This window comes from Nocardioides sp. T5, assembly GCF_048161455.1.
In the GTDB taxonomy this organism is placed as follows: Bacteria; Actinomycetota; Actinomycetes; order Propionibacteriales; family Nocardioidaceae; genus Nocardioides.
This window is the reverse complement of record NZ_CP182415.1, coordinates 1-57671: the sequence shown is the minus strand read 5'-3', so window position 1 is coordinate 57671 and position 57671 is coordinate 1. Positions and strand designations below refer to the sequence as shown.

Annotated in this window: 47 protein-coding genes, 2 tRNA genes and 1 pseudogene (1 of these 50 running past the window's edge); 15 read left to right on the top strand and 35 right to left on the bottom strand. The window is 68.0% G+C overall.

Features of this window, described 5'->3' with window-relative positions; genetic code table 11:
- The 5 genes in view from ACNKF0_RS00250 to pknB are tightly spaced (at most 19 nt apart) and all read left to right on the top strand, a layout consistent with a single transcriptional unit that may run on beyond the window.
- On the top strand, positions 1-532 hold the 3' portion of the coding sequence (locus ACNKF0_RS00250; protein WP_416958624.1) for a PP2C family protein-serine/threonine phosphatase. It extends 710 nt beyond the left edge of the window; 532 of the gene's 1242 nt are visible here — the last part of the coding sequence; its start codon lies beyond the left edge, outside the window; the stop codon is at positions 530-532.
- A gap of 19 nt (positions 533-551) precedes the next feature.
- Positions 552-1955 carry an FtsW/RodA/SpoVE family cell cycle protein gene (locus tag ACNKF0_RS00245; RefSeq protein ID WP_416954990.1) on the top strand — a complete coding sequence of 468 codons (1404 nt, stop codon included), beginning with the start codon at positions 552-554 and terminating at the stop codon, positions 1953-1955.
- Positions 1952-3412 carry a peptidoglycan D,D-transpeptidase FtsI family protein gene (locus tag ACNKF0_RS00240; RefSeq protein WP_416954989.1) on the top strand — a complete coding sequence of 487 codons (1461 nt, stop codon included), beginning with the start codon at positions 1952-1954 and terminating at the stop codon, positions 3410-3412. The genes ACNKF0_RS00245 and ACNKF0_RS00240 overlap by 4 nt, the downstream gene beginning before the upstream one ends.
- Positions 3409-4899 (top strand): serine/threonine protein kinase, encoded by a 1491-nt coding sequence (locus tag ACNKF0_RS00235; RefSeq protein WP_416954988.1) that lies wholly within the window; start codon positions 3409-3411, stop codon positions 4897-4899. The genes ACNKF0_RS00240 and ACNKF0_RS00235 overlap by 4 nt, the downstream gene beginning before the upstream one ends.
- Positions 4896-6686: a Stk1 family PASTA domain-containing Ser/Thr kinase gene (pknB, locus tag ACNKF0_RS00230; protein WP_416954987.1), complete on the top strand. Its 1791-nt coding sequence runs from the start codon at positions 4896-4898 to the stop codon at positions 6684-6686. Before ACNKF0_RS00235 ends, pknB begins: the two co-directional genes overlap by 4 nt.
- Before the next feature lie 15 nt (positions 6687-6701).
- Here the strand turns inward: pknB and ACNKF0_RS00225 are convergent, their stop codons facing one another.
- Entirely contained in the window at positions 6702-7454 is a 753-nt protein-coding gene (locus ACNKF0_RS00225) for a DUF881 domain-containing protein (protein WP_416954986.1), read from the bottom strand.
- Between the two features lie 95 nt (positions 7455-7549).
- Between ACNKF0_RS00225 and ACNKF0_RS00220 the strand changes: the two genes are divergently transcribed.
- Positions 7550-8002 carry a cell division protein CrgA gene (locus ACNKF0_RS00220; protein ID WP_299930346.1) on the top strand — a complete coding sequence of 151 codons (453 nt, stop codon included), beginning with the start codon at positions 7550-7552 and terminating at the stop codon, positions 8000-8002.
- Between the two features lie 463 nt (positions 8003-8465).
- On the opposite strand, the gene ACNKF0_RS00215 is transcribed toward ACNKF0_RS00220, so the two are convergent.
- Both ACNKF0_RS00215 and ACNKF0_RS00210 read right to left on the bottom strand, forming a co-directional pair.
- Complete coding sequence (locus ACNKF0_RS00215; protein ID WP_416954985.1) at positions 8466-9410, bottom strand: rhomboid family intramembrane serine protease; 945 nt, start codon at positions 9408-9410, stop codon at positions 8466-8468.
- A 48-nt stretch (positions 9411-9458) separates the two neighbouring features.
- On the bottom strand, positions 9459-9971 hold the full coding sequence (locus tag ACNKF0_RS00210; protein ID WP_299930340.1) for a peptidylprolyl isomerase: 513 nt from the start codon (positions 9969-9971) through the stop codon (positions 9459-9461).
- Positions 9972-10176: 205 nt separating this feature from the next.
- Between ACNKF0_RS00210 and ACNKF0_RS00205 the strand changes: the two genes are divergently transcribed.
- The gene (locus tag ACNKF0_RS00205; protein ID WP_416954984.1) at positions 10177-10989 is read left to right on the top strand and encodes a hypothetical protein; all 813 of its coding nucleotides are present in this window, start codon (positions 10177-10179) and stop codon (positions 10987-10989) included.
- A 191-nt stretch (positions 10990-11180) separates the two neighbouring features.
- Here the strand turns inward: ACNKF0_RS00205 and ACNKF0_RS00200 are convergent, their stop codons facing one another.
- The 7 genes and pseudogenes from ACNKF0_RS00200 to leuE all read right to left on the bottom strand — a co-directional run bounded on the left by ACNKF0_RS00200 (position 11181) and on the right by leuE (position 16588).
- A complete protein-coding gene (locus ACNKF0_RS00200; RefSeq protein ID WP_416954983.1) occupies positions 11181-12197 on the bottom strand; it encodes a 1-acyl-sn-glycerol-3-phosphate acyltransferase in 1017 nt (338 codons plus the stop codon).
- On the bottom strand, positions 12194-13024 hold the full coding sequence (locus ACNKF0_RS00195; RefSeq protein ID WP_416954982.1) for a patatin-like phospholipase family protein: 831 nt from the start codon (positions 13022-13024) through the stop codon (positions 12194-12196). The genes ACNKF0_RS00200 and ACNKF0_RS00195 overlap by 4 nt, the downstream gene beginning before the upstream one ends.
- Positions 13025-13043: 19 nt before the next feature.
- Positions 13044-13424, bottom strand: coding sequence for a DUF3817 domain-containing protein (locus tag ACNKF0_RS00190; RefSeq protein ID WP_416954981.1), 381 nt, complete (start codon positions 13422-13424; stop codon positions 13044-13046).
- A gap of 10 nt (positions 13425-13434) precedes the next feature.
- Positions 13435-14175, bottom strand: coding sequence for an SURF1 family protein (locus tag ACNKF0_RS00185; RefSeq protein ID WP_416954980.1), 741 nt, complete (start codon positions 14173-14175; stop codon positions 13435-13437).
- Between the two features lie 25 nt (positions 14176-14200).
- Positions 14201-15467 (bottom strand): annotated as a pseudogene (locus ACNKF0_RS00180) (RNA polymerase sigma factor).
- 4 nt (positions 15468-15471) lie between these two features.
- Complete coding sequence (locus ACNKF0_RS00175; RefSeq protein ID WP_416958622.1) at positions 15472-15804, bottom strand: YciI family protein; 333 nt, start codon at positions 15802-15804, stop codon at positions 15472-15474.
- A gap of 112 nt (positions 15805-15916) precedes the next feature.
- Complete coding sequence (gene leuE / locus ACNKF0_RS00170; protein WP_416954979.1) at positions 15917-16588, bottom strand: leucine efflux protein LeuE; 672 nt, start codon at positions 16586-16588, stop codon at positions 15917-15919.
- Positions 16589-16967: 379 nt separating this feature from the next.
- Here leuE and ACNKF0_RS00165 point away from each other — a divergent pair, with 379 nt between their 5' ends.
- The 4 genes from ACNKF0_RS00165 (at position 16968) to ACNKF0_RS00150 (ending at position 23255) form a co-directional block, all read left to right on the top strand.
- Positions 16968-18149, top strand: coding sequence for a tyrosine-type recombinase/integrase (locus ACNKF0_RS00165; RefSeq protein ID WP_416954978.1), 1182 nt, complete (start codon positions 16968-16970; stop codon positions 18147-18149).
- Between the two features lie 1894 nt (positions 18150-20043).
- Positions 20044-20925: a hypothetical protein gene (locus ACNKF0_RS00160; protein ID WP_416954977.1), complete on the top strand. Its 882-nt coding sequence runs from the start codon at positions 20044-20046 to the stop codon at positions 20923-20925.
- Positions 20926-20970: 45 nt separating this feature from the next.
- A complete protein-coding gene (locus ACNKF0_RS00155; RefSeq protein ID WP_416954976.1) occupies positions 20971-22860 on the top strand; it encodes a hypothetical protein in 1890 nt (629 codons plus the stop codon).
- Positions 22812-23255 (top strand): cytidine deaminase family protein, encoded by a 444-nt coding sequence (locus tag ACNKF0_RS00150; protein WP_416954975.1) that lies wholly within the window; start codon positions 22812-22814, stop codon positions 23253-23255. Before ACNKF0_RS00155 ends, ACNKF0_RS00150 begins: the two co-directional genes overlap by 49 nt.
- A gap of 230 nt (positions 23256-23485) precedes the next feature.
- Here the strand turns inward: ACNKF0_RS00150 and ACNKF0_RS00145 are convergent, their stop codons facing one another.
- From ACNKF0_RS00145 to ACNKF0_RS00120, 6 genes are all read right to left on the bottom strand, one after another.
- Positions 23486-23683 (bottom strand): helix-turn-helix domain-containing protein, encoded by a 198-nt coding sequence (locus tag ACNKF0_RS00145; protein WP_416954974.1) that lies wholly within the window; start codon positions 23681-23683, stop codon positions 23486-23488.
- Positions 23676-23915 carry a hypothetical protein gene (locus tag ACNKF0_RS00140; RefSeq protein WP_416954973.1) on the bottom strand — a complete coding sequence of 80 codons (240 nt, stop codon included), beginning with the start codon at positions 23913-23915 and terminating at the stop codon, positions 23676-23678. Before ACNKF0_RS00140 ends, ACNKF0_RS00145 begins: the two co-directional genes overlap by 8 nt.
- Positions 23916-24086: 171 nt before the next feature.
- Positions 24087-26837: a MobF family relaxase gene (mobF, locus tag ACNKF0_RS00135; RefSeq protein ID WP_416954972.1), complete on the bottom strand. Its 2751-nt coding sequence runs from the start codon at positions 26835-26837 to the stop codon at positions 24087-24089.
- Between the two features lie 252 nt (positions 26838-27089).
- Positions 27090-28094 (bottom strand): McrC family protein, encoded by a 1005-nt coding sequence (locus tag ACNKF0_RS00130; RefSeq protein ID WP_416954971.1) that lies wholly within the window; start codon positions 28092-28094, stop codon positions 27090-27092.
- 139 nt (positions 28095-28233) lie between these two features.
- Positions 28234-30813, bottom strand: coding sequence for an AAA family ATPase (locus ACNKF0_RS00125; protein ID WP_416954970.1), 2580 nt, complete (start codon positions 30811-30813; stop codon positions 28234-28236).
- The gene (locus ACNKF0_RS00120) at positions 30813-31340 is read right to left on the bottom strand and encodes a hypothetical protein (RefSeq protein ID WP_416954969.1); all 528 of its coding nucleotides are present in this window, start codon (positions 31338-31340) and stop codon (positions 30813-30815) included. The genes ACNKF0_RS00125 and ACNKF0_RS00120 overlap by 1 nt, the downstream gene beginning before the upstream one ends.
- 628 nt (positions 31341-31968) lie before the next feature.
- On the opposite strand from ACNKF0_RS00120, the gene ACNKF0_RS00115 reads away from it, so the two are divergent.
- Positions 31969-33357 (top strand): tyrosine-type recombinase/integrase, encoded by a 1389-nt coding sequence (locus ACNKF0_RS00115; protein ID WP_416954968.1) that lies wholly within the window; start codon positions 31969-31971, stop codon positions 33355-33357.
- Positions 33357-34508, top strand: coding sequence for a hypothetical protein (locus ACNKF0_RS00110; protein WP_416954967.1), 1152 nt, complete (start codon positions 33357-33359; stop codon positions 34506-34508). Before ACNKF0_RS00115 ends, ACNKF0_RS00110 begins: the two co-directional genes overlap by 1 nt.
- A gap of 37 nt (positions 34509-34545) precedes the next feature.
- Here ACNKF0_RS00110 and istB read toward each other — a convergent pair whose 3' ends face one another.
- Positions 34546-35352, bottom strand: a complete 807-nt coding sequence (gene istB / locus ACNKF0_RS00105) for an IS21-like element helper ATPase IstB (RefSeq protein ID WP_416954367.1) — start codon at positions 35350-35352, stop codon at positions 34546-34548.
- Positions 35352-36617, bottom strand: coding sequence for an IS21 family transposase (gene istA, locus ACNKF0_RS00100; RefSeq protein ID WP_416954368.1), 1266 nt, complete (start codon positions 36615-36617; stop codon positions 35352-35354). The genes istB and istA overlap by 1 nt, the downstream gene beginning before the upstream one ends.
- 371 nt (positions 36618-36988) lie before the next feature.
- Here istA and ACNKF0_RS00095 point away from each other — a divergent pair, with 371 nt between their 5' ends.
- Positions 36989-37414, top strand: a complete 426-nt coding sequence (locus tag ACNKF0_RS00095; protein ID WP_416954966.1) for a very short patch repair endonuclease — start codon at positions 36989-36991, stop codon at positions 37412-37414.
- Here the strand turns inward: ACNKF0_RS00095 and ACNKF0_RS00090 are convergent.
- Entirely contained in the window at positions 37403-38245 is an 843-nt protein-coding gene (locus ACNKF0_RS00090; RefSeq protein WP_416954965.1) for a DUF3883 domain-containing protein, read from the bottom strand. The genes ACNKF0_RS00095 and ACNKF0_RS00090 overlap by 12 nt on opposite strands.
- Before the next feature lie 122 nt (positions 38246-38367).
- Here ACNKF0_RS00090 and ACNKF0_RS00085 point away from each other — a divergent pair, with 122 nt between their 5' ends.
- The gene (locus ACNKF0_RS00085) at positions 38368-39795 is read left to right on the top strand and encodes a DNA cytosine methyltransferase (protein ID WP_416954964.1); all 1428 of its coding nucleotides are present in this window, start codon (positions 38368-38370) and stop codon (positions 39793-39795) included.
- A gap of 22 nt (positions 39796-39817) precedes the next feature.
- Here ACNKF0_RS00085 and ACNKF0_RS00080 read toward each other — a convergent pair whose 3' ends face one another.
- From ACNKF0_RS00080 to dnaA, 16 genes are all read right to left on the bottom strand, one after another.
- Positions 39818-40102 carry a hypothetical protein gene (locus ACNKF0_RS00080; protein ID WP_416954963.1) on the bottom strand — a complete coding sequence of 95 codons (285 nt, stop codon included), beginning with the start codon at positions 40100-40102 and terminating at the stop codon, positions 39818-39820.
- Positions 40099-40977, bottom strand: a complete 879-nt coding sequence (locus ACNKF0_RS00075; RefSeq protein ID WP_416954962.1) for a hypothetical protein — start codon at positions 40975-40977, stop codon at positions 40099-40101. Before ACNKF0_RS00075 ends, ACNKF0_RS00080 begins: the two co-directional genes overlap by 4 nt.
- Before the next feature lie 3 nt (positions 40978-40980).
- A complete protein-coding gene (locus ACNKF0_RS00070; RefSeq protein WP_416954961.1) occupies positions 40981-41949 on the bottom strand; it encodes a hypothetical protein in 969 nt (322 codons plus the stop codon).
- A 130-nt stretch (positions 41950-42079) separates the two neighbouring features.
- Positions 42080-44110, bottom strand: coding sequence for a Z1 domain-containing protein (locus ACNKF0_RS00065; protein ID WP_416954960.1), 2031 nt, complete (start codon positions 44108-44110; stop codon positions 42080-42082).
- A 13-nt stretch (positions 44111-44123) separates the two neighbouring features.
- Positions 44124-45035 (bottom strand): sigma factor-like helix-turn-helix DNA-binding protein, encoded by a 912-nt coding sequence (locus ACNKF0_RS00060; protein WP_416954959.1) that lies wholly within the window; start codon positions 45033-45035, stop codon positions 44124-44126.
- Positions 45036-45498: 463 nt separating this feature from the next.
- Positions 45499-45571, bottom strand: a tRNA-Ala gene (locus ACNKF0_RS00055).
- 51 nt (positions 45572-45622) lie between these two features.
- Complete coding sequence (locus ACNKF0_RS00050; protein ID WP_299930317.1) at positions 45623-45748, bottom strand: DLW-39 family protein; 126 nt, start codon at positions 45746-45748, stop codon at positions 45623-45625.
- Positions 45749-45783: 35 nt separating this feature from the next.
- A tRNA-Ile gene (locus ACNKF0_RS00045) sits at positions 45784-45857 on the bottom strand.
- A gap of 72 nt (positions 45858-45929) precedes the next feature.
- Entirely contained in the window at positions 45930-46475 is a 546-nt protein-coding gene (locus tag ACNKF0_RS00040) for a DUF3566 domain-containing protein (protein ID WP_416954958.1), read from the bottom strand.
- Positions 46476-46482: 7 nt separating this feature from the next.
- Positions 46483-49242, bottom strand: a complete 2760-nt coding sequence (gene gyrA / locus ACNKF0_RS00035) for a DNA gyrase subunit A (RefSeq protein ID WP_416954957.1) — start codon at positions 49240-49242, stop codon at positions 46483-46485.
- Positions 49243-49300: 58 nt separating this feature from the next.
- Complete coding sequence (gene gyrB, locus ACNKF0_RS00030; RefSeq protein ID WP_416958620.1) at positions 49301-51403, bottom strand: DNA topoisomerase (ATP-hydrolyzing) subunit B; 2103 nt, start codon at positions 51401-51403, stop codon at positions 49301-49303.
- Between the two features lie 399 nt (positions 51404-51802).
- Complete coding sequence (locus tag ACNKF0_RS00025) at positions 51803-52378, bottom strand: DUF721 domain-containing protein (protein ID WP_416954956.1); 576 nt, start codon at positions 52376-52378, stop codon at positions 51803-51805.
- Positions 52368-53501 (bottom strand): DNA replication/repair protein RecF, encoded by a 1134-nt coding sequence (gene recF, locus ACNKF0_RS00020; protein WP_416954955.1) that lies wholly within the window; start codon positions 53499-53501, stop codon positions 52368-52370. Before recF ends, ACNKF0_RS00025 begins: the two co-directional genes overlap by 11 nt.
- Before the next feature lie 7 nt (positions 53502-53508).
- On the bottom strand, positions 53509-54483 hold the full coding sequence (gene gnd, locus ACNKF0_RS00015) for a phosphogluconate dehydrogenase (NAD(+)-dependent, decarboxylating) (protein ID WP_416954954.1): 975 nt from the start codon (positions 54481-54483) through the stop codon (positions 53509-53511).
- 125 nt (positions 54484-54608) lie between these two features.
- The gene (gene dnaN, locus ACNKF0_RS00010) at positions 54609-55745 is read right to left on the bottom strand and encodes a DNA polymerase III subunit beta (RefSeq protein ID WP_299930300.1); all 1137 of its coding nucleotides are present in this window, start codon (positions 55743-55745) and stop codon (positions 54609-54611) included.
- 453 nt (positions 55746-56198) lie between these two features.
- Positions 56199-57650: a chromosomal replication initiator protein DnaA gene (gene dnaA / locus ACNKF0_RS00005; protein WP_416954953.1), complete on the bottom strand. Its 1452-nt coding sequence runs from the start codon at positions 57648-57650 to the stop codon at positions 56199-56201.
- Positions 57651-57671: the final 21 nt, after the last annotated feature.

Sequence of the window (57671 nt, the reverse complement as noted above, 5' to 3'; positions counted from 1 at the left end):
GCCGCCCGAAGACCTCGCCCCGCTCCTCGTCGGCGCCGCCGCCGACCTGCCGCGACGGATGCCGCTCGGCGGCGCGGTCGGCGGACTGTTCCGCGGCCACCGCTCCGGCGACACCGGCGAGATCCCGCCCGTGCCCGACGACGTGCCCGAGGGCGCCTACGTCGCCGACCCGATCGACCCGGAGGCCGCGCGCTACGCGCCCCGCGACCCGGGCCGCTACTCGTGGCTGCGCCGCCTGCTGGTCGCCGCCGTGCTCCTCGGCCTGGCCTGGGTCGTGCTGGCCGCCGGGTGGTCGTGGAGCCAGCAGCAGTTCTACGTCGCCGAGGAGGACGGCAACGTCGCGATCTTCCGCGGCATCGACGCCAGCCTGCCCGGCATCTCGCTCTCCCACGCCTACGAGGTCACCGACGTCGAGCTGACCCGGCTCAGCGACATCGACGCCGAGCAGGTCCGCGAGGGCATCGAGGCCGACGACCTGGAGGACGCGCGGTTGACCGTCGACAACTATGCCGCGCGCCAGGACGTCAGCTGAGGGTGACGGACGGACGACGATGAGTCAGACCGGGACCCTGATGGGCTTCGTGCACCGGCGTCGCCGGGGTGCGGAGCTGTTCCTGCTCGTGCTCGCGCTCGCGGTCGGCATCGGCGCCTACGCCGCCGTCGGCCTCGGCGTGGAGGGCGTCGTGCCCGCCGACCTCGTCGGCTACGGCAGCTGGCTGACCGCGCTGATCGTCGCCGCCCACATCACCGTGCGCATCGTGGCGCCGTACGCCGACCCGGTCCTGCTGCCCCTCGTCGCCGCGCTCAACGGGCTGGGGCTCGCCGTGATCCGCCGCCTCGACCTCACCTACGAGGCACTCGGACAGTCGGACACCTTCGCCCGCCAGCAGCTCACCTGGATGACGCTCGGCGTGATCCTCTTCATCGTCACGCTGGTCCTGCTGCGCGACCACCGGGTGCTCCAGCGGTTCACCTACACCGCTGGCCTGCTCGGCATCCTGCTGCTGATCCTGCCCTTCCTCCCCGTCGTGGGCCGCGAGATCAACGGCGCCCGCATCTGGATCAACGTCGCCGGCTTCAGCTTCCAGCCCGGCGAGGTCGCCAAGGTGCTGCTGGTGATCGCGTTCGCCGGCTACCTCGTCCTCCACCGCGACGCCCTCGCACTGGCCGGGCGCCGGGTGCTGTTCATCGACCTGCCGCGTGGTCGTGACCTCGGCCCGATCCTGGCGATGTTCGGCGTCTCGATGATGATCCTGGTCCTCCAGAACGACCTCGGCTCCTCGCTGCTGTTCTTCGGCCTGTTCCTCACGATGCTCTACGTCGCCACCGAGCGCCCCGGCTGGCTCGTCGTCGGCGGCCTGCTGTTCGGCGCCGGCGCGCTGGCGGCGTACACCTTCGTCGGCAACGTGCAGAACCGCTTCAACTTCTGGCTGCGCCCGATGGACTACTACGACGCCTCCCCCGGCAGCTACCAGCTCGTCGAGGCGCTGTTCGGCCAGGGCTGGGGCGGGTTGATCGGCCGCGGCTTCGGCAACGGCTTCCCCGAGCGGGTGCCGTTCGCCTACTCCGACTTCATCGTCTCCACGATCGGCGAGGAGCTCGGCCTGACCGCGATCATGGCGATCATCCTCTGCTACGGCCTGATCGTGGAGCGGGCGCTGCGCATCGCGCTGATCTCGCGCGACGGCTTCGGCAAGCTGCTGGCGGTGGGCCTCGGTGCGATCGTCGCCCTCCAGGTCTTCGTCGTCATCGGTGGCGTCACCGGCCTCATCCCGCTGACCGGCCTGACGACGCCGTTCCTCTCCTACGGCGGCTCCTCACTGGTGGCCAACTGGGTGATCGTGGCGCTGCTGCTGCGGGTGTCCGACCAGGCCCGCCGGCCCGCGCCGCGCCTCGACCCCGTCGACGAGGCCGGCTCCGACAGCGAGAGCACGCAGGTGGTGAAGCTGCGATGAACAAGCCCATCCGTGTCGTCTCGGTCTTCTGCCTCGTCCTCTTCCTGGCGCTGCTCGTCAACGCGACCTACCTGATGTACGTCCGCGCGGACTCCCTGTCCGACGACCCGCGCAACCGACGGATCATCACCGCGACGTTCTCCCGCGAGCGCGGTGCGATCCTCGTCGGCAAGGAGGCGATCGCCCGCAGCGTGCCCTCCGACGACAAGTACAAGTTCCAGCGCACCTACTCCCAGCCCTTCAAGTACGCCCCGATCACCGGCTACTTCTCCTGGTACGGCCAGACCGGCGTCGAGAGCTCGCAGAACGCCGTGCTCGCCGGGGACGACTCGCGGCTGTTCGTCACCCGCCTCGTCGACATGCTCAGCAACAGCGACCCCAAGGGCGGCAACGTCCAGCTGACGGCGGACGCCGCCGCGCAGGACGCCGCCTGGGCGGGCCTCGAATCCCTCCCGGGCGACGCGCAGGGCGCCGTCGTGGCGCTCGAGCCGACGACCGGCCGGGTGCTGGCGATGGCCTCCACCCCGACCTTCGACCCCAACAAGCTCGCCTCGCACGACTTCGGCGCGGTCGCCGAGCTCAGCAAGGAGCTCAACACCGACCCCCGCGAGCCCCTGATCAACCGTGCGATCAGCACCACGCTCCCCCCGGGGTCGACGTTCAAGCTCGTCACCGCCGCGGCCGCCATCGAGTCGGGCAACTACGACGCCGACTCCCAGGTCCCCGGCGGCTTCCGCTTCAAGCTTCCGCAGTCCACGACGACGGTCGGAAACTACGACGGCGGCAACTGCGGCGGTCGTCGGATCACCCTGACCCAGGCGCTGCAGGTCTCGTGCAACGTCACGTTCATGAGCCTGGCCAACGAGCTCGGCGTCGAGGCCATGACCGAGCAGGCCGAGGCCTTCGGCTTCAACGACACCTCGCTGGAGGACCTCGGCGGGCAGGCGGAGTCGCTCTACCCGCCCGACCTCGACCCGCCGCAGACCGCGCTCTCGGGCATCGGCCAGTCCAGCGTGACCGCCACCCCGCTGCAGATGGCGATGGTCGCCGCCGCGATCGCCAACGACGGCGACGTGATGCGCCCCTACGTCGTCGACGAGGTGCGTGCCGCCAACCTGTCGGTCCTCGACCGCACCGACCCGCAGAGCATCAGCAAGGCGATCTCGAGCACCACCGCCGAGGAGCTGACCACGATGATGGTCGCGACCGTCGACTCCGGCACCGCGACCCCGGCGCAGATCCCGGGCGTGCAGGTCGCCGGCAAGACCGGCACCGCACAGTCCACCGCGGACCGGCCCCCCTACGCCTGGTTCGTCTCGTTCGCCCCGGCCGACGACCCCCAGGTCGCCGTCGCCGTCCTGGTGCAGTCGAGCGACACCTCCCGCGACGAGATCGGCGGCGGTCGCCTCGGCGGCCCGATCGCCAAGTCGGTGATGGAGGCGGTGATCAACCAGTGACCGCGCTCGCGCCCGGTGGCCACGTCGACGACGCCCGCCGCTACGTCCTCGAGTCCCGCATCGCCACCGGCGGGATGGGTGAGGTCTGGTCGGCGCGCGACACCGTCCTGGACCGTCCCGTGGCGGTGAAGGTGCTCAAGCCCGAGTACGCCGACGACACGCTCTTCCGCACCCGCTTCGAGACCGAGGCCCGTCACGCCGCCGCGCTGCACCACCCCGGCATCGCCGCCGTCTTCGACTACGGCCAGGGCTCGCCCACCGACGGCTCCGCGACCCACCGGCCCTACCTGGTCATGGAGCTCGTCGAGGGCCAGCCGCTGTCCGCGCTCCTGCGCCCGGGCGCGCCGCTCGACCCGGCCGCCACCCAGGATCTCCTCGCCCAGGCGGCCGACGCCCTCGGCGTCGCCCACGCCGCCGGCATCGTGCACCGCGACGTCAAGCCCGCCAACCTCCTCGTCACCCCCGACCGCCGGATCAAGGTGACCGACTTCGGCATCGCCCGCGCGGCCGAGGGGATGGCGCTCACGCAGACGGGCGAGGTGATGGGCACGCCCCCCTACATCTCGCCCGAGCAGGCCGAGGGCACCACCGCCACCGCCGCGTCCGACGTCTACTCCCTCGGCGTGGTCGCCTTCGAGTGCCTCGTCGGCCGCAAGCCGTTCGTCGCCGACACCCCGGTCGCCACCGCGATCGCCCACCTGCGCAACCCCGTCCCCGAGCTGCCCGACACGGTGCCCGCCGACCTCGCCGCCGTCGTACGCCGTGCGCTGGCCAAGTCCCCCGCGGACCGCTTCCCGGACGGGTCCGCGTTCGCACGTGCCCTGCGCGACCCGGCCTCGGCGACCGGCGCCGGAGCGGCCACCGTCGTCGCACCGGCCGTCGCGCCTGCCGGCACCACGACGCAGGTCATGCCGGCAGCTGCCCCGGTGCCCGACCCCGCGCCCACGCCCGCCCCCGCGCCGACCCCGCCCCGCCGTCGTACGACGCCGTGGCCCCTGCTGATCGGTGTCGCGGCCGTCGTGGCCGCGGTGCTGCTCGCCGTCTGGCTGGGCACGCGCGACGACGAACCGGCCGCCGGCGACGCCGACCCCTCCCAGGGCTCGTCCCCCTCGCAGCAGCAGAGCCAGGACCAGTCGCCGACCCAGGCTCCGACCGAGACGCCCGCCGAGACCCCGACCGACACTCCCACGGAGACCCCCACGGAGACGCCGACCGAGACGCCCACCGAGACGGAGCCCGCCACGGTCGAGGTCGACCCGGCCGCCTTCGTCGGGCGCGAGCGCAAGGACGTCGAGAAGGAGCTGCGCGACCTCGGGCTCGAGCCGACGCCGGTCGAGCTGGAGAACCCCGGTGACCAGCCGGAGGGCATCGTGGCGTCGGTCGAGCCGAGTGGCACCCTCCAGGAGGGCGACACGGTGACGGTGAGCTACTGGGCCAAGGTCCCGCCCGGCCAACAGCAGCAGGACGAAGGGAGCGACCAGGGATGACGCAGTCCGAGCCGACGCTCATCGGCGGCCGCTACGAGCTCGGCGAGCTCCTCGGCCGAGGTGGCATGGCCGAGGTCCGCAAGGGCAAGGACCAGCGACTCGGCCGCACCGTCGCGGTCAAGCGGCTGCGCACCGACCTCGCCAGCGACGCCACCTTCCAGGCCCGCTTCCGGCGGGAGGCGCAGTCGTCGGCCTCGCTCAACCACCCCGCGATCGTGTCCACCTACGACACGGGCGAGGAGATGGCGACCGACGGGTCCGGCGTCGCCCAGCCCTACATCGTGATGGAGTGCGTCGAGGGGCGCACCCTGCGCGACATCCTCCGCGAGGGCCGCAAGATCCTGCCCGAGCGCGCCCTCGAGATCACCTCCGGCGTGCTGTCGGCCCTCGACTACAGCCACCGCGCCGGGATCATCCACCGCGACATCAAGCCCGGCAACGTGATGCTGACGCCGACCGGCGACGTCAAGGTGATGGACTTCGGCATCGCCCGCGCGATCTCCGACGCCTCCTCCACGATGACGCAGACCGCCGCCGTGGTCGGCACCGCGCAGTACCTGTCCCCCGAGCAGGCGCGCGGCGAGACCGTGGACTCGCGCTCCGACGTCTACTCCACCGGCTGCATGCTCTACGAGCTGCTCACCGGTCGTCCCCCGTTCGTCGGCGACAGCCCCGTCGCGGTCGCCTACCAGCACGTGCGCGAGCAGGCCGCCCCGCCGTCCGACCTCGACGACCAGCTCGACCCCGAGATCGACGCGATCGTCATGAAGTCGCTCGCCAAGCGGGTCGAGGACCGCTACCAGAGCGCCGCGGCCATGAAGGCCGACATCGAGCGCTACCTCGCCGGCCACCCGATCCAGGCGCCGCCTCCGGTGGCGCCCCCGCAGGACGACTACGCCACCACCGTCGCGCCGGCCGTCGGTGCCGCGGCTGCCGCCACGCCGCCCGGGGGCGACGAGCCGAACCGCAGCCGCGCCGGGTGGTGGGTCCTCGCCGGGATCCTCATCGTCGCGCTGCTCGCCGGCGGCGCCTACCTGCTCAACGGGATGCTCTTCGAGGATGCGCCCGAGCGCACCGCCGTACCCAACGTCGTCGGGCTCACCGAGGACGAGGCCCGGCTCGAGATCGCCGACGAAGGCTTCCGGGTCGGACGGATCACGCGCGAGACCTCGGAGACCGTCGCGCCCGACACCGTCATCTCCCAGGACCCCAACCGCGACGTCTTCGCCGACCCCGGCACCTCCGTGGACTTCGTGCTGTCGCTGGGCAAGCCGGAGGTCGAGGTCCCCTTCGTCGTCGGCACGCCCCGCAAGGACGCCCGCGCGGCGATGCTCGCGCAGAACCTCAAGGTGCGCTTCCAGGAGCAGGACTCCGACGAGCCCCGCTACCAGGTCCTCAGCACCGAGCCGGCAGCCGGTACGGCGGTGGCGGAGGGCACCACCGTCACGATCGTGTTCTCCGACGGACCCGAGAACGTCCCCGACGTCCGCGGGCTCAAGCAGGGCGCCGCCGAGCGGGCCATCCGCGACGCGGGCTTCACGCCCGACGTACGCACCGACGCGGCGTCCACCGAGCCCAAGGGCACGGTCGTCGACCAGATCCCGGCCGGTGGCACCGCCGACCAGGGCAGCACCGTGACGATCTTCGTCTCCGCCTTCGAGGAGCCGACCGAGCCGCCTCCCACAGAGACCCCGACCGAGACACCCACGGAGACCCCTCCGACCGAGCCGCCTCCCACGGAGCCCCCGCCGACCGAGCCGCCCCCCACCGAGACCCCGACCCCGTAGGTCAGTCGTCGTCGGTCACTCGGGCATCGGGGTGGCGTAGGTGAGGTCGAGGAGACCGTCGTACGCCGGCGCGACGGCCGAGTCGAGACGAGCCATGTCCCACGAGACGCCGCCGCCGGGCACGAGGGTGTAGTCGCGGTAGGTCGCCAGGATGGGGTCGGTGGTCAGCTCCGCCTCCATGCTCGCGGGGTCACCGATGCCCACGATCACGTAGGGCGGCGAGTAGGGGATGCCGTGCAGGGTGACCTGGTTGCCCTCGCACTTGATGCCGGTGGTGGAGATCAGCCGCTGGCCCTGGATGGTGACCGCCTCGGCCCCGGCGTTCCACATGGCGTTGGCGACCGCCTGGATGTCCTGCTGGTGCACCACGAGGTCGTTGGGGTCGCCGTCGTAGGCCAGGCGCGTCTCCTCCGGCGCGTCGTCGAGGGTCACCTGCACCGCCGTGCCGGACTTCTCGGTCAGCCCCGCGGGGTCGACGAGGGTCGCGATCTCGTCCTGGGCGCGTGCGACGGAGCGGTCGCCGAGCTCCGTGCTGAGGGCCTCCACCTCGTCGTTGAGCGCCGCCGCCCGTGCGGTGAGCTCGCCCGCCTCGTCGCGCTCGGCGCGGACCACCGACGCCAGGTCGGTCAGCCGGCCGCCGCGCAGGTCGAAGCCGTCGCTCTGCTCCGCGCTGACGGCGAACAGGCCCCCGATGAGCAGCACGACCACCGGAGTGGCCACCCGCCAGGCGCGGCGACGCCCGGGGGACGAGTGGGACGGAGAGCGCATGCCGACTACGCTAGCCCCCCGTCGGGCGCCGTACCGCCCGTGACCGGCGCCGCGAGCCCGCCGGGACCGTGAAAAGCCAAGCCCCAGGAGCAGCAGTGTCGAAGTCCCCCACGATCACCTCCGAGGAGAAGACGTCGCTCTTCACCCCGCGGTTCGTCGTCGCCCTGGTGCTCATGGCCGCCGGCATCGGCTGGCTCGTCTTCTACTACGTCCAGGGCCGCGGCAACCCGCTCGCGTTCCCCCCGGTGGACGGCAGCCCGAAGGCCGTGTCCGACCTCGGGCTCTGGAACTACGCGATCGGCTTCGGCCTGCTCATGGTCGGCCTGATGGTCTCCGCGCACCCGTCGACGCCCCTCGGCCGCGGCCGCGGCGTCGTGGTCGGCATGCTCGGCTGCTTCCTCGTGGGCCTGGTGTGGATCTGCACCTTCTACATCTTCTCCGACGACCTGTCGGGCCTGCCCGTCTTCAACGACCTCGGCCAGTGGAACCTGGTCGTCGGCATCGCCTTCATGGCAGTCGGGTTCAGCTTCGCGACCAAGTGGGAGTAGGTTCTCCCTCGGCCCGCTGACGCGGGTCCGACATCCGTCGCCTCGAGCGGTGGGTGAGGCGCCTTCCTGGGGAAGGGAAGGCGTCTCTCCCACCGCTCGAGTCATTTCCGGCCGCCTGCCTCGTCCGAGCGGTGCGTGAGACATGTTCCGGCGCCGCGTTTCATGCCTCACGCACCGCTCGACCGTCCGTTCGATTCTCCACACTGTGGACAACGCCTGTGGAGGAATTACACGCGTGTAGTTATCCACACCTGTGTGCACACCTGTGGGTAACCGGCCGGCGGGCGGGCCCAGCCCGTCGCGCCGCCGCAGCGTCATCCCGATCCGCACCCATGGCGCGCGGTTCGCATGACGCACGGGCGAGCGAGCGGCGGGCGGGGGTCGGAGCCGCCCGGAGGACGACGCAGCCCCCGCCTCCGTCGTACGACGAGGGGCGGGGGCTGCGGCAGGTGTGAAGCGGGCGTCAGGAGAGGGCGACGTCGCGCACGAGCGCGAGCGCCAGCAGGACGGCCAGCACGAGGGCCAGGCCGGCCCACTGCACGAGGCTGCGGCGCGACTTCGGGGCGTAGGCGATGACCGCTGCGGCCAGGGCGCCGCCGACGAGGCCGCCGAGGTGGCCCTGCCAGGAGATGAAGCGCCAGCCCACCACGGTGATGACGACGCCGATGACGAGGTTCTGCACGAGCCACTGCGACTGGAACCGGCCCTTGCGTGCCACCACGAGGAGGGCGCCCAGCAGGCCGAAGATCGCGCCGGAGGCGCCGACGGTCGAGCTGAACTCGTAGCTGAACCAGACCACCATCACCGAGCCCGCGAGGGCGCTGATGAGGTAGATCGCCAGGAAGCGCGCCCGACCGACGATGCCCTCGAGCACGGGCCCGAAGATGAACAGGGCGAACATGTTCATCGCCACGTGCCAGATCTCGACGTGGGTGAAGGCCACCGTCAGCAGCTGCCACCAGGCGCCGTCGGAGAACCCGGGCTGGAAGGTCGCGCCGGAGGCCTCGCAGACGCGCTCGTCGATGTCGTAGAGCGACCCGTTGCCGGGGTCGCACACGCCGACCGGCCGGAGCGCCAGCAGGTGGGTGAGCCACGACGTGCGCCCACCGGTCGCGGTGATCGCCAGCCAGACGACGGCGTTGATGCCGATGAGGATGAACGTCGTCAGCCGCGGGTCGGCGCTGCGCTCGCCGCCGTACATCGCGCGGTTCTGGCGCGATCCCTTGTTGGCCTGCTTGACGCAGTCGGGGCACTGGAAGCCCACCGCGGCGTCGCGCATGCAGTCGGGGCAGATCGGCTTGTCGCAGCGCTGGCAGCGGATCCAGGTCTCGCGGTCGGGGTGCCGGTAGCAGGTGGGCGCCCCGGCCGCGGTCGGGTCCGCGGTCGGCCCCTCGGGCGGCTGGGTCATGGCGGGGTCACGCGTGTCGCGTCGCGGGTGTGCTGCGGACCGGGTGGGTCAGCGCTCGACCGTGACCGACTCGATGACCACGGCGTCCTGCGGGCGGTCCATCGCGCCGGTGGGGCTGCTGCCGATCGCGTCGACCACGTCGCGGCTGGCCTGGTCGGCCACCTCGCCGAAGATCGTGTGCTTGCGGTTGAGCCACGGGGTGGCGGCCAGGGTGATGAAGAACTGCGAGCCGTTGGTGCCGGGGCCGGCGTTGGCCATCGCGAGCAGGTAGGGCTTGTCGAAGACGAGCTCGGGGTGGATCTCGTCCTTGAACGTGTAGCCCGGGCCGCCGGTGCCGGTGCCGAGCGGGCAGCCGCCCTGGATCATGAAGCCCTCGATGACGCGGTGGAAGCCGAGGCCGTCGTAGTACTTCTCGCCCGAGCGGCCGGCGTCGTCGCGGTAGTCCTTGGTGCCCTCGGCGAGGCCGACGAAGTTGTCGACGGTCTCGGGCGCGTGGTTGGGGAACAGGTTGACGACGATGTCGCCCCGGTTGGTCTTGAAGGTCGCCTTGGGGTCGGCCATGGGATGTGCCTCTCAGCTGTGGGTCTGTCGTACGTCGGTGGTGGCGCAGCACTGCAGCCGCGCGCCTCGATCCTGCCACGCCGCGCCCACGCGCGAGGTGGGCAGGGCGTCCGCGCGACGTCGTACGTCTCGCCCACCCGGACGGGGCTGGTCGCGTCAGGGTGCCCGTGGTGAGATGGAGCCACAATCACTGAGGAGGTCACGCATGCCTTTCGGCCGCAAGAAGTCCCTGATGGACCGCGCCCACGACTATGTCGAGCAGGTCTCGGAGACCGTCACCGACACCGTCATCCCCCAGCTGGAGTCGGCGTGGGACCAGGCGGTGGAGAAGGCCGGGCCCGCGATCGCCGACGCGCGTGACAAGGCCCAGCCGCTGATCGACGAGGGACGCACCCGTGCGACCGAGGCGGCCACCGCCGGCGCCGCCCTCGCTGCGGTCAAGACCGCCGAGGCGCGCGAGAAGGCCGCCCCGCTGCTGGCCGAGGCCCGCGCCAACGCCGCGGACAAGGCCGCCGTCGCCGCCGCGCTCGCCTCCGAGCGGGCCGCCGAGGGTCGCGACCTGGCTGCCGCGAAGGTCAACGAGCTGCGCGGCGTCGAGCCCGAGCCCAAGGGCGGCAAGCTCAAGAAGCTGCTGCTGCTCACCGGCCTGCTCGCCGTGGGTGGCTTCGTGTTCAGCAAGCTCAAGGGCAAGCAGGACGCCGAGGCCAACTGGCAGTCGACCTACGTGCCGCCGGCCCCGCCGAAGCCCGCCACCCCGTCGTCGACCACCCCGCCGCCCACGCCCGCCTCCCCGGCGACCACGTCGGCAGCTCCTGGTGGCGACCCGCTCACCGACCCGCTGCCCGACGAGGTCACGGCCGACGACGTCGTGACCGCCGACCCGCCGGCCGCTGACGACATCGGTGGCGGCGCCCCGGGCGAGGCGATCAGCGACGCGGTCGAGGAGGCTCACCAGCCGACCGACCCCGACGCGCCCGCCGACGTGATCGACATCGACGACGCGCCCCGCAAGAACTAGCAGCACCGCACCACCGCATTCGGGCGGTGTCCCACCCACACTTCGCAGCTCGCGAACGTGGGTGGGGCACCGCCCGAGTCGCGTCCCCGGCGTGTCGTCGTACGAGCGGTGGCCGACCCACGTTCCTCGTCCCGGGAATGTCGGTGGACCACCGCTCCACGGGCGAGGGGCGCGAGGGGCGAGGGGCGACCTCAGAGGGGCTCGAGGCGGTGGTCCTCGATCCAGTCGTCGATCCGCTCCCACCACTGGAAGAGCCACTCGATGCGCTCCTCGCGATCGGCCGGGATCTCCTCGCGCGCGACCCGCCACCAGCGCATGGTGATCTGCTTGTCCATCGGCAGCTCGCGCCACAGGTCGCCGACCGTGAGCAGGTGGTCGAGCCCGGTGTGGGCGACCATCAGCACGTCGGCCTCGGGTGCCGCCTCGAGCGCTGCCAGTACGCCGCCGGGGCGCGGCGCCAGGACGTGGATCATCTCCTCCGCACGCACCGCCATGCGGTCCAGGCCGAGCTTGTGGAGCCGGGCGATGGCCCGGTCGCGCCGCGCGGCGGTGAAGTTGCCGCCCTCGGGGAAGATCACGAACGCGTCGTTGACGTCGAGCCCGGTGGCGAGCGAGGCGATGTGGGACTCCAGGTCCTCACCGGGCGCCGGGTCGGTCGAGATGAAGCGGGCCGGGACCCGGTTGAGGATCACGTCGATCGCCGGGTCCCACGCCAGGGTGTTCTTGAGCACGACCCGCGGCTCGCGGTGGTACCAGTGCAGCAGCGCGTACATCAGCACGAACGAGTCGCCGGGCCCGGCGTGGCGGCACATCACCAGCACCGGCCCGTCCGGCACCCGCGACGGCTGCGGCCCGTCGGTGCGGATGCGCAGCGCCAGCACCCGCCTGGCCTCGCGGAAGAAGGCGATCAGGGTGCCCTGCACGAGGTCGTAGTGGATGCCGGCGAAGTAGGGCGAGCGGATCCGCCAGCCGAAGCCGCTGGCCAGCCACAGGCCGAGCAGCACCGCGAGCAGCAGGCTCTCGAACGTGAGGTAGAGCAGGACCAGCCACAGCAGGCGCAGCGCCCGCCACCGCCCGGGCAGCACCGGCGCCAGCGCCGCCGCGACCAGCAGCCATCCCGGCAGCGTGACCCACATCAGCACCGTCAGGACGACGACGGCCGGGGCGATGACCAGCCGCCGCAGGACCCAGACGAGCGGGCGCCTCACGGCGGGCCGAGCTCGTCGTCGAGATAGGCCCGGGAGGCGGCGTACGTCGCGTCGATGCGGGCCTGCACCCCCGAGAAGTCGCGGTGGGAGAGGAGCGAGTCGTCGCGTGACGACGTGCCGGCAGCGGGCAGCACGTGGGCCTCGACACCCTCGGGGATCGTCGCCATGTCGCGCATGAAGCGGTGGCGACGCGCGACCTCGAAGCTCACCCGCGCGACCTCCCACGGCCGGGTCGGCACGCGCAGCGGGCGGTCGATGCGTCCGACCTGGAGCACGAAGACGCGGGTCGCGCCGAGCTCGACCGCGCGCCCCACCGGGATGGAGTTGACCAGGCCGCCGTCGAGGAAGTGCTCGCCGTCGACCTCGGCCGGCGGGAGGAGCCCGGGCACGGCGGCGCTGGCGAGGATGGCGGGCACGATCGGTCCCTCGGTGAACCAGTGCTCGGCGGCCCGCTCGATGCTCGCGGCGCACACCTCCAGGCGTACGGGCAGGTCCTCGAACCGGGCGTCGCCCAGCTCCTCCTCGAGGCGGGCGCGCAGCGGCGCGGAGGAGTAGATGTGGGTGCCGGTGGACACGGCCCGGCGGACGGTGCGGAGCGGACGGTCACCGTAGACGTCCCGGCCCTGCGCGGTGGCCGCCCAGAGCTCGGTGAGCCGGTCGACCACCTCGAGCTCGGGCTGGCGGGCGACCAGCGCGCCGTTGAGCGCGCCGACGCTGGTGCCGAGGACGAGGTCCGGGACGATGTCGCGCTCGAGCAGCGCCCGCAACATGCCGACCTCGACGGCGCCCAGCACCCCGCCTCCGCCGAGCACGAACGCGGTCACCATGGGGTGAGCCTAGTGAGGTTCAGGCGAGCTCGGGGTGCTCGGCGCGGACGCGCTTCGTGGCGCGGTGCTCGGCCCAGAACGAGAGCAGCGGGATCGTGCCGCAGACGAGGGTCACCAGGGTGAAGGGAAAGTCCCACCTGGCCCGGCGCGAGAGCAGGAACGCGCTGAACAGGAAGATCATGTAGAGCCACCCGTGCGCGACGCCGAGGTAGGTCGTGATCAGCTCGCCGGCGTGCTGGGCGTCGGAACCGGGGGTGACCCACATCGGCGTGCTGTCGAAGACGCCCCACATCGGGGAGCCGTCGAAGTTGGCGAGCGGGACGCCGACCAGGCACAGCACGACGAGCAGGACGCCCACGATGGAGGCCATGACGCGGTAGGCGGTGAGGGTGCGTGACACGGCGGCCAACCTATCCGGCGCTCGAAGAGGTCAGGTCGGGTGCCGGGTCGGGGGCGGTGGCGTCGCGCCGCCACCGCCACCAGATGAAGGCCGCGAACGCGCCGAAGACCCACCACTCCACGGCGTAGAGCAGGTTGCGGATGCCGGTCGTCCGGCTCGGGGTGGGCAGCGAGGCGAGCTCGGCCTCCTCCAGCCCGGGGCCGGCGTCCTGGCTGATCACGTAGGCCGACCACAGGTCGACGTCGACGCGCTGCACGGCGTCGGCGACGCGGATCTCGGGGAAGACGTCGTCGGAGGGGTCGTCGTCGACGACCAGCGTGCCCTCCGGGGGCTGCAGCCAGCCGGTCACCTCGGCCTCGCCCGACACGGCGAGCAGGTCGGCGTCGGGCTCGGGCGCCCAACCACGTACGACGAGCACCGCCGCGTCGCCGGTCTGCAGCGGCGTCACCGCCCAGTAGCCGGGCTCCTCGCCCCGGGGGCGGTCGGCGACCCAGAATCCGCCGCCGAGCCACTCACCCGCCACGTCCACCGGGCGGCCGAGGTCGGGGGCGGGGAACGGGTCGTCGTTGCCCATCACGTCGTCCAGCGGGACCGGCGTGACGCCCGTCAGGTCGCGCGCCTCGGCGTCGCGGTGCGCCTGCCAGGCGTCGTACTGCCACTTCCCGAGCAGCCCGGCGATCCCCACCAGCACGAGCGCCAGGACGGCCGCGCCGAGGTCGGTCAGCAGGCCGGGTCGGCGGGGCGCGGTCACGACCCCGATTGTCCCAGCCGGGCGGTCACCGCCCTTTGGCGGCCGGGAGCTCGTCCCGCCTGCGCGTGAGGTACGCCATCTCGGCGCTGTTGCGGGCGAGCCCGATGGCGCGGTCGTACGCCGCTCGCGCCTCGGCGCTGCGGCCCAGTCGGCGCAGCAGGTCGGCACGGGTGACGTGGAAGGCGTGGTAGCGGGCCAGGCGGTCGGCCAGCGGCTCGACCTGGGCGAGGGCGACCTGCGGGCCGTCCAGCTCCGCCACGGCGATCGCCCGGTTGAGGGCGACGACGGGCGAGGGGTCGAGCCGGGCGAGGTGGTCGTAGAGCGCCACGACCTGGGACCAGTCGGTGTCCCGGGCGTCTGGGGCGTCGGTGTGCACGGCGTTGATCGCGGCCAGCACCTGGTAGCGCCCCGGTGCGCGGCCCGAGGTGATCCGGTCGCGCACGAGCGCGTGGCCCTCAGTGACGAGCTCGTGGTCCCAGGCCCCGCGGTCCTGCTGGTCGAGGGTGATCAACTCACCGCTCGAGGAGACCCGTGCGGTGCGCCGCGCCTCGGTGAGGAGCATCAGGGCGAGCAGGCCTGCGACCTCGCCGTCGTCGGGCAGCAGCTCGCGCACCAGGCGGGTGAGCCGGATCGCCTCGCCCGTCAGGTCGGCGCGGACCGGGTCGGCGTCGGCGCCGCTCGCGAGGTAGCCCTCGTTGTAGACCAGGTAGAGGACCGTCAGGACGCCGTCCACCCGGGCCGGGAGGTCGTCCTCCGCAGGCACGCGCCAGGGGATGCCGGCGGCCTTGACCTTGGCCTTGGCGCGGGTGATCCGCTGCGCGACGATGGCCTCCTGGACCAGGAACGCATGGGCGATCTCGGCGACCGTCAGCCCGCCGACCAGCCGCAGGGTGAGAGCGATGCGCGCCTCCCTGGCGAGCGCCGGGTGGGCGCAGGTGAAGAGCAGCCGGAGTCGTTCGTCCTCGACCGCCCCGGTGGGCTCCGGCGGTCCGGCGAGCTGGTCGGTGAGCATGTGGGCCTGCCTCTGCTTCGCGTCGCGCCGGCTCTCGCGGCGTACGCGGTCGAGCGCCTTGTTGCCCGCGGTGGTGGTCAGCCAGGCGCCCGGGTTGGCGGGTACGCCGTCGGCCGCGCCACCGCTCGACGGCCGTGGCGAAGGCCTCGGCGGTGGCGTCCTCGGCGACGTCGAGGTCGCCGAAGCGCCGGGCGAGCGTGGCCACGACCCGGGCCCACTCGTCGCGGTGGACCCGGGCCAGGACCTCGTCGAGCCCTGGTTGTGCCGGGGGGTCGGCCATCGGGTCAGGCCACGCCGCCGAAGGGGCGGAGCTCGATCTTGCGGTGGCACGCGCGTGAGGCGTCGGCGGACAGGGCGAGGGCGGCGTCGAGGTCGTCGGCGGTGACCACCCAGAAGCCGGCGAGGAACTCCTTGGACTCCACGAACGGCCCGTCGGTGAGCACCGGCTCGCCGCCGCGGCTGTCGGTCACCGTGGCGTCGCGCGGGTTGGTCAGGCCGCCGCCGAAGACCCAGCGTCCCTCGGCCCTCAGCCGGTCGTTGAACGCGTCGATCGCGCCGGGCGCGGAGTCGTCGGCGGGGTTGTCGGTGTCCCCGATGACGGTGAGGAGGTAGTGCATGTCGGTCATCTCCCGTGGTCGGCGGCCACCCCTGCCGGGCGACCTCTCACCCCTACCACGAACGGGACGGCGTGGATACGACAGCGGCGCCCGACGAAGTCCTCCGGATCGGTCAGGCCGAGGCGAGCGCCAGCTTCACCGCGAACCCCACGAAGACGGCGCCCACGGCCGAGGTCGCCCCCGCCGACAGCGCCTTGCGGCGGCGGAAGGCGGCCGCGAGGTGGGTGCCGGCGAAGATGAGGACACTGAGGTACGCCGCGCTGGCGAGGGTCGCGAGGGCGCCGAGCACGAGGAACGACAGCGCCGGGTGGGCGTACGCCGGGTCGACGAACTGCACGAAGAAGGCGACGAAGAAGAGGATCGCCTTGGGGTTGAGCAGGCTGATCACCAGCGCCCGGCGATAGGGCCGCTCGCCTCGCGCACGGGGCTCGACGCCGGCCTCGGCGGCGGCATCGGCGATCTGGTCGGCGACCGGGACGCGGGAGCGCCACATCTCCCACGCCGCGCGCAGCATGCCGATCGCGAGCCACAGCAGGTACGACGCCCCCGCCCACTTCACGACCGCGAACGCCGTCTCGTTGGCCTGGAGCAGCGACGCGACCCCGGCCGCGGACAGCGTCATCAGCACCGCGTCGCCCGTCCACACGCCCGCCGCACCGGCGTACCCGCTGCGCACCCCGCGTCGCGCGGCGACGGAGAGGACGTAGAGCGAGTTCGGGCCCGGCAGCAGGATGATCAGGACGAGGCCCACGAGGTAGGTCGGAAGGTCGGTGATGCCCAGCACGGAACCAGTGTGGGGCCGACCGGGGCGCGCCACCATCCGATTTCGAGGGATGGGCGTGGGGTCACACGCCGCTGCGACATGACGAAGCCGTTCGACAGTGGTGCCGGGGGCCGTGAGGTCGGGCCGCCCGCTCCACTGTCGGACGCGGAGCCGTCGATGGTGGTGGAGCCTAGGGGACTCGAACCCCTAACCCCCTGCTTGCAAACGGACTTGGAGTGGATCGCAAACCGCGTTCTGAGCGTGAAACTGCAGGTCAGAGGCGGACATGCGCGTACGCACCTGGACATTCGTTCCCCCTAGGTGCCCCCTTGCCGTGCTGCCGAAGCAGGGGGTTAACTTGGTGCACCCGAACAGGCGGCTTGGACGGGAGGTCCATGCGATGGCACGACGACGAGGGTTCGGCGAGCTCGAGCGACGTTCCGGCGCGACGGGACCGTCCTATCGGGCGCGGTACGCGATGCCGGACGGCACGCGCCACTCGCGCAACTTCCAGACCAAGCTCGATGCCGAGGCGTGGCTTGTCGCGGAGCGAACCCTCATCGACCGCGACGAGTGGACGCCGCCGAAGGCTCGTAAGGTCGCCGAGGCCCGCCGCGAACGAGAGCAGGCGATGAGCACGGTGAGGGCGTTCGCCAAGCGGTACCTGGCGGAGCGTGGCCTGCGGCCGACGACGGCGCGCGGGTACGAGTCGCTGCTGGACCGCCGGATCCTGCCGTATTTCGGCGAGATGCCGTTGCGCGACGTCACCCTGTCAGAGATCAAGGCCTGGCGTCGGTCGCTCGATCCCAAGACCGAGTCGTCCAATGCGGCGGCGTACCGGCTGCTGCGCTCGATCCTCCAAGCGGCCTTGGAGGAGGAGTTGATCGACCGGGCGCCACCGAAGATCCGTGGCGCCGGCAGTGCTCCCGTGAAGCAGGTCGTAGTGCCGGCGACCTTCGACGAGATCGCGGTGATCATCGATGAGATGCCCGAGCGGCTGAGGTTGCTCATCGTGATGGCAGCCTTCGTCGGCTTGCGCGAGGGAGAGCTGCTGGAGCTGCGCCGGTCCGACATCGATGGCGTCACCGGCCGGATCACGGTCACGAGGAAGGTCGACAAAGACGTCAACCCATCGGTCCGGGGTGCTTGCCCTGAGTGCGGTCGGCACATCAGCTCGCCGAAGACCAGGAGCGGCGTGCGGACGGTCCACGTCCCTCCACCGTTCTTGCCGATGCTGCAGAAGCACCTCGTCGAGCACACTGCTGCGGGGCCGAGCGGGCTGCTCTTCCCCGGGGACCGCACGGACCACATGAGCGTTCGCTACTTGATGGACCGCTACCGGCCCGCACGGGATGCCGCCGGCCGCCCGGACCTGACGATCCACCACTTGCGCCATACCGCTCTAACCCTCGCCGGTCAGCACGGCGCCACGGCCGCCGAGTTGCAGGCGCGCGCCGGCCACGCCTCTCAGGCCGCGATGGCGATCTACCAGCACGCCACCCTCGACCGCGACCGGTCGCTGGCGGAGAAGATCGGAGCAACGTACGAGGCTTGGCGCGAGAGTCGACCGGAATCCTGGTAGAGCCAGCTGGAGGCTGATCCTTGCTGGGTCGATTCGCCCCACGACTGGCGCCCAGTTCGCCCCGAGGGCCACACACGAGTCGCCGGTGCATCGTGCAGTGCCAGATAGAGGAGGCCGCCTCGTTGGGCGGTTACAACACGATCGTGAGTAGTACGTGGGGATCCGCCCACATGCGCGCGCCCGCCGCGTGCGCAGCGAGTCGCCAGAAATTGGCGGCTCGCCCCTCCTGCCACCCGGGTGACCTTGGAGAGGCGAGCCGCTTCGGTGCTCGCTCTTCCTCCATACGGGAGAGGGGACCGGTGGCCGCATGTCGAGTGGGGCCGCCTCGCGAGTCCGTGGTGACGACCATACACGACCATGCGCTTGCTGCCTATGGCATAGCGAGATCCTCGTTGTAGGGATGCCCGCGTGGCCCAAGTTGCGATTCGCCGCGGGGGTTCGAAAATCCACGTAGACTACGCTCATCCAGGGCTCGTTAGGATCGGTGTTGGATTCTTTTCGGTCTTCAGAGCGAACACTCAACTCCCACCGGTACTGCTCTTGCAGCCATCGCACTGCTACGCTTGCAGCGGAGTCACTAGTTCGGTAGTAGCCCGGCTAGTAGATATCGTAGTAAAGGACTAAGTCGATGACCGACCCGGCGCCGCTGCCGAAGAGAACGATTCGCGAGCCACTAGAGGTGGTCGTCCCCCGAGCAGTCGCGGCAGCGGAGGTGCTGTCACAGCGCGTGAAGGGGCGAGATGCCCAGCTTCGCCGGTCCTTCGTGAGACGAGGCCAGACAGAGAAACCCACACCGATGATGTCGATGTTGCGCGGCGGCAGGGGTGGGGAAGTCCGGTTGAAGGTGTACTTGAGCCTGTTGTGGATAGGCGTGGCGCCCCCACACACAGTGACTTATCCCGCGCGGACATGGGCCACGTTGCTCGGCCTGGCAGACCCTCCGGGACGGGGAGCCCGGCGCGTTAACGAGGCTATGACTTGGCTCGAGCGAGCGGGATTCGTCGGTGTATCTGGCGAGCGCGGCGTCCCCTCCACCGTGATGTTGAAGGATGAGAGCGGTAGCGGTGCCACCTACACCCTGCCCGGGCCTACGATCAAACGACTCCAAGACGCCGATAAGCCTTGGAACCGGCACGCGTACGAGAGAGTGCCAGTCGAGTTATGGACGAACGGTTGGATGGCCGCCATGCCAGGCGCGGCGCTGGCGTGCTTTCTCGTGTTGCGGTCAGTACCGCCGCCGCGGAGTGGTGCGCCAGACACGGGAAGTTGGTTCTCGCCGGCACTTCTAAGGGACCGCTACGACATGTCAGACGACACGCGCCAGCGGGGAATGCGCTACTTGCAGGACGTAGGCCTAGTTACGCTGCGCAAGGACGCACTAGCGCGAACGTCGGCGGACTTCCAACGCACTCGCAACGCATACTCGCTCCAGTCGTACGTGCTGGCGACCCGGCCAGACGGATTGACGTCGCTGTGAGCCCCTACGCAGGTCAAGGGAAGACGACCGGGGTCCAGGTCCCGCCAGCCAAGAACTGGGCGCCGGTCCTGTCGACGGGATGGCGGGTCGGAGCGTTTGCACTTTCCCAGGTAGGCACCATGACGTTGGCCTCGTCGATCCTCATCGCTACCGGCTTCGGCGAACTTCCTCTGTACCCTGCATGTCAGGCATCGGGGGAGGGCCGGCGCCGCGATCGTCGACGAGCACCTGAGCTTAGCGAAAGATTCCACTGACACGCTGACCAGGGCACTCCCGGAGAAGTCGTGCGCAACAGCGCGGGAGCCAAAGTCGCGTCGGTCTTCGGGAGAGGCCACGGTCGACTATCGTCGGGGGTCGACAAGATCGACTGGGGGAGTTGGAGTGCCAAGAGGACGCGAGGGACACGCACGCGTTGCGGTGCTGACCGTGATTCCCGAAGAGATGGACGCGGTTCTCGACAGGCTGGGTGCAACCGTAGAAGCTGGGCTTACGGGAGCGTTCACGAGCCCCGTTGCGCTTGCGCGACGTGGCTTGGACGCCCTCCCCTTCGTGGTAGCTCGGTGCTACGAACGATCGAATGAGCCAGCCTCACGTAGCGCAACCAACCTTATGGAGGACTGGCGCCCGGAGACGATCATCTTGACCGGGATTGCTGGTGGGATCCGCCGCGTGGTGGGCCCAATCGATGAACGGAGACTCGATGACGGGCCAGATCTTGGTGATGTCGTCGTCGCGGAGATGATTCACTTCGGAGACTACGGCAAGGACGTCCCGGGCGGATTTCTTCCTCGGTGGTTGCCCTTGGTCCATCCTCCGACCACACTCGTCCGTCGTCATACTGAAGCCCTGCGCATCAGCGGCGATTGGGCGAACGGCCTTGCCTCCCATAGACCGGACGGCGGTCATCCCAAACTGGTTACGGGCGAGCTGATCGCGGTAGAGGCTGTTGCGGGCAACCCATATGCAGATAGGCAACAACACCTGCTTGAGTACTTCGACAAAGCTATTGCCGTCGACATGGAGTCAAAGGGTGTAGCGCGAGCTCTACACGACTATGAGTCAGACGTTGGAGTGCACTACCACCCCCGATGGCTGTGTGTGCGCGGCATCAGCGACTTGGTGGTGGGCGGTGACGAAGCGGCTGCACTCCTAGCGGGGGACAACAACGAGCAGCGCGAGATGTGGAAGAACTACGCAGCCATGGCCGCTGCAGAAGTGACGAGGCTGATCGTGGCGCGCCTGGTCGCACAGGATCGTCCCCGACATGAAGAGCAACCGGCGGTGGCCAAGTGGGCCTGAGGCTCCGTCCGGGTGAATGTCGGTGGCCGGTGCGACAGTGAAGGGGTGACGATGCGAAGCACAGACGAGGCAGACGGGCCGAACTTCGAGTACGACGTGCTGCTTGCCCGCTCGTTCGATGAGATCCTCGAGAGGCGAGGCGAACCGATCAGCCTCGAGGACGTGCTTGATTTGGCGCTTCGGAGGGGACGTCTCCTCCTTCAAGCACCCGGTGGAGCCGGGAAGACGGTCACCCTTGAGCGACTTCGGATGGCCGCACAAGCGAGCGGCCTCTTGGTTGGCTACGTACGCCTCGCCGAGATCTCCCCGGCAGCTCTCACGACTTTTGGGTTCGAGACGCTCCTTGATGGTAGCGACCCCCCGCTCCAGCAGGATGCCCTCGCAAGCGGTTTGCCGATCGTCCTGCTGGTCGACGGCCTGAATGAAGTGCCGCGCAATGTAACAACTGCCGCACTTCGAGCCATCGATGAGTTCGCCTCACGCGGTCCTAAGAGCGGCGTCGTGGTGACGGACCGGCTTGTTAGACGCGACGTGGACACGAAACGTTGGCGACTCGCAACGCTTCAAGACGTTTCGCGCACTACTTCAGAGGCTGTCCTTGGCAGACCGCTGACCGAAAGTGACGCTGCGTTGATGTCAAGCCCGGTGTATCTAGAGAGCGCTCGTCAGGCGGGCCATGCGTTCGCGCGCCGGAGCGATGCTCATCGACAATACTTTGAGGGTCAGTTGAGCCTTTCAAACGGAATCGTAGAAAGGCTATCCGCCCACGCTCTCTGGGCATATAGAGAGACCGCAAGTCGATACTTCACGCGTGCATCATTGACGCAATACGTTGATGACGAGATCTTCCTCACCCTGACTGCAGCTGGCGCTCTCATATTTGAGTCTCCTGGTGCCCGAGGAACGAGCGACGGGGACACGCGGATTGCGTATCGCCACCACCTCGTCCATGACTACTTAGCTGCTCGAGGAGCTGCGCACACCAAGGTGCGTTGGGACGCTGAGTTGTTTAATGCACTGACCTTCCAGTCGGCATCGTCAGACATTCTCGTGATGTTGCTAGAGCAGATTCCACCGCCGGGGCGGGACACCTTGGTGCGTCGCGTTTATGACTGGAATCTCTACTCAGCGGCGTACCTCTTATCTGCGTGGGTGTCCGGAGAAGACCTAGTCGCTCCCGCGACCGAGACCCAGGTCTTGGCGCTCCTTGGTGAGCGGAGGTTCGATCGGTTCAAGGCTTCAGCACAGCAGGTAGCCGACGCTCTTCGGCTACATGGCGGGACCTTCGCTCAAGCCCTGCTGGCCGTTGAAACGCCCCAGCAAGCGATCACACTGGCGTCGAGTCAGTTGCCTAGTGATGACGAATTTCAGCGCTGGCTGTCTTTGTATGCGACAACCGAGGAGCCAGCGCCACAAGAACTCTTTTCATTCCTAGAGGACCAGGACGGGGTATACGGCTGGACTGCAGCAAACGTAATACGAAGACTCGGAGTCTCCCGCGAGGACGTCGTCGTCGTTCTGCGCTACGCGCGTAACGAGCTTTCAGCGATTCGATGGCGAGCCTGCCATGTCTTGGGAGTCGTAGGCACGGCGGGGATCGAAGAACTCTTCTCGGCTTTGGTCGATGATCCGGAGATCACGGTCCGATACGGCGCATTGAGAAGTATCGTTGAACAGGCCTTACTTACGTCATCCGTCGACACGCGGCACGAGATTTTCGAGCGCCTCGCTGACCACCACGAGGTCTTAATGCAGAATCCCACACTAAGCAATGAGTTCGCTCGCGTGGTGGAAGTGGTCCAGCCGCCGGCTGGGTGGATTGCTGCGGCGAGCATCGTGATCGAGAAACTGCTGGCAAACGCGCAGGACGCCGATGTGCAGAATCGATGGAGATCGTTGAGTGCACAACTTCGCCTGAATTGGACGTCATTATGACCCGAAAGGACGCGACTATCGACTACGAGCAGTTGGCCCGAAGGGCCTGGGAAGTCAGGTCCAACGCAAGAATCCTGGGGCGAACGGCAGTGGGTTGCGTCGTGTTGGGAGCGTCAGGGAAACTCTACGCGGGTTGCAACATTGAGCACCAGTTCCGTTCGCACGACATCCACGCCGAGACCAACGCCATCAGCACGATGATTTCGTCTGGGGAGCGACGGGCGGTTGTTGTCATGGTGGCGGCGGAGCGAGAGCGCTTCACCCCGTGTGGAGCCTGCATGGACTGGATCTTCGAGTTCGGTGGGCCCGACTGCGAAGTCGCATGGCAGCCGAACCCCGATGGACGGATCGTGATTATGACTGCGCATGAGCTTATGCCGTTCTACCCGAGATGAGGCCGCCTTGATGGTGCCCCACCGCCGCCCGAGGTCATCGCCGGCTCGCGAAGTTTGTGTTGGGTCGAGAGGAAGATCGCTATCAAGAACGCGCGTTCTGAGGCGTCCATGTCGGTCGGCCGCCCCGCGCACTGCTGGTTCACTCTCAAGCGGGCAGGCTAGTCGGGTGTTACTCGGCGCGCGGCCGATCGAAGGACATTCCATCGTCGCTGATTCGACGTTCTGCCGCATCAACACCCCGCTGAGGGGATCTGTCGAGGGGCGGCTTCCAAGTCCTCGAGCTTGATCCGGATCGCCCGTTTGCCGCAGCGGTATGCCGGCAGGGTGCCGGCGGCGATCCAGCGCCGGATCGTCTTGACCGAGACCGACATGCACTCGGCCGCTTCCTCGAGGCTGAGGTAGACCGGGATGGCGCGTCGCTCAGTCATCGGAACGCACCTCCGCCCGGTTGACGGTGGCAGAGGCGAGGAAGCGTCGCGCTTCGGCGACGGTGATGTAAAGCCGGCCGACGCCTTGGAAGCGGGTCCATCGTGGGCCGACGCCGCGCTGACGCCAGTCACGGACGGTGCGTTGCGGTGTGCGAATCAGTTCGCAGAACTCCTCGAACAAGATCAGGTTGTCGTCGTCCCAGTGGTCCGGGATCCCGATGGGTGTCACCATCACTTCGCCTCTCGTTATGGCCGCTGGCGGATTCAGCGACTCTCTCTTTGAGAAGCAACATCGCGCTCGGCAGATCGGACGTCTGTGGCCACTGCTGTCGAAACCGGAGCCTCTCTTGGTGACCTATGTCGTTCAGGTCCTTCCGGCGATCACTCGACGTGAGGAAGTCGGTCAGCGGCCGATCCCGCGCGGCGTCGGCGGGGAGGTCGGGATCAACTGAAGGACCGGCCGCCGCTGAGCGCCCTCCCGCAAGGCCGCAGCCTGCATTGCGGCGGTCGGCGACCGCCGCGACGGCGCGTTCGGTCCGTACCGGTCGATGTCGTCAGCGGCCCTCTGTGCGGCGTGCCCTGGTCCGAGGTCGGCGCGGTCACGGCTGAAGACTTCGACCCATTGGCTGCGGGCGTCGTCGACGGACTCGGCGACCACATGGGCGATGTTGTAGTGACGGCCTCGGGTCATGCCGACGTACGCCGAGGACGCGCCGGTCGTCTCCCCGAGCACGAAGTGGGCGGAGCCGACGGTCTCGCCTTGGGCTCCGTAGGCGGTGGTGGCGAAGGCAAGCTCGACGTGCTTGCGGACGTACTCGGCGGGAAGGACACGTTGGCCGGCGCGGCCGGTGACGAACAGGCTGCCGACCCGGCTGGTCCCCGTGACGGTCCAGGTGTCGCGGTTGGCGACGGCAAGGTCGCGGTCGTTGCGTCGGGTCGCGACCCGGTCACCGAGACCGATCCGCTCACCACGACGGGTGACAAATTCATCAGACCGCCCACCAGACCGCTCACCAGATTGCTCACCAAGAAGCTCGCCGGCACCGTTACGGCCGTCACGGATGGCTGCGTTGAGCGCACTGACCTGGTCGCGGGTGTCGGCGATGATCAGCTGGTCACCGTCATCAGCACCGACACGGGCAGAGTTGACGCTGATGGCGGCCAGGGCTGCCGTGCGTTCGACCTCGCTGGCATGGACGACGATCTGGCCACGCTCAAGCAGTTTCTCGAAGACCTCACCAGACCGCTCACCAGTGCGCACCAGCAGGCTGAGGTCGGCGTACGCGGGATCGCGGAACCGGTGGACCGAGTCGAGCTCGTGGTGCGCTGCGGGTGACACCCAGCGCGCGGCGAGGTCAAGGACGCCGCCGCGACCAACCGCCGGCAGCTGGTGGCGGTCCCCGAGGAGCGCGACGACTGCATGCGCGCGGTCAGCGATCGCGAACAGCGCCCGGGCGGTGTCCTGGTCGAGCATGCCGGCCTCGTCGACGAGGAGTACGTCGCCGGGGAGCAGGCGTGCGCGCGCCTCGGGTGCCGCGTCTGTCTGTGTCCAGTGGCCGTCCTCGTCCCAGCGGTAGCCGTGCTGGTGGACGAGCCATGCCGCAGAGTAGGCGTCGGCGCCGACCTGCTGCTGCGCTGCCTGGGCAGCCTTGAGAGTTGGAGTGACCACCACCAGGCGACGGTCAGCGGTATCTAGTACGTCGCGCGCGGCGGCCAGCGTCGCGGTCTTCCCCGTACCGGCGGCGCCCTCGATCACCAGCAGACCAGCGTCACCGGACAGGGCCGCCACGACGCGTTGCTGCGCCGGGTCGAGGTGGTCTATGCCACGGACCCGGACCGCGTCGGTCCCCGGGTGCGACGCGCGTCGAGCGATGCTGTCGAGCAGTTCGGTTTCGACGGCGAGGACCCGTTCGGAGGTGAGGCTGCGGACGTGCTCCGGTACGTCTCCTCGGTCCAGCAGCGGCACAGACCGTGTCCGGGCACGGTCGGCTATGTCTTCGACCAGTTCGTGACGGACGGGGGGTTCGGCGACGACCCCGACGGAGGCGATCAGTCGTTCGGCCTCGCCGCGGATGTCGGGTGCGTTCCACGCCGACCGCTTGGCGCCGAGCCGGGTGAGCACGATGTCGGCGGCGACGTCGCGGTTCAGTCGGCCGATCTGGAGACCCGGCTCTGTCGCCGGATTGGTCGGTGAGGTGGTCGGTGGGGTGAAGCCGAGGTCGTGCAGTTGGTTGTTCCACGCAGTCACGAGGTCGGCGCCGCTGCGAGGTATGACCTTGTCGGGCCGCGCGTCCGCCCACGCACGTCGGTCCCATGATTGGCGCAGTCGCGGCCCAGGTTCCTGGCCGGGGTGGTCGACGCGCCATACGGCCTCGTAGCGGTCGGCGTTGCGGTTGATCTGCGCGGCGCGCTGGCTAAACCCGCCGACGTAGGGCGCGAGCTGACGCATCTCGCCGTCCCCGTCGAGGGTGTAGCCCCGCGCGGCAAGCGCAGCCCGGAACTCGGGGTCGCACATCAAGGCTGCATGGCCAATCCCGTTGAGCGCCTCGATGCTGTCCACGACACCGACCGAGTGCAGACCACGCCAGGCCCCGCGCGCGAAGACGCGTGCGTTGATCTGCACATGTAGGTGGCGATGCGGGTCACCAGCCCGCGAGGTGTGATGGCGCACGACGGCCCCCTCGAGCCTCTCCACCGGGACCTGCACCTGACGGCCACGTGGCCCGACCCGGGTGGTGGCGTGCTCGGCCACCCACCCGATCACCTCACCCGCCGCCCGATCCATCGCCGCGTCGTACGCGGTCGCGATGTCGGGGTGGAGTGCGGCGGCGAGCGACCAGGACTTCGGCCCGTTCACCACGACCTCGACGAACCGCAACGCACGGGCGTCGTCACGCAACCGGCCCTTTGCTGCGCCGGTTAGCGCGTCGTAGCCGGCGACCCACCGCTCGTAGGCGTCGCCATCCAGCGTCCCCCCGTGCTGAACTGCGGAAACGCCGCGTCCCCCCGCGTCTCGGGGACTCGTCGCGACGTATCGCTCGGCCACCCCGGTGCCGTCGGCCAAGTAGTAATCGTCGACTCGCGAGCGATCGGCCTCCACGTACGAGCGCGCGGCGGCCGCCGACCCCCGGTAGAACTTCACGCCACCGTGCATCACCCTCGTCACCGCCCGTCAGCACTCGTCATCTAGCCTTGAAATGACGCTCGGCCCGCCCCGAGGGGCGGACCGATCTGCGGACCTTCGTAGCATGCGTGCCGCTGAGTTTGAAGCCGTTGAAGCGGCTACGGACAGTCAGGTTCGGAAGCTCGTCGCGTCTCGTCACAGTTCGTCACCTGGAGCGATGGTGCGGATCGTGCGGTGCAGGTGCGATGACCTCGAAGGCCGCTGGTTGGAACAGCTCCGAAGCTACGCGGCCAGTTGATGGGCCAAGTTCGCCACTTGTCTCAACAGAAGGTCTGGTGGCTGGCTGAGGTCCAGGGTGTGGCAGTGAATGACAACGTCCGCGCCGACAATTGCGTGAGCAACCGCGTGTTCATTTCCTTCTGCGTAGACCAGGTGTCCCTGAGATAGCCCGAGCACGGTGCAGTAGGCCAACAGTTGGTAGAGATCAGCCTGCGGGAACCCCGCCGGCTTCTCGGCCTTGTACTTCGCGTCGACCACCACGCGGCGCCCATCGAGACCAGCCCACAGGAAGTCAGGCCTCATCACTACATGGCTCGCCTCGTCGAGGAACATGCGGTGTTGCAGCGAGGATGATCCGTACGACGCCATCGCTTCGCGAAGCGCAACGCAGACGAAGTCCTCGTAGATGCGCCACATATCGAAGACGAACCCACTCACGTGCAGGTCCCCCTCGCGTTGCTCGAACGAGTCCCCATCGAGGATCAGTTCAGCGAGGTTGAGCGGCGCTTGATACCGGGCGTTGAGACGAGAAGGGATCCAGGTGGGCATCTTTTCGCCGCGCCGAAGCTCGGTCACGCTGGACAGCTGTAGCCGCAGCCGCAGGAGGCTTTGGCGCGTGCGCGTCGTCAGCGCAGGCATGCGCAGAAGACGGTTGGCTGCCGCGAGCAGAATCTGGTTCTCGGCGATGTCGACCGTGAAGTCGTCGTAGGTCACCTCGAGTGGAAGCCCGATTCCGTACCGGCGCGCGATCTGGTCGCGCACCCGTATCCGTCCACGCAGGACGGGCAGAGCCTCGTCGACGGTCTGGTAGCCCTGCAGGAGGCCCTGCTCGGTCGCCTTGGACGCCAGCCGGGTGAAGGCATGGGCGAGCGCCTCAGGCAGGTCGGACTCGGCGTCCAGCAGCACGGTGTGGTCGCGCCAGAAGGACGGCTTTGCGGCGTAGCCCATGAGGAAGAGAAGTCGATCCATCGCGATCTTGGGCCGGATGGTGACCTGAAGGTCGTCCACGCGAGCCACGCCCACCCTGTTACCCGCCGCCACCAACCAGGTGTCCGACCCAGGGTCTTGTGTGACGATTGCCAGTTCCGCATTAGCTAGAGCTCGCGCCTCACCGTCGCTGAGTGCGTATGGCTGAGGTGGGGCGTTCTCAGTGAGCGTCAGACAACGCATCAGATACGTCCCCGGTGTCGGCTGCCGCGACATCTGCTTGCGCAACTGCCGCCTGCACAGCAGCTAGGCCATACCTAGCGGCCACCTGCTTGCCGTCAAGCTCTCCGAAGTGGTGCTCCTCGAGGAGCGGCAGGATCGACGTACGCCACGTGCGCTCCAAGCCGTTGCCCTCGTGAACGGCCTTCCTCATGAAGTAGGAGGGACCGATCTTGAAGTCTGAATCCTCAATCCTACGATTGAGCTCGTCGTGCAAGTCCGCCACATGGCTGGGTAGGTTCTGCTCCTTCATCCAGGAGCGAAGGATCCCGTTTGTCGGGTCCTCCGACGGATGCAGCGGTAGGAAGGCGAAGCGGCGTCGCATGGCTGCGTCGACCAACGCGATGGACCGGTCGGCGGTGTTCATCGTCCCAATGATGAAGACGTTTTCGGGGAGGTTGAACTCCTCATCGGCATAGAGGAGCTCAACATTGTCCTTGCGGTACTCGAGCAGGAAGTAGAGCTCACCGAAGACCTTGGCGAGGTTGCCGCGGTTGATCTCGTCGATGATCAGGACATGGGCGTCACGCGGGTTCTCCCGTGCCTGGGAAACTACTTTGCGCAGCGGTCCAGGCTTCAGTTTGAACCCACCCTCCTCCGTGGGTCGATAACCCTCAAAGAAGTCCTCGTAGGAGTACGCCGGGTGGAACTGCACGAGCCTCACGTTCTCCCCCGCGACGTGCTTGGCGATCGCCTGCGCAAGATACGTCTTCCCGGTCCCGGGTGGGCCGTAGAAGATCAGCTGGGGCCGATCGTTGAGGAGATCGATGCACTCCTGGAGCCAGGCCTGGCTGACGTGCAGTTCCGCCGAAAGGTCGGGAGTTGCGGGATTGAGCACAACTTTCTCGACGCGCGGAGGTGGAACCTGCTCGATTTCGGTGTCCAGCAGACCTTCGATGGTGTCGCGCTGCTGAGTCAGGTCGACCACATCCCGCTGCACCTTCAGCTTGGCAGCCAGTTCGGGAGGAAGGTCTGCGTAGGCGATGCCGTCGCTGTCTACCCAATCGACATCTCGCACGAGGTTCGAATCCCCTCCTGACGACTGCTGGTAGCGCGTCTCGCCGGCGAGCGTGCCGACATAGAGGCGCCCTTGGTCGACGGTGACGACGAGGTCGCCATCCTGCATCCGCGTGAGGAAAGCGTGGAACTCATCTAGCTTCTCGCCCTTCACGTCGTAAGAAGCGTGCGCGTAGTCCTCGTCCACGATCGGCTTCAGATCGTCCCGCGAGATGCCACCGTCGACGGCGCGTAGGTTGGTCGCCGCGAGCGACACCCTGCCCCCGTCGAGCCAGCCAGGTACAAGGTCCTTTCCGTTGATGCTGTTGCCGCGGACCAGCCAAGCCCGGCGCGGGACAGTGGGAAGAAGGCCGAGAAGGTCCATCTCCTCTCGGAGGTCCTCGGCGGTGACTCGGCGGCGTACGTCCGGCAACCCGCGGTCGTCGAACTCAACCCCCTCGGCCTCAAGGGCAGCCCGCCATTCCGGGCGGTACGGAGGCTGCCCGGCCGGAACCACGCGGTGGTGACCGTCGAGGCCGACGGTCTCATTGTGGACGTACTCGCCGACGCTAGGGGCGTTGGCACCCACGACGGCTGCGATGTCACCGTAGGTGATCCATTGGCCCTCACCGATGAGTTTCACTGCGGAGTCGATAAGCGGGTACCTGGCGGTCTTGAAGCGACCCTCAGTAGCTCGCTTCGCCGCCTGCATCTCGCGATATGCCGCACTGGAGATCCTGGAGAGGTCTGTTGTGGCAGGCGTCGTGTCGAGCACGCGTCGACCGGCGTCGGTGATAGTCCAGCCGTCCTCGGTCTTGTCGATCCACCCAGCCGCCCGCATGTCGGTCGAGCCAAACGTGATCGCAGGCTCATACCGAGGCTGCCCGCCCTTAGTTCTCTGGAGCTCCGCTTCGTTGAGCTCGAGCCTGGCTGCGATCTCGTCGATCACTTCACGACGTCTTCGAGGATCGTGGTCGCGCAGAACCTCAAGCGCGGTGCGTTGCAGCAGCCCGTAACGGACCTGTCCGGCACCGTTGTCGGACTCAATACTGGGCACGCCCTTTTCAACGGCCTGTACGAACTCCTCTGCATGGTTCGCAACCTGGAAGAACGAGATCGACGACCCCATCTCGTAGCGCGCGCTCTGCGAGAATGCCTCGCGCGGAGCATCGATGACCAGCCATTCGACAGGTCGGCGATGACGGTGAAGAGCGGCTTCGGCGCGGAACTCGTAGTCACCCGTAACGCGCCCGATGTTGTAAACCGGCTGTTGCTTGCTCGGAGCGACGACCAGATCGCCGATGGCCACGTCGAAGGCGAAACGCCTGAGGTAGCCCGCCAGCCCCGGGATCGCTCCGGTCTTGGCGCTGGGGTACGCCGCAGTCACGGCCTCTTTCATTCGAACCTGGTCATCTCCGAGATGTCGCAAGTCACCCAGCTCGTCCCAGCCAAGGGAAACGAAACCACCGTCTACCAGCTGCGACGCCGGGATCTTGTCATTGTGGATACCCCAGACGATGGTCATCAGACGTCCCCGTCCGATTCGTAGTAGTCGAGCCGATGCGCTGCCGCCGACACGAGGCTGCTGTGAAGCTTGAACCTCGCGGAATCATCGATCGCTAGCCGCTCGAAGCTCAGATCGAGCCTGCCCCTGCGGTGCAGCGCGTAGAACGTCGGACTGGCATGGCGTCCGGACAGCAGTTCAGCCAGCGCCCGCTCGGGGTCGTCAGCCCGGGCAACTGCAAGGTAGTCAGACGCCGCAATCTTGGTCTCCGCCGTAATTCGAGCGGCCAGATCGTACGCCGCTTGCGCCAGTGGAGTGACCCTCCGAGCCGGAGGCTGCACATCGCGGCCAAGGTAGGTGTACTGGCCGTTCCCGTTGAACCTCACGAGACCTTCGTCGCGGTGGCGCTGAAGAATCTGGCGAATAGTCGCCTGGACGGTTGTGTTGGCCGGATACATCGCTTGAAGGCGATCCTCTGCGTTGGCATAGAAATGGGTCAATGAGAAGTCTTGGCCAGGGCGGTAGAGGCGCTTGAGTTCGTCCGCCACGGCTCGCTTCCATGTCAACGCGACCATCGTTCCTCATTCCTCATCGACTGGTGAGGAGTATGCCGCTCCTGACGTGATCGCCTCAGCCATCTGGTCATGGCCCTCCAGAATCAATCGTTCGTCCGATAGCGTTCAGGCTTCGCTACGGGAGCTCCCTAGGAGAAATCGAGCTCTGGTCCGTCGGCAGCGATGCTTTTGACATGGGCGGCTGAGCTGGTTCCTGAGTGCTCGTCCGTCGGATGCGTCCACAATGCCATGCGCGAAGCCGTCCAAAGCGGCCCGCCTCCGGGAAGCGGTGCGATGTCGCACCGCGCATCCGCCTCCAACTCCCGCACGGTCATCTGCTCAAAGATGTTCGGATCGTCGGGCCAGTTGCGGTAGCAACGCAACTGCATCGGCCGTCTAGGACCACGAAACCCGGGCGCCATCGGCCCACTCGGCGGGGCGAAGCGGCGACATGCCCCTCACTATGGTGCCGCAGACCTGACAGGTGCATCGTAGACAAGTGGTCAGATCGCAACGGCCGCCGTATCGACGTCCGCAGCGCAGCTCAGGATCTACCACGCGAGAGGACGTCGATCCGGGATCAGTCGCCCAGCGTCTCCGAGATGCAAGGGTCGCTGGGTTCTTGGGCGCGTCCGAGCCGGTCGCCTCCACCGATGAGCTGAGCGTCCTCATCGCACGGACGGCTCAGCTCTACAGCGACGGGATCACTGTCTCGACGCGCCAGACCTACGCGCGGCGGTGGAAGCTCTTCACCGCGTGGTGCGTCAGCAAGAGTCTGTGCCCCCTTCCTGCGGATCCGGAGACGGTGATGTTGTACCTCGCCGATGCCGCGGGAGAGAGATCCGATGGTGCCGCCCTGGCGACGCTTCGGGGGTGGGTGGCCGCCATCAACCGTCTGCACGTTGAGGCCGGGTACGCACCGCCCGGTGATGATCCGGCGATGGCGATGTTCCTCCGCACCCTGCGGCGGGTGGCTCCGCCTCGATCGCCGAGCGAACAGGTCACGGCGCTTCGCATCGGGTTCCTCCGCGAGGTGTGCCGGAGGCTCGACGACTGTCCGGCCGACCCTGTTGAGCTTCGCGACAGGGTCGTGCTCTGCCTTCACCGCGCCGGGCTGAGTGACGGCGCCATCGCGCGACTTCGTTGGGAGGACGTGGTGCTGTCGACGCGTCGGGTGGTCATCAGGGTTGAGTCTGCACGTGCCGGCCACTCCGGACACTCCGTTCGCATCGGCGCTCATCGCAACCGCTCGCTGTGCGCAGTCTCCGCATTCCAACAATGGCGTGACGTATCGGGGGCCACCGCTGAGTGGGTGGTAACCCCCGTCGACAGGCATGGCGCACGTGAGGACCGGCCGTGGAGGGCGAAGCCGGTCTTCAGCATCCGGAGGTCCCGTCGCGAGTCGCTCGGCGGTGACGTCGACCACCGCATAGCCCTGCTGGGTGGGGTCCCGTCCGAGGTGCTCAGGGATAAGGGACTGCTGCTTCTGGGCTTCGCCGGTGCCTTTCGGAGACCGGATCTGTGTCAGTTGCGCTGGAGCGACATCACGTTCAAGGAGCGTGGCGCAATAGTCCGCCTGCGTAGGTCCAAGACAGACCCCGAGGGTCACGGTGTCGACGTGGGCATCCCGAACGGAACCTCGGACCTGACGTGTCCCGTGACGGCGCTCCGTCGATGGCGCGAGCGCGTCGGGCTCCAACTGGGAGCCGACGCTGTGCCTGATCTGCCCTGCTTCACCCGCGTGGGCCGCGCGGGTCGGATCGGCATTGAACCCCTCTCGACCTCGAGCGTCACGAGCATCGTGCGCCGTCGCATGACTGAGGCCGGCATCGACGGCAGATGGGGTGGCAGGTCGCTGCGACGCGGCTTCATCTCGACGGCTGCTGATTTGGGCGTACCGCTGGAGGACATCGCACGGCAGAGCCGACACGCCACGCTGGACAGCCTGGTCCTCTACATCTCCACCGACGATCCCCTCAGGAACAATCCAGTCTCACAGTTGGGGATCTGATGAGCCGCGACCTGACGCTCGCAGGTGCCATCCCGCAGCGCCGGCGGCTAGAGGCGGAGAGGGAGGCCGCACGATTTGCGACCTTCTGCTCCGCCTTCGGTCTCGACGAGGGAGTCGAGGCCGTCTCGCTCTACCTCGCCGCTCAGGCGGACGTTGAGACAGGGCAGGCGACGCGGCGGCGCCTGCACTACCTCGACCTCGTCCGACGCATCAGCGGACAACCGCCGTGGTCCACGAGCCCTGATGTGCGAGCACTGCTCCATGGCCTCCACCGCGCGCGCCCGATCGGACCCCAAGCGCCCGATCACGTCGACCCGCTCTACGTCGAACTCGTCCACGCTCTGGTCGACGCGACCTTCCTGTCGTCCGTTCACCAACGCAGGGCCGCGGCCGCGATCATCCTGCACGCGTCCACAGGCCTACCCGCTGCGGTGCTGACGCGATTGACGTGGGATCAGGTGCGCCTGACGAGGAGACAGGTCGTGGTCACTGTCAGTCAACGGGTTGGCCGAGGAGCTCCGGCACAGCGATTTTGGACGCTCCAGGCCCTGCCCGACGACCCTGCGTGTCCGGTGGCCAGTCTGCTGCTCCTACGTGGAGGGCGGTACGTACTCGTTGACAAGCCGGCCCTGTGGGACGAGGCCAGGTTGCGCGGATCCCTCGACCCCTACCTCCGCAACAGCGATACCGAGGGCGCTGTCGGCTTGGCGCTCCTCGAGGTCAGCCAGGGTTCACAGTCTCAAGTCCGGGACCGTGCTCTCCTCACGCTGGGGTACGCCGCGGCATTACGCACGCACGAGGCGACTCACCTCCGCCGGCGCGACGTGAGCGTGAGGGAGGGCGGCCTGACGCTCCAAGTGGCCGGCCGTCGTTCGGAGGTGACCGTCCCGTCCGTCGCGAACCCTCGATACGACCCGGTCCGGGCATGGCTGGCGTGGGTCGCCCTCATGGACGCGCAGGGGCTGTCCGCCCTAGAGGCACCCGCCTTCCCCACGTGCAACTACTCCGTGATCGAGGCAAGGGCACTGGCCGCGCAAGGTTTGAACCGAGTCATCCACACCCGATGTGCCGAGGCGGGGCTCCGTGGCCGTTTCGCCTGGACATCGCTAAGGATCGGGATGATGCGCATGTCAACGACGGTCGAAAACTGACCCCTTTCCGACGGTTGAAAATTGACCCCCTCAGTTTCTAGTTCTCTTCGTTGACGGCCGCGGGGACGCGGCCGAGCTCTCGGTTCTTCAGCCGGTAGGAGTCGCCCTTCAAGGCGATGACCTCGGCGTGGTGGACGAGCCGGTCGATCATCGCGGCGGCGACGGTGTCGTCGCCGAAGACCTCGCCCCAGCGGGCGAAGTTCTTGTTGGACGTGACGATGAGGCTGGCGCGTTCGTAGCGCGATGAGACGAGCTGGAAGAACAGGTTGGCGGCCTCGGGTTCGAACGGGATGTAGCCGACCTCGTCGATGACCAGCACCGGGTAGCGGACCAGCCGGCGGAGCTCGTCTTGCAGCCGGCCCGCGTGGTGGGCTTCGGCGAGCCGATCGACCCACTGGCTGGCGGTGGCGAACTGGACGCGGTGCCCTGCCTGGCAGGCCCGGATCGCCAGCCCGGTGGCCAAGTGGGTCTTCCCGGTGCCGGGCGGGCCGAGGAGCACGACGTTCTCCTTGCCAGCAACGAAGTCCAAGGTGCCCAGGTGCGCGATCGTCTCCCGCTTCAGGCCACGGGCGTGGTCGTAGTCGAAGTCTTCCAGACTCTTGCGGGCCGGGAACCGGGCTGCGCGGATCCGTCCCTCCCCACCATGGGACTCCCGCGCTGACACCTCGCGTTGCAGGCACGCGGCCAGGAACTCCTCATGGGTCCAGGACTCCTCGCGCGCCCGCTCGGCCAGCCGGGCGACCGATTCGCGCAGCGTGGGTGCCTTCAACGCCCGCGTCAGGAACTCCAGCTCGCTCGTGACATCGCGGCCGGTCCTCGGTGCCGACTTCGTCCGGGTGGCCATTACGACACCTCCTCGTCGACCAGCTCATCGACGAGGCCGAGTGCTAGGTCGTAGCACCCGAGTGAGCGGATCTCGACCTCCTCGCCGGTCGCAGCGTCGGCGACTGGCCGCAGGAGGTCGGCTCGGCCGTGGCGCAGGTGTTTGGCGGCGACGGTGTGCTCGAACTCGGTGATGGTCTGGTGCCGTGCCCACACCCGGGCGTGGTCGGCCACGACCGCGCCCTCGCAGGTCACCCACACCCGGTCCAGGTCGGCGTGGACCTCGATCCGGCGCCCGACCACGGCGGGGTGGACGGAGTAGTCGTTCGAGTCGACGCGGACGTAGTGGTCACGCGGAAGCCGCAGCGTCTTGCGCCAGCCGACCTCGGGCGGGACCGGTGGCAGGGGCAACATCGCGGCCCGGTCGGCTTCGACCCGGTCACCGGGCGTGCAGCCCAGGACCCGCATCCGACGGGCGTTGGCCTTGGCGAAGAACCCGGCCAGCTGGACGTTGAAGTCCGCTGGCGACGCGAAACGCCGTCCGGGCAGGAAGGACCTCTCGAGGTAGTCATGCAGCCGCTCGAGCATCCCCTTGGCTTCAGGGTCGGCGGGCTTGCAGATGTACACACTCGCCCCCAGGACACCGCGGAAACCCTGGCAGTGACCGGTCAGCTCGGGTCGTCGTGCGCGCCACCGGCCGACGGCTCCTTCGCCGTCCCACACCAGCGTCTTCGGGACACCCTGCAGCTGGGTCGACAGCAGGTGCCACCAGCCCGCGTACAGATCCTCGGCTTCGCGCGAGGGGATCAAGATGCCACCGGACCAGCGCGAGTAACCGGTCACGCACGTCATCACCGGCAGCCGCTTCGCGGTCCGGGTCTGCCCGTAGCCGACCGGGAGCTCGATGTCGGGAAACCAGAAGTCGAACTGCGCCAGCTCACCGGCCTCATAGGTGGTCCGCGACGCAGGATCGGGCGGCAGATAGGCCGGACGCAGCTCGGCCACCCGCTGCTTGAACACCGTCATCCCACGGTCCCAGCCGACCCGCTCCGCGATCACCGTGGCCGGCATCGTCGGCACCGCCTGAAGCTGCTCACGGATCCGCGGCTCGAACACATCGACCGCGGACCCCACTGGCTTCCGCACGTACCTCGGTGGCCCGTCAACCGCCAGCGCCGCACGGACCGTGTTGCGCGAGACGCCCAACGTCCTGGCGATCATCTTGATCGGCAACCCCTCGGCCCGGTGCAACCTGCGGATCTCTGCCCAGTCCTCCACTGACAACACTCCCGTCCTCCTGCCTCACCGCTGGTGAGGTCAGGGTCTCGGAGGGGGGTCAGTTTTCGACCGGCGATAGGGGGTCAGTTTTCAGGCGTCGCCGACAGCGCACCGCGCTCCGGGCAGATGCGGCTGAGTGGATGGTGGCACGACAAGCCGACCTCGTCAGCCTCGGCTCGGTCGCTCGTCACGAGCGACGCGAGAACTTGTTGCGTCGCAACGTGGCGGGACTTCTCGGACTATGAGTGTTGAAAGACGGTTGCGTGGCATGGTCTGCGTCAAGGCACACAGCCAGATGGCTGACCGCGCGCGCTGGGCCGCCGCTGAGTCCCGGACCAGCGCGCGGACGATTACTGGGTCCTCCCGAGAAGGGTTGTGACGTGAGTCCGTACGAACCCTGGGCCAGCAGCCCCGAGTCCCGCAACGTCATGAAGGGAAACAGGTCCCGCGACACGAAGCCGGAGTTGGCCGTTCGTCGTCGTTTGCATGCGCTCGGACTTCGATATCGAGTTTCCTATCGACCGGTCCCAGACCTGCGCCGTACGGCGGACGTCGCATTTCCCCGCCAGCGCATCGCCGTGTTCATCGACGGCTGCTACTGGCACGTGTGTCCCGAGCACGGAACCAGGGCAGCACAGAATGCCGACTACTGGTCTGCGAAGCTGGCTAGGAACGTGGCACGAGACGCGGACACCAATGCCCAGCTCCGTAGAGCCGGCTGGACCGTTGCGCGCTATTGGGAGCACGAGGACCCCGACGCCGTGGCCGCGAAGATCCACGATCTGGTGATGCAGTCAGTCAGTTGATGTCACGGCGGGAAGCCCGCGATAGGTATCCGGGCGCAGTTGTGCGGTTCGGCCGAGTGGGCCCAGGAGCCGATAGAAGCCCGAGTCCCGACTGCCGTAGCGATATAGACGCAGCAGCCGGTAGTCCGGACCGATCTCATTAGAGGCCGCGAGCTCGTTCTCGGTGAGGTAGAACGGGACTTCCTTCCCATACCTTGTGGTCTTGACCTCGAGGTAGACGGGCGCCTCCGTGAGCTCGTGGAACGACCGAATGTCGTACCCCAGGCCATCCCCGTCCGTTATGGCGACGTGGCGCACCTCGTTCGCAAGATCCTCGCGGCCTCCGGCCTGAAGCCGTGCCTTCTCCGCTCGCATCACGCTCAGTTCACCCGCGAGTCCCAGAGCCCGGTTCGCCGACTCGACAGCGGCGAAGTCGATGCCCAGCGACCCGGATCTGTCCGACGGGCGTCCAGGCCAGTCCGCCGCGGGCGGATCCACCTGGCCTCCGAGCTCAGCGAGCGCGACGTCCGGGTCTTCGACTGCTCTCAGCATGAAGGCGCGCAGTTCAGTGTCTGCGTGGAAGCCGTCGGTGACTAGCTCTCGCAGTCGAGACTGGACATTGCGCAACGGCTTGAAGCCTGGGATCCACACCGCTCCCAGCTCGTCGAGCACTGCCGAGATGTTGCTGAACTTGTACTCGATTGCTGCTGGTGAGCGCTGCACCACGCGCTCTGCGTCGCGCCGGAACTCGGCCTTCGTGTACGACTCGCCTGCCAGCTCCAGCGTGAGCATCTGGAAGTAGACGTCGACAGTCTTCTTGATCTCCTCATCGCTCCACGGACTAGTCGCCACGACATAAGGATGTCGCTTCGCGGGTCGCGTGTCCTGGCAACCAACCAGGCGTCCAACGATTGTGCACTCCCAGTCGGCGCGCGGCCCCGCAAACCGCCGTCAGAGCTGCTAAGCTCACGAACATGCGTTCGAGCAGCCCTGCCTTCACCTTCGTCGACCTCTTCGCTGGTGTTGGAGGGTTCCATGCGGCGATGAGGTCCATGGGTGGCGAGTGCGTCTACGCCGTAGAGATCGACAAGCGGGCAGCGAAGGTATACGAGGCCAACTGGGGGCACCCCGCTCTAGGAGACATCACTGCTGACGCAGACGACGACCTGGGCATCATGAACGTACCGCCGCACGACGTCCTTTGCGCCGGCTTCCCTTGCCAGCCGTTCTCTAAGTCAGGTGCCCAGCGCGGCATGGACGAGACGCGCGGAACTCTCTTCTTCAACATCGCGTCGATCATCAAGGCACACCGCCCCAAGATCGTGCTGCTCGAGAACGTGCGGAACCTCATCGGCCCACGCCACCAGCACGAGTATGACGTGATCATCGAGACCCTTCGCGAGCTCGGCTACCACGTGTCTGACAGTCCGGCAGTCTTTTCACCCCACCTGCTGCCTCCCGCTCTGGGTGGCACCCCTCAGGTGAGAGAGCGAGTGTTCATCACTGCCACGCACGCGCCGACCGCCGTGCCGGAAGACGTCGAGCACGGGGGACCAGCACCGGTTGCGACGATGGCCGACCGATTCGGCGACTTCGATCCGAAGCGCGACTGGCGAGTCGAGGAGATGCTGGACGACTCACACAATGTCCCCGGTTGCACGTTGTCGGACTCCGAGAGTCATTGGATCAGAGCCTGGGACGAGCTCGTGCAGATCATGCGTCCTCTGATGAACGACCGTCCGCTCCCCGGATTCCCGATTTGGGCCGACTCGTGGCTCGACTTCCGCGAGATGAAGGCCATCGACTGGGACGCAAAGACCATTGAGGTCCCACGCACCGTGACGGTCCCAAATGTGGATCCGGCCCTCCCGGCCTGGAAGCAGAGCCACCTCCGGAAGAACTACGACTTCTTCGCGCGCCACTTCGAGGTCCTGATCCCCTGGGCGCACTACTGGAAGGTCTACACGCACGCCTTCCCTGCTTCACGCCGCAAGTTGGAGTGGCAGGCGCAGGACGCCAAGACGTTGTGGGAGACCGTGATGCACTTTCGACCCTCGGGGATCCGCGCCAAGAGGGCCAACTACCTCCCGGCCCTGGTCGCTATCAACCAGACGTCGATCGTTGGGAGCCGCGAGCGACGAGTGTCACCCCGAGAGACGGCGCGACTGCAGGGCTTGCCCGACACGTTCGTCTTTCCGGACCAGCCTGCGTCGGCCACCTACCGTCAGATGGGCAACGGCGTGAACGTAGGGGCCGTGTGGCACGTGTTCAAGCGGCACGTCCGTCGCGATCTCGAGCTCCTGCGCGGAGACGCCGTGGGCAGGTCGATCTGCAAGGCAGTCGAGGAGTCTCCCAACCGCCCGAACGAGGTCCTTGCCCGACACCGGCCCGCGCGCGCGTAACCGAGGTTGAAACTCGGACCGCTTAGGTGCCGACGAAGTGCTGGACCGCCTCTTGGACGGCCAGTAGCCCGCGTTTGGTGACGGTGCCTCCGTGAGACTCGTAATCGGCGTTCCAGGATTGGCCGGACGCCTCCACGATGTGACGCGCGATCTCCGGCTTGGTGAGCCGCGCCGCAAGTCCAAGTCCGAGCGTGTCGTTGATCAGGTCGAAGATCGCGCGCGGCTCGGTGCTGCCCGTGGACATCTTCGGAGGTTCCACTCCGAGCTGTAGGGCGATGTCCCAGACGATGTCGGCCTTGGTGGTCACAGTTCAGACGCTCTCATGACAGCCCGTAGCAATGCGGTCGTCTCGGATATCCATGGACTGTCATTGTCCTTAAACGTTGCTCCGCGGCCGAGGAGTTCGAGCAGTCGGAGGCGATCGATGACCATGACCACCGTGGCCAACTGTCTCCAGTCAGGCCCGGCGGCCCGGATTGTCCCCGGGATGACTAGCAAACTGAGTGGGTCGACGTCCATCGCGAGCCAGCTTGCCCATAGCCGAAGGTCTATGTCGGTGGTCTTGGTGAAGGTCTCTCCCTGGATCGTGCATTGTGCGAGCGCGATCGGGAACCCTGGTCGACGATCGGAGAACTGCCGCCAGGCGACGACGTCGACGCCGCCGTCCTTTCGACGCGGCGGGCGGTATCCCCGTCCGGGCTCGACGCCGATTCGTTGGGCGAGCCAGCCCACGGCTTGGTCGAATGACTCGGGACGGCCATGCTTCGACGGATGCCCGAACGAGATCGCGCTTCCGCCCTCGCCCCAGAAGTTTGCCAGAGCGGCCTCACTGATCTCCTCAAGGAGCTCGCCCATCACTGCGGTGTCGGACGCCCGGACCGTCTGACGCGCGACCGAGCCAGGCGTGAGGTGGAGCAGCGCCGCATAGTGGGCGGCGTGCCCGCCGTCGCGTCGCAACACCGCTAGGTCGCTGACGACGAACGGGTAGGAGCGGCCGAGCACGGTCGCCCGCTTAGCCATCGTGTCGAGCGCCATCGCGACCTTCGTCGAAGGGGCGCCGATCTCGGTCTGCGCCAGGTCGTCCAGCCTGTCTCGTCCAAAGTGGCCTGAAGGGCTGACGAGCACACTCGTCTCAATCCAGTCTGCGATCGCTTCGGTAGTTGAGACCTCCAAGTCGGTCATTGGCTAGAGGTCGGTCTCTGCGGTGACGTCATCGAGCGTCGACCGGATGCTTCCGACGAGCGACTCGATGTCGTCCACGAGGTTCTGGACCTCAGCGTCGATCGCGAACTCCGCAACGTCGCCGCTGGCCGCGCTGAGCGAGTTCTTCGCTGCGTTGAGCTTCAATGTCAGTGCCTTCAGTGGGTCGAGGCCCTTCTCTTGGATCCTTTGCTTGGCCTCCTCGAGGGTCTTGCCCTCGCGTAGTGCCTCTAGCCCGATGTCAGAGGCGACGACGTTGCCCAGCTGTGACATCTGCCGCGAGTCCGAGATCAAGGACTCGTGCTCCTCGTCGCCGAAGACCCACTGGATGACCTCCTTGAGCTCGTCGACTCGGTCGGCGGGCACGGGATCCTGGCCGATCACCGTCTGCGAGCCCAGCGGTGCGCCCACGTGGCTGCGGATCTTCGTACTACCCATGGCCACGGTGAGTAGCGAGAAGGCGCTCTCGACTTGCGAGGTCTCAAGACCGAGGTTCGCAGCCTGTGTCAGCACGGCCTGGTCGCGGTACAGATCGGCGGCCTTGCTCTTGGGAATGCCGATCAGGTCGGCGACTTCCTGGAGTGATCGTCCCTCGGCCACGCGAGCGGCGATGTACCTAGCCTGCATGAAGGGACGCCACTGAAGCTTGCCGACGACGTGAACTCGTGCGATCTCGGCATGCGTCGTCTCCCGGGTTTGGTGCACGACGATCGGGACTGCCATCTCCGGGAAGATGGAGCAGTTGGCGGCTAGCTTCTCCCATCGGTCGGGTGTCGCGAAGCCTGCGCGAACGTCCGGATAGGCCAGTCCGATCAGCGCGGTGAGCCGTCGGTTGCCCTCTACGACGATCCACGCGTTCGCCTCGTCGGGGCTGGGGATCACGATGAGGGGCTCTGCGTTGAAGAAGCCCAGTTCGGCGATGGACTGCGCGACGGGATAGGCCTCGAATCCCATCTCGAGCAGAGTCGCAAGCTCAGCGGTGTCCTTGGTGCGATGCGTCTCGGGTATGCGCGGGTTCTCGGGATCCAGACGAAGAGCCGACAGCGGAGCACTCGACGAGCGTCCCGCGCTGGCCGGGAGGTGTTCAGACATTCCGTTCCTTTCGGACTACGAGCCCTGACCCGAGGTAGACGGCAAGCGCCAGCACCTCGCCGTCGTCTTCGTGTTGGCGCACCTGCGTGCGATGAATCTGGATCACAATCTGGTTCGGCTCGTTCTCCAGGTTCTCCACCAATCGGTCCCCTGGATAGAAGTCGCCGTTCGGCTGCGGCTTCAGGTCACGGCCTTGGAAGAGGTTGACGAATCCGAGGTCACCAGACCATCGGCGCTTGCGCGGAGCGTCGCCGTCCTCCATCAGCATGATCGTGGCGCTCTTCAGATGAGTGAAGCCGCGGGAGATGGCACCGGCGAACTCCTCGTGGAGCCAGCCGGGGCTGTAGTCGGGACGAGCCCACTGAGTGAAGAGGTGATCCAACGGTTCGAGTGAGTCGACGGTGAGGGTGCGAAATGCCAGCCGGCCCTGGGAGACTCGTGGCGCATCCATGAGCCCAATGTCCTCGAGGAGCCTGTAGTTGTGAGCCGTATCGGCGGCCTGGCGCGAGGGCGAGCGCATCTGATGCCATCCAAGCCCCATCGTCGACAGGGCTGAGACCACGCTCGATCGGGTAGGTGTCATGCCGTCCGGCAGCACCAGTCCGATCTCGCGTGCCCAGGTGTGAACCGACCCGCCGCTCTCGACGTGGTCGTGTAGTCGCGCGCGTAGGTCCTCTTCCGTGTGAACGATCTCGGTCAGCGATCGGATCGTCTTCTTGCTGGCGAAGAACTGGCAGTAGGGAAGGAAGTCGCCTCGGTAGCCGAATGCTCGAGCACGTTGCTCGAGAGTGTCCACCTGGGGGCTCGCGGGCCTGTTCATGTAGGTGACCGTGAGCCCCTCTACGGTGAACCCTCGATCGAGCTTGTTGCCGCCCACGAGAACATGGACCGGGGATACGTGCCAGTCGATCTTGTTGATGTCGGCCGCGCTGTTCACCAGCCATGTCATTGCCTGCGCAAGGACGAACTTTAACTTGTGCGCGAACGTCTGATCGTCGACGTCGGACGCTCCGTTCAGCACGAGGCGTTCGCGTTCCTCGGTGATTGACGCCGGGATCGTCGCAGGATCGTCGGGCATCAGCGTCTTGCGCCACTGCTCGAGCTGCCGGCGAATCAGAAACTCGTACCGCGCTTGAACGTCGTTCCGGGCGGTGGAGTGCACCAGCATGCTGATCGGCGGACTCGCTGCGTCCTTGAGGAGAAGAAGTGCAGTCCCAGCTAGGAACGACGACAAGGCCTGATGCAGGCTCTTCTGCAGTTGCAGGGGTGGCTTCTTAGACGCCTGCTCGTCCAGAAGAGGAACGTTTCGAACGACTCGGTCGGCATGGTCGATGAAGAACTGCTTGCCGCCCGTGTAGCCATCGCCTGGGGTCAGAAACTCCACGTGTTGGGGGCTGAGTATGTCGGCAGCGTCCAACATGAGCGGGGCGTAGGGCGTCGCCGTGTACTGCACGTACAGATGGCTTGGGACAGACGACCGCAACTCGCGAATGGCAGCGTAGGTCTGACTCTCAGCGTCCTTGCTGGTGTTCAGCGACGCCTGGTCCGCCTCGTCGTCAATGACGAGCACGCGCAGCTCGTCCGGAAGCTTCGCCAGTTGCTTCGATACGGCTCTGATGCGTCCGGCGTGCTTGAGCACGGGCACGAGACACACCCTGCCCATGTCGACAAAGCTGCGCAGCTTCTTGCCTGCAGCGTCGCTTGCAGGGTTCGTCTCGCTGATCCAGACGTAGTCGCTGCGGGTAGTGATCCCTAGCGACCCCTCGAGCCGCTGCTTGTTCTGATCGAGAAGCAGGTTGGTGGACCCAAGAAGAGCAACGATGACCTGGTAGCCCTCGTCAGCGGCGGCGGCAGCGAGCGCGGTGATTGAGGTCGTCTTGCCGGACTGTACGTAGCCCAGGGCAAGCACGGTTGGATCGCTTGCCTGACCTGGGTTAGGCCCGTGCTTCAGAATGGCAGAGGCTGACTCCCAGATTCGTTCGCGCGTGCGATCGTCGATGGTCGCAGCCAGGATGTCGTCCAAGCGCGTGACTTCATTACTCATCCCTGGCCCCCATCGGCTTCAACGCTCGACGCTTGGTCGCTGTCCAAGTCCCGAACCGGTTGCGCACGGTCTGGAAGGACGGACCGTCAGGCACGTTCTCGCGCCTCCACTCGTCGAAGCGATGTGCTGAGTTCGGCGCGCTTGGGTCGAGCAGATATTGACGAACGATGTTTGCGATGTCCTGATCGCTCCACTTGGACTGATAGTCACTGCGGACCGTTCGACCGGGCTCAACGCCCGCCGCTTCGCAGGCGCCCGTCCAGGATCCGTACCGCTGACCAATCCTCGGCACTGAGGGACCGGTGATCTGGCCGACCGCGAGCAGGGCGCTATAGGCGTTCGCTGTCAGCGGGTACTCGTACACCGCGGCTGCCCTCAACGCGTCCATGATCTCCTGGTCAGACCAGCGGTTCTCAGCAGCCGAGGCTCCCCACAGCCTGAGGTGCCCAAGGTCTTCGGGCCAGCACCTTGCCACCTCCACGCTCTCGATTCCGATCCGAGTGGCGACCTCTGCGACAGACCGTGGAGTCATGTCTCCAAGAAGGTCACGGATGGCGGTCGAGACGGACATCACGTCAGCCTGCTCCTGGGACTGCACCCGCTCGATCTGTGCCTGCCTTACAGATGCTGAGTCGGGACCTCCGTGCTTGCGTAGGAGTTGCCGCACTCGCTCCCGGGTGAGCCCAAACTGCTTGCCGATCTCGTCCAAGGTCCGGCCACTGCGCCGCAACTCCATCATGGCGATAACGCGCGGGGGAGGCGGCGGAGGGGGCGGAGTCCCATCCGGTGCCCAGACGAACGCGTTCTTGCCAACCTTGAAGAAGTTCTCGTCGCTCTTGACGAGAGCTCGTCCAGCCAGGCTCACATCGTTCTCGGACGGATTGAAGTCGACGATGTCGAACACTGCCTCGTAAAGCGCAGGGAGTGACAACAGCTCGTTGGGACGAGCCCGCAGCGCGGACGCGGCGGCCTCTGCGACTAACCGACGACGCTGAGAGGGCTTGGGTTGTGGTCCTCGAGTAGGGACGAACGTGGTGCCGAGAGACATGTTGGCCGACTCGTTCGGTGTCGGCCGTGCTGGCCGAGGGGTCAGCCAATCAGCGTCGAAAGGATCTGTCTGGGGAAGCGCGTCACCCATGCTTCACCGAATGCGAGTGCGAACCCAACTGCCGAACCCCCGTGTACGAACCTTTACCTTGGCGACGCTCACGATAGTTCGAACTCTCCACCTAGGCAGCCCAACCGCGAAACGCGCTGAACGACTCCTCCGGTCTTTCCCCCACCAGTCCCCCTAGAGGACCCTCTCGAAGTCGCCTAAAAAGCTCCAGAAAGCATCAAAACCGCAGGCTGACCTGCGGTTTCTCGAGTGGAGCCTACGGGACTCGAACCCGTAACCCCCTGCTTGCAAAGCAGGTGCGCTACCAATTGCGCCAAGGCCCCTGGTGGTCTCGTGACGGTCGCTGCGCGACCTCCTCGACCAGCGAGCGAGCGTCAGGCCTTCTCGACGGTGTCGGTGGCCTCGGCCCAGAGGGCCTGCTCGTTCTTGCTTTCGTCCATCTTCTTCTTCGCGGCGACCGCGCCGGCGGCGGCCAGGGCGACCAGCAGGAGCTTCTTCATGGACTCTCCTCGGGAGCGGAGCGAACGGGATGGAGTGGGCCTAGGAGGACTTGAACCTCCGACCTCTTCCTTATCAGGGAAGCGCTCTAACCGTCTGAGCTATAGGCCCGTGCAACGCCGCAAGCGGCGACGCCGAAGGTTACCTGACCGTGGTCAGGCGGTGCCAATCGAGGTGTTCAGCTCACTTCTCGTCCTCGGCGAGGGTGACCTCGATGCCGCCCAGCAGGGCGGCCGCGAGGTTGTAGAGGAAGGCGGTGAGCGTGGCGATCGCGGTGATCAGGATGACGTCGACCACCGAGACGAGGAGCGTGAAGCCCAGCACGCGTGACATCCCCACGTACTCGGTGACGTCGAAGGTGGAGTTGCCGCTGTCGCCCTCGACGATGCTCGCCACGGCGGAGTTGATCGAGTCCCACACACCGGCCGCACCGAGGACCGACCACACCATGAAGATGGCGACGAAGGTCACGACCCCGAAGGCGATGGAGAGCAGGAACGACGTCTTCATCACCGACCACGGGTCCACCCGGGTGAGCCGCAGGCGGGCCCGTCGTGGCTGGCGCCCGGGCGCACGACGCGCCCGGCTGCCGCGCGGCGAGGCGGGGCCGGAGTTGGCCCGGTGCTCCTCAGCGGCACTGGAGAGCGTGTCCTGGAGCCGTCCCGTCAGCGACCGCTTGGCGGGCTCGCCCCCGGAGGTACGGCGGGGAGTCGCGGTGCGTTCCGACATGGATCACTCACTCCTCGGTGTCGTCGTCGGCGGCGGGATCGGCAGGCGCCTCGACAGGGTCCTGCCCGTCGATTGTTGCATCGTCGACCACGTCGGGCGAAACGGCTGCGGCCTCGCGGGCGCCGGCCTCGACCTCCGCGGCGGCCTCGGATGCCTGCTCCTCGACCTCCTCGTCCTCGCGCGCCTCGACCGATCGGGCCACCACGGCGACCGTGTCGCCCTTCTTGGGCGTCACGAACTTCACGCCCTGGCTGTCGCGGCCGGTTGCACGGAAGTTGGTGTCGATCGGGCTGCGGACGACCTGCCCACCGCTCGTGATCGACAGCACCTCGTCGCCCTCCTCCACGATGAAAGCGCCGACCAGGCCGCCGCGGTCCTCGTTGGTGAGCTTGACCGCTCGGATGCCGACACCGCCACGGTTGGTGGTGCGGTAGTCGGTGATGCGGGAGCGCTTGGCGTAGCCACCGTCGGTGATCGTGAAGACGTACTGCTCCTTCACGTCGGGCAGGTCACCGGCCTCGATGTCCTGCGGCGCCTCGCCACCCTCGACGAGACGTGCCTCGGCCGCCTCCTCCGCCGCGACCTGCGCCGCCCGGATCACCGAGAGGGAGAGCACGGAGTCGTCGTCGTGCTTGAACTTCATGCCGCGCACACCGCCGGTGGCGCGACCCATGGGACGCAGCTGGTCGTCGCTGGCCTGGAAGCGGATCGCCTGGCCCTTGCGGGACACGAGCAGGATGTCGTCGTCGGCGTTGACCAGCTCGGCGCCGATCAGCTCGTCGTCGTCCTCACGGAAGTTGATGGCGATGACGCCGGCCTGGCGCGGGCTGTTGTAGTCGCCCAGCTTGGTCTTCTTCACCAGGCCGGTGCGGGTGGCGAGCACGAGGTAGGGGGCCTGCTCGTAGTCGCGGATCGCCAGCACCTGCGCGATGTCCTCGTCGGGCTGGAAGCTCAGCAGGCCGGCGACGTGGCCGCCCTTCGCGTCGCGCGCCGCCTCGGGGAGGTTGTAGGCCTTGGTGCGGTAGACGCGACCGGCGGTCGTGAAGAACAGCAGCCAGTGGTGGTTGGTGGTCGCGATGAAGTGCTGGACGACGTCGTCGCCGCGCAGCGTCGCCCCGCGTACGCCCTTGCCGCCGCGCTTCTGCAGCCGGTACTGGTCGGCCCGGGTGCGCTTGGCGTAGCCGCCGCGGGTGATGGAGACGACGAGGTCCTCGTCGGGGATCAGGTCCTCCATCGACAGGTCGCCGTCGGCGGCGATGATCTGCGTACGCCGGTCGTCGCCGTACTTGTCGGTGATCTCCTGCAGCTCGTCGGAGACGATCTGGCGCTGGCGGACCTCGTTGGCCAGGATGTCCTCGAGGTCGGCGATCTGGAGCTCGATGGCGGCGAGGTCGTCGATGATCTTCTGGCGCTGGAGCGCGGCGAGACGACGCAGCTGCATGTCGAGGATGGCGGTCGCCTGGATCTCGTCGACCTCGAGCAACTCCATCAGCCCGGTGCGCGCGTCGTCGACGTCGGGCGAGCTGCGGATGAGGGCGATGACCTCGTCGAGGGCGTCGAGCGCCTTGACGAGCCCGCGCAGGATGTGGGCGCGCTTCTCGGCCTCGGCGAGGCGGAAGCGCGTACGCCGCTGGATGACCTCGATCTGGTGGGTGACCCAGTTGGAGATGAACTGGTCGATCGGCAGGGTGCGCGGCACGCCGTCGACGAGGGCCAGCATGTTGGCCGAGAAGTTGGTCTGCAGCTCGGTGTGCTTGAAGAGGTTGTTGAGCACCACGCGGGCGACGGCGTCGCGCTTGAGGATGATCACCAGGCGCTGACCGGTGCGCGAGCTGGTGTCGTCGCGCACGTCGGAGATGCCCTGGATCCGGCCGCTGTCGGCGAGCTCGGCGATCTTGAGCGCGAGGTTGTCGGGGTTGACCATGTAGGGGAGCTCGCTGATGACGAGCATCACGCGGCCCTTGGCGTCCTCGTCGATCTCGACGACGGCACGCTGCGAGATCGAGCCGCGGCCGGTGCGGTAGGCCTGCTCGATGCCCTGGCGGCCCACGATGAGCGCGCCGTTGGGGAAGTCGGGACCCTTGATCCGCTCGACGAGCGCGTCCTGGAGCTCCTCGCGGGAGGCGTCGGGGTGCTCGAGCGCCCAGATCGCACCCTCGGCGACCTCGCGCAGGTTGTGCGGCGGGATGTTGGTGGCCATGCCGACCGCGATGCCGGCCGAGCCGTTGACCAGCAGGTTGGGGAAGCGCGAGGGCAGGATGGTCGGCTCCTGCGAGCGACCGTCGTAGTTGGGGCGGAAGTCGACGGTGTCCTCGTCGATGTCGCGCACCATCTCCATCGCCAGCGGCGCCATCCGGCACTCGGTGTACCGCATGGCGGCGGCGGAGTCGTTGCCCGGCGAGCCGAAGTTGCCCTGGCCGTTGATCAGCGGCGCCCGCAGCACCCACGGCTGCGCGAGGCGGACCATGGTGTCGTAGATCGCGGTGTCGCCGTGGGGGTGGTACTGACCCATCACGTCGCCGACGACGCGCGAGCACTTCGAGAAGCCGCGGTCGGGGCGGTAGCCGCCGTCGTACATCGCGTAGAGGATCCGCCGGTGCACGGGCTTGAGCCCGTCGCGGACGTCGGGCAGCGCGCGCCCGACGATCACGGTCATCGCGTAGTCGATGTAGGACTGCTGCATCAGCGTCTGCAGCTCGATCGGCTGGATGCGGTCGTCGCCGAACCCGAAGCCGCCTGCGCCGGTGCCGGTGGGGGTCTCAGTCATGTGGTTCTCTCCTGCGTTCTAGGGATGTCTAGGGCTGCTCGTAGAAACGGCTAGCGGCCTAGATATCCAAGAAACGGACGTCCTTGGCGTTGCGCTGGATGAAGGAGCGGCGCTGCTCGACGTCCTCGCCCATCAGGATCGAGAAGATCTCGTCGGCCTGGGCGGCGTCCTCGAGGGTCACCTGCTTCATCAGGCGCGCGTCGGGGTCCATCGTGGTCTCCCACAGCTCGTCGGCGTTCATCTCGCCGAGACCCTTGTAGCGCTGGACCGGGTTCTCCTTGGGCAGCTTCTTGCCCTGGGCCTGGCCGTCGGCGAGCAGCGCGTCGCGCTCGGCGTCGGAGTAGACGAACTCGTGATCGGCCGGCTTGTTCCACCGCAGGCGGTAGAGCGGCGGCTGCGCCATGTAGACGTAGCCGTGCTCGATGAGCGGCTTCATGAAGCGGAAGAGCAGCGTCAGCAGCAGGGTGTTGATGTGGTGGCCGTCGACGTCGGCGTCGGCCATCATCACGACCTTGTGGTAGCGCAGCTTCTCGAGGTTGAACTCCTCGTGGATGCCGGTGCCGAGCGCGGAGATGATCGCCTGGACCTCGGAGTTGGCGAGCACCTTGTCGATGCGCGCCTTCTCGACGTTGAGGATCTTGCCGCGGATCGGGAGGATCGCCTGGATGCGCGGGTCGCGGCCCTGGCGCGCGGAGCCGCCGGCCGAGTCGCCCTCCACGATGAAGACCTCGCACTCGACCGGGTTGGTCGACTGGCAGTCGCTGAGCTTGCCGGGCAGCCCGCCGCCGCCCAGGAGGCCCTTGCGTCCGCGCGCCAGCTCGCGTGCCTTGCGGGCCGCGATCCGGGCGTTGGCGGCGGCCTGCGACTTGCGCACGATGTCGCGGCCCTCGGCCGGGTTCTGCTCGAACCAGGCGCCGAGCTGGTCGTTCATGATGCGCTGGGTGAAGCCCTTGGCCTCGGTGTTGCCGAGCTTCGTCTTGGTCTGGCCCTCGAACTGGGGCTCGCCGAGCTTGATGGAGATGATCGCGGTGAGGCCCTCGCGGATGTCGTCACCCGAGACGCGGTCCTCCTTCTTCTTGATCAGCCCCCACTCCTCGCCCCAGTTGTTGACCAGCGAGGTCAGCGAGGCCCGGAAGCCCTCCTCATGGGTGCCGCCCTCGTGGGTGTTGATGTTGTTGGCGAAGGTGTGGACCGACTCGGTGTAGGAGGTGTTCCACTGCATCGCCACCTCGAGGCTCATGTGCTGGCCCAACGCACCCTCGGCGGTCTCGGCCTCGAAGGAGATGACCGTGGCGTTGGCCTTGTCCTTGCGGCGGTTGAGGTGCTCGACGTAGTCGACGAGGCCCCGGTCGTACTTGAAGATCTGCTCGAGGCCGCCCGACTCGGCACGCTTGATGGCGTCGTGGCCGGCGTTGTCGATGCTGGCGTCGACGGTGTCGTCCTGCACCGCGTCGACGCGCGACTCGGCGTCGGCACGCTCGTCGCGGATGACGAACTCGACCCCCTTGTTGAGGAACGCCATCTCGCGCAGGCGGGAGGTGATGGTCTCGAGGTTGTAGGTGGTGTGCTCGAAGATGTCCTCGGAGGCGTACCAGGTCACCGTCGTGCCGGTGCCCTCGCCCGCCTCGAGCGGACGGACCTGCGCGAGGTCGGCGTCGGGCACGCCGAGCTGGAAGGACTGGCGCCACAGGTGGCCGCGGTTCTTCACCTCCGCGACCAGGCGCGTGGACAGCGCGTTGACCACCGAGACGCCGACGCCGTGGAGACCACCGGAGACCTTGTAGCCGCCGCCGCCGAACTTGCCGCCGGCGTGGAGCATCGTCAGGGCCATCGTCAGCGCCGGCATGTCCTGGCCCGGGGCGGTGTCGGTGGGGATGCCGCGACCGTTGTCCTCGACGCGTACGCCGCCGTCGGACTGCAGCGTCAGCACGATGCGGGTCGCGTAGCCGGCGAGTGCCTCGTCGACACCGTTGTCCACGATCTCCCAGATCAGGTGGTGCAGGCCGCGCTCGCCCGTGGACCCGATGTACATGCCGGGGCGCTTGCGCACCGCCTCGAGGCCCTCGAGCACCTGGATCGCGGAGGCGTCGTACTCCACGCTGCCGTCGACGGCGGTCGTGGACCGCTTCTCCTCGACCGCCTCCTCGACGGCCGCGGCCAGCGCCTCGGCGCGCTCGGTCTCCGACGGGCTGTCGGGGACCTGGGGATCGGGAGCGGAACCGGGAGCGGCGTCGGTGGTGGCCGGGGTGGACTCGTGGTTCTCTTCGCTCAAGGCACAGCCTTCTGCTCGTCGCCCCGGACGCGGTCCGAGGGCGTTCGACATGAGTCGAGTCGCGGCGGTTGCGGGGCAACACAGCGTGCGACTCGTGGTTCCCACATTACCCGTCAGGACGCCTCAAACGAAGCATCAGCCCCCGGTTGGGGATGGATCGGTCCGAAAAAAAGCCCTCAGCGGGCCCGTGAGGGGCTGTCAGCCGGTCGAACAGGGGGGTCGGTGGGCCCCCATGTGGTCCAGCGGCTCCCAGATCGGCAGATCGCGGCTCTCGCGTATTCGTCCGGCTCAGCCGTAGGTGTCGCGCGGGCCGCGGCCGTCGCGGCTCGACAGCCGGCCCTTGGTCCAGCTGGGCAGGTGCGGGCCGAGCACCTCGATCACGGTGACCGTGCCGTGCCCGAGCTCGGTGTTGAGACGGCGTACGACGGCGGGCGCGAGCAGCTTGAGCTGGGTGGCCCACGCGGTCGAGTCGGTGCGCACCACCAGCCGGCCGTCGTCGAAGGACTCCGGCGTGCAGTGGTCGGCCACCTCGTCGCCCACGAGATCGGTCCACCGGCCGAAGACCCCCTGGACCTTGAGGTCGAGCTCCCACCCGTGGTTGGCGATCAGGCGACCCATCGCCTGCTCGAGCAGCTGCGGGTCGCGGTCGTCGGGCCGCGCACCGGACGACTTCGTGAACGTCCGACGCCGAAAGGTCGAGGACTTCCTCGGTGACCGGCCACCCGGGGTGGCGGCCGCCGCACGGGCGGCCGCACGGGCCAGGTCGAGGCCGTCGGCGTGGTGCTCCTCCGCGACGGGCTCGGGGGTCTCGGAGATCTCGGGAGTCCCGGGGGTCTCCTCGGGGGACGGGCCGTCACTCGTCACGGGTCACCGTCCCGTCGGCGACGAGGTAGCGGACCCCCTGCAGCGCTGCGGGCACGTCGGCGGCGACCGCGGCCGTGACCAGCACCTGCTCGGCGCCGGCGACGAGCTCCGCGAGCTGCTGGCGGCGCTCGGTGTCGAGCTCGGCGAAGACGTCGTCGAGGACCAGGATCGGGTCGTCGCCGTCGGCGCGCAGCAGGTCGTACGACGCCAGCCGGAGAGCGAGCGCGAACGACCACGACTCCCCGTGCGAGGCGTAGCCCTTGACCGGCAAGCGGAGCTGGGGGTCGCCGAGGGTGAGCAGCAGGTCGTCGCGGTGCGGCCCGACGAGCGAGATCCCGCGATCGAGCTCCTCCTTGCGCCGGGCGGCGACGGCGTCGAGCAGCGCCTGCTGCAGGTCGCCCTCGGCGGGAACCTCGATGCTGGCCTTGTACTCGAGGTCGGCGTCGTCACGGCTCGCGCCGCGGGCGACCGCCTCGTAGGCCTTGCCGAGGTAGGGACGCAGGTCCTCGACCAGCCGCAGCCGGGCGCCGAGGACCTCGGCGCCGACCCGGGCCAGGTTGTCGTCCCAGATCTCGAGGGTCGACATCGCCGCGTCGCGCGAGGATCCCCGCGCGATGCCGGCGGTCTTGAGCAGGCTGTTGCGCTGCCTGAGCACCCGGTCGTAGTCGGCCCGCACGCCGGCCAGGCGCGGTGAGCGGAGGATCAGCAGGTCGTCGAGGAACTTGCGCCGGTCCGACGGGTCGCCCTTCACCAGCGTGAGGTCGTCGGGGGAGAAGACCACCGTGCGCACGAGTCCGACGATCTCGCGGGGGCGCGGCAGCGGGGAGCGGTTGATCCGGGCACGGTTGGCGCGCCCCGGGTTGAGCTCGACCTCGAGCAGCGCCGGGCGCCCCTCCTTCACCACCGACGCGCGGACGATCGCCTGGTCGGTGCCGGCACGCACCAGCGGGGCGTCGGTCGCCACGCGGTGCGAGGAGAGACGCGACAGGTAGTCGATGGCCTCGACGAGGTTGGTCTTGCCCTGGCCGTTGCGTCCGATGAACGCCGTCGCCCCCGGCTCCAGCGCGACGTCGAGGTCGGCGTAGGAGCGGAAGTCGTGCAGGGTCAGGTGCGCGACGTGCACGGGGTCATCAGCTCTCGCCGGTCTCCTCGGCGCTGCCCGCGCCGGCCTTCTTCGCCGTCTCGGACTGCTCGGCGCCCGACGTGCCCTCGGCGTCGCCGCCCTTGGGCGCCGCGGAGCGGACCGCGTGGCCACCGAACTGGTTGCGCATCGCGGCGACGGCCTTCATCGTCGGCGAGTCGTCCTGGCGGGAGACGAAGCGGGCGTAGAGCGCGGCCGTGATCGCCGGGGTGGCCACGGCGTGCTCGATGCCGGCCTCGACGGTCCAGCGCCCCTCGCCGGAGTCCTCGGCGTAGCCGGCGACCTGCGACAGGCCGGGGTCGTCGTCGAGCGCGGTGACCATGAGGTCGAGCAGCCAGGAGCGGATGACCGTGCCCTCGCGCCAGGAGCGGAAGACCTCGGTGACGTTGTCGGTCAGCTCGGCCTTGTCGAGGAGCTCCCAGCCCTCGGCGTAGGCCTGCATGATCGCGTACTCGATGCCGTTGTGGACCATCTTCGAGAAGTGCCCGGCGCCGACCTTGCCCGCGTGCACCGACCCGAACTCGCCCTCGGGCTTGAGCGCGTCGAAGGCCGGCTGGACCTTCGCGATGTCGTCGGCGTCGCCGCCGTACATCAGGGCGTAGCCGTTCTCCAGGCCCCACACGCCGCCGGAGACGCCGCAGTCGACGTAGCCGACCTGCTTCTCCGCGAGGAGCTCGGCGTTGGCGATGTCGTCGGTCCACCGGGAGTTGCCGCCGTCGACGACCACGTCGCCCTCGCCCAGCAGGGCGGCGAGCTCCTTGATCGTCGCGCGCGTCGGGTCGCCCGCGGGCACCATGACCCACACGACCTTGGGGCTGGGCAGCGCTTCGACCAGCGCTTCGAGCGAGTCGACGTCGCTGACGTCGGGGTTGCGGTCGTAGCCCACGACCGTGAGTCCCGCGCGGCGCATGCGCTCGCGCATGTTGCCGCCCATCTTGCCGAGCCCGACGAGTCCGATGTCCATGTGAGCGACCCTAGCCGTGCACGAGGAACGAGTGAACGGCGCGGGGTCGTCAGGTTGAGCAAGCCCGCGACCGAGGAACGAGGTCGCGACAGGCGCGTCGAAACCCCTCCACCCGGGTCAGGACCTCAGCTCAGCAACCGCCGCGGCATCAGCAGGTAGCGGAACGACCCGGTGTCGTCGTCGGCGTCGGTGCCCGAGATGACCACGGGCTTGGTCGCCTGGGTGAACGCCAGGTCGACCATCTCGCCGTCGATGGCGCTGAGGCCGTCGAGGAGGAACTGCGGGTTGAAGCCGGTGGTCAGGTCGTCACCGGTGATGTCGGCGTCGACGGCTTCGGTGGCCATCGCCTCGTCGCCGGAGCCGGCGTCGAGCACGATCTGGTTGTCACCGAACTTCATCTGGACCGCGGTGTTGCGCTCGGCCACGAGGGCGACGCGCTTGACGGTCTCGATGAGCTCGGCCTTGCTGACCTTGGCCACGGTCAGGTGCTCGGCCGGGAAGAGCGAGCGGACCTTGGGGAACTCGCCGTCGAGCAGCCGGGTCGTCGTACGACGCACGCCGCCGAGGCCGGTGCCCTCGAAGCCGATCAGCCCCTCGCCGGCGCCGCTCGCGCTGAGGGCGATGGTCACCTCGGCACCGGAGGTGAGGGACTTCGCGGTGTCGCCGAGCACCTTGGCCGGCACCAGCGCGGCGACCGACTCGTCGGGGGACTGGGGGTTCCACGTGAGCTCGCGGTGCGAGAGGCGGAACCGGTCGGTCGCGAGGAGCGCCATCGTCGAGCCGTCGATCTCGATGCGGACGCCGGTGAGCACGGGCAGCATGTCGTCACGTCCGGCGGCGGTGACGGCCTGCGCGACCGCGTGGGCGAAGTCGGCGCTGGAGACGGTGCCGGTGGCGGACGGCATCTCGGGGAGGGTCGGGTAGTCGGAGACGGGCATCGTCTGGAGGCTGAAGCGCGCGGATCCGCAGGTCAGCGAGACGCGCGGGCCCTCGAGGGTGAGCTCGACCGGCTTGGCGGGGAGGCTGCGGCAGATGTCGGCCAGGAGCCGGCCGCTGACGAGCGCACGACCTTCGTCGTTGACCTCCGCAGAGAGGGTGGCCCGCGCCGACGTCTCGTAGTCGAAGGTGGAGAGCACCAGGCCGGCGTCGCTCGCCTCGATCAGCAGACCGGCCAGCACGGGCGAGCTGGGACGGACCGGGAGGCTGCGAGCAGCCCAGGCAACGGCATCGGCGAAGACGTCGCGTTCGACGCGGAACTTCACAAGGGTCTCCTCGACGAGAGGTGGTGCGGGCAACGAGCACCGGCAGGCAGGCAGAACCCACACGTGCGCGTGGGAAGTGCATCCTGCCACGCGTGCTCGGGTGGCGGCAGGGTTGTCCCCAAGGCAGGGTCGGTCAGGCGTTGATGGGAGATCGGTCCAGTCTTGAGGTTCATAGTCGTCATAGGGTCCGTGGAAACTGTGGACAAGTCAGGTTTGTGCAGGTCAGGGGGCTGAAACCCTGTGTACGACGGGTGTGGATGCGGAGCTGGCCGGCTGCCGGGCATGTGGACCGGCGGGCGATCCGTGTGGTTCGTCCCGAGGCATCCACAGGGGCTGGGGATGAACGGGCCGACGGAATCACATGTTCTCCACACGCGTCGCCCCTCGGTGGGGGCGCACCAAAGAACCCGCTACCGCGGCTTCGGGCGTCGTGCGTGGCTGGGACGGGGCGCGTCAGGCCTGGCGTGCCTGCATCTTCACGCGGTTGGTGAGCTCGCTGACCTGGTTGAAGACGGCCCGGCGCTCGGCGAGGAGCTGGCGGATCTTGCGGTCGGCGTACATCACGGTCGTGTGGTCGCGGCCGCCGAACTCGCGCCCGATCTGCGGAAGCGACATGGACGTCAGCTCGCGGCACAGGTACATGCCGATCTGCCGGGCCATGACCAGGTGGCGCCCGCGCGAGGGGCCGGTGAGGTCCTCGAGCGAGACCCCGAAGTAGGCCGCGGTCTGGGCGATGATCAGCGCGTGCGTGATCTCGGGCTCGCCGCCCTCGGGGATCAGGTCCTTGAGGACGATCTCGGCCAGGGTCATGTCGACCTCCTGGCGGTTGAGGTTGGCGAACGCCGTCACGCGGATCAGCGCGCCCTCGAGCTCACGGATGTTGGTCTGGATCTTGGAGGCGATGAACTCCAGCACGTCCGGCGGCGCCGTCAGGCGGTCCATCGCGGCCTTCTTGCGCAGGATCGCGATGCGGGTCTCGAGGTCCGGCGGCTGGACGTCGGTGATGAGCCCCCACTCGAAGCGGTTGCGCAGGCGGTCCTCCAGGGCCTCGAGCCGCTTGGGCGCGCGGTCGGAGGTCAGCACGATCTGCTTGTTGGCGTTGTGGAGGGTGTTGAACGTGTGGAAGAACTCTTCCTGGGTCTGCGTCTTGCCCTCGAGGAACTGGATGTCGTCGATCAGCAGCACGTCGACGTCGCGGTAGCGCCGCTTGAACCGGTCCTGCCGGTCGTCGCGGATCGCGTTGATGAACTCGTTGGTGAACTCCTCCGACGAGACGTAGCGCACCTTGGCGTTGCTGTAGAGGCTGCGGACGTAGTGGCCGATCGCGTGCAGCAGGTGCGTCTTGCCCAGCCCGGACTCGCCGTAGACCAGCAGCGGGTTGTAGGCCTTGCCCGGCGCCTCGGCCACGGCGACGGCCGCGGCGTGGGGGAACCGGTTCGACGAGCCGATGACGAAGGTCTCGAACGTGTACTTCGGGTTGAGGCGGGTCTCCAGGGCGGAGGGCCGTCGCTCGGCGCCGGCACCTCCAGCGTTGAGGGGTTCGTAGGTGTCGACGGCGACGGGGGCGGGCGGCTCGAACGGCGCCGTACGGTCATTTGTCGACAAGGAGACAGATCCATCTGTCGCTTCGTCGATCTGTGGCTGCGCCTCCGCCTCGAGGGCGGGGTTCACCGTGACCAGCATCCGGATCTCGCGACCGAAGCCCTCGGTCAGCGCGTCCTCGATGTGGTTGCGCAGCCGGCCCTCGAGCTGGTTGCGGGTGAAGTCGTTGGGGACCGCGATGATCGCGGTGTTCTCGTGCAGCGTCATCGGCACGCTCGGCCGCAGCCAGGCGCGCTGGTTGGGCTGGAGGTCCTCGACGATCTGCTGCCACGCCGTCCCGAGATCTACCTGCTGGTCGTCCACCCGGACCGCCTTCGCTTCCAC

Bases quoted from the DNA above. Each gene is read 5' to 3' on its own strand.
- ACNKF0_RS00245 (WP_416954990.1), top strand. From the start codon at position 552: ATGAGTCAGACCGGGACCCTGATGGGCTTCGTGCACCGGCGTCGCCGG.
- ACNKF0_RS00240 (WP_416954989.1), top strand. From the start codon at position 1,952: ATGAACAAGCCCATCCGTGTCGTCTCGGTCTTCTGCCTCGTCCTCTTC.
- pknB (WP_416954987.1), top strand. From the start codon at position 4,896: ATGACGCAGTCCGAGCCGACGCTCATCGGCGGCCGCTACGAGCTCGGC.
- ACNKF0_RS00225 (WP_416954986.1), bottom strand. From the start codon at position 7,454: ATGCGCTCTCCGTCCCACTCGTCCCCCGGGCGTCGCCGCGCCTGGCGG.
- ACNKF0_RS00215 (WP_416954985.1), bottom strand. From the start codon at position 9,410: ATGACCCAGCCGCCCGAGGGGCCGACCGCGGACCCGACCGCGGCCGGG.
- ACNKF0_RS00210 (WP_299930340.1), bottom strand. From the start codon at position 9,971: ATGGCCGACCCCAAGGCGACCTTCAAGACCAACCGGGGCGACATCGTC.
- ACNKF0_RS00205 (WP_416954984.1), top strand. From the start codon at position 10,177: ATGCCTTTCGGCCGCAAGAAGTCCCTGATGGACCGCGCCCACGACTAT.
- ACNKF0_RS00195 (WP_416954982.1), bottom strand. From the start codon at position 13,024: ATGGTGACCGCGTTCGTGCTCGGCGGAGGCGGGGTGCTGGGCGCCGTC.
- ACNKF0_RS00175 (WP_416958622.1), bottom strand. From the start codon at position 15,804: ATGCACTACCTCCTCACCGTCATCGGGGACACCGACAACCCCGCCGAC.
- ACNKF0_RS00165 (WP_416954978.1), top strand. From the start codon at position 16,968: ATGGCACGACGACGAGGGTTCGGCGAGCTCGAGCGACGTTCCGGCGCG.
- ACNKF0_RS00150 (WP_416954975.1), top strand. From the start codon at position 22,812: ATGGAGATCGTTGAGTGCACAACTTCGCCTGAATTGGACGTCATTATG.
- ACNKF0_RS00145 (WP_416954974.1), bottom strand. From the start codon at position 23,683: ATGACTGAGCGACGCGCCATCCCGGTCTACCTCAGCCTCGAGGAAGCG.
- ACNKF0_RS00140 (WP_416954973.1), bottom strand. From the start codon at position 23,915: ATGGTGACACCCATCGGGATCCCGGACCACTGGGACGACGACAACCTG.
- mobF (WP_416954972.1), bottom strand. From the start codon at position 26,837: ATGCACGGTGGCGTGAAGTTCTACCGGGGGTCGGCGGCCGCCGCGCGC.
- ACNKF0_RS00125 (WP_416954970.1), bottom strand. From the start codon at position 30,813: ATGACCATCGTCTGGGGTATCCACAATGACAAGATCCCGGCGTCGCAG.
- ACNKF0_RS00110 (WP_416954967.1), top strand. From the start codon at position 33,357: ATGAGCCGCGACCTGACGCTCGCAGGTGCCATCCCGCAGCGCCGGCGG.
- istB (WP_416954367.1), bottom strand. From the start codon at position 35,352: ATGGCCACCCGGACGAAGTCGGCACCGAGGACCGGCCGCGATGTCACG.
- ACNKF0_RS00085 (WP_416954964.1), top strand. From the start codon at position 38,368: ATGCGTTCGAGCAGCCCTGCCTTCACCTTCGTCGACCTCTTCGCTGGT.
- ACNKF0_RS00075 (WP_416954962.1), bottom strand. From the start codon at position 40,977: ATGACCGACTTGGAGGTCTCAACTACCGAAGCGATCGCAGACTGGATT.
- ACNKF0_RS00070 (WP_416954961.1), bottom strand. From the start codon at position 41,949: ATGGGATTCGAGGCCTATCCCGTCGCGCAGTCCATCGCCGAACTGGGC.
- ACNKF0_RS00050 (WP_299930317.1), bottom strand. From the start codon at position 45,748: ATGAAGAAGCTCCTGCTGGTCGCCCTGGCCGCCGCCGGCGCGGTCGCC.
- ACNKF0_RS00040 (WP_416954958.1), bottom strand. From the start codon at position 46,475: ATGTCGGAACGCACCGCGACTCCCCGCCGTACCTCCGGGGGCGAGCCC.
- gyrA (WP_416954957.1), bottom strand. From the start codon at position 49,242: ATGACTGAGACCCCCACCGGCACCGGCGCAGGCGGCTTCGGGTTCGGC.
- gnd (WP_416954954.1), bottom strand. From the start codon at position 54,483: ATGGACATCGGACTCGTCGGGCTCGGCAAGATGGGCGGCAACATGCGC.